The 57671-nt window shown below is 61.4% G+C and carries 52 protein-coding genes (1 of these 52 running past the window's edge); 30 read left to right on the plus strand and 22 right to left on the minus strand.

Annotated features, from left to right (window positions below):
* The first annotated feature begins 113 nt into the window (after positions 1-113).
* The 5 genes from GOB90_RS12055 to GOB90_RS12075 all read left to right on the plus strand — a co-directional run bounded on the left by GOB90_RS12055 (position 114) and on the right by GOB90_RS12075 (position 6359).
* Positions 114-1160, plus strand: a complete 1047-nt coding sequence (locus tag GOB90_RS12055) for an aldo/keto reductase (RefSeq protein WP_146892432.1) — start codon at positions 114-116, stop codon at positions 1158-1160.
* A 134-nt stretch (positions 1161-1294) separates the two neighbouring features.
* Positions 1295-1630 carry a hypothetical protein gene (locus tag GOB90_RS12060; RefSeq protein WP_146892434.1) on the plus strand — a complete coding sequence of 112 codons (336 nt, stop codon included), beginning with the start codon at positions 1295-1297 and terminating at the stop codon, positions 1628-1630.
* Between the two features lie 63 nt (positions 1631-1693).
* Entirely contained in the window at positions 1694-3799 is a 2106-nt protein-coding gene (locus tag GOB90_RS12065; protein WP_146892436.1) for a S9 family peptidase, read from the plus strand.
* A 208-nt stretch (positions 3800-4007) separates the two neighbouring features.
* Positions 4008-5177: an AI-2E family transporter gene (locus tag GOB90_RS12070; protein ID WP_146892438.1), complete on the plus strand. Its 1170-nt coding sequence runs from the start codon at positions 4008-4010 to the stop codon at positions 5175-5177.
* 153 nt (positions 5178-5330) lie between these two features.
* Positions 5331-6359, plus strand: a complete 1029-nt coding sequence (locus GOB90_RS12075; protein ID WP_146892440.1) for a 2OG-Fe(II) oxygenase — start codon at positions 5331-5333, stop codon at positions 6357-6359.
* A gap of 88 nt (positions 6360-6447) precedes the next feature.
* Here the strand turns inward: GOB90_RS12075 and hydA are convergent, their stop codons facing one another.
* Positions 6448-7851 carry a dihydropyrimidinase gene (gene hydA, locus GOB90_RS12080; RefSeq protein WP_146892442.1) on the minus strand — a complete coding sequence of 468 codons (1404 nt, stop codon included), beginning with the start codon at positions 7849-7851 and terminating at the stop codon, positions 6448-6450.
* Positions 7852-7976: 125 nt separating this feature from the next.
* Between hydA and GOB90_RS12085 the strand changes: the two genes are divergently transcribed.
* Positions 7977-9431 (plus strand): NCS1 family nucleobase:cation symporter-1, encoded by a 1455-nt coding sequence (locus GOB90_RS12085; protein ID WP_146892444.1) that lies wholly within the window; start codon positions 7977-7979, stop codon positions 9429-9431.
* On the opposite strand, the gene GOB90_RS12090 is transcribed toward GOB90_RS12085, so the two are convergent.
* Both GOB90_RS12090 and GOB90_RS12095 read right to left on the minus strand, forming a co-directional pair.
* Positions 9382-10041 carry a TetR/AcrR family transcriptional regulator gene (locus tag GOB90_RS12090; RefSeq protein ID WP_146892446.1) on the minus strand — a complete coding sequence of 220 codons (660 nt, stop codon included), beginning with the start codon at positions 10039-10041 and terminating at the stop codon, positions 9382-9384. The two genes, GOB90_RS12085 and GOB90_RS12090, sit on opposite strands and share 50 nt — an antisense overlap.
* 215 nt (positions 10042-10256) lie before the next feature.
* Positions 10257-10463: a cold-shock protein gene (locus GOB90_RS12095; protein ID WP_146892448.1), complete on the minus strand. Its 207-nt coding sequence runs from the start codon at positions 10461-10463 to the stop codon at positions 10257-10259.
* 427 nt (positions 10464-10890) lie between these two features.
* Between GOB90_RS12095 and GOB90_RS12100 the strand changes: the two genes are divergently transcribed.
* Positions 10891-12201, plus strand: coding sequence for an alpha/beta hydrolase (locus GOB90_RS12100; RefSeq protein WP_146892450.1), 1311 nt, complete (start codon positions 10891-10893; stop codon positions 12199-12201).
* Between the two features lie 15 nt (positions 12202-12216).
* Here the strand turns inward: GOB90_RS12100 and GOB90_RS12105 are convergent, their stop codons facing one another.
* From GOB90_RS12105 to GOB90_RS12135, 7 genes are all read right to left on the minus strand, one after another.
* Positions 12217-12609 carry a tautomerase family protein gene (locus tag GOB90_RS12105; protein ID WP_146892452.1) on the minus strand — a complete coding sequence of 131 codons (393 nt, stop codon included), beginning with the start codon at positions 12607-12609 and terminating at the stop codon, positions 12217-12219.
* Between the two features lie 194 nt (positions 12610-12803).
* Positions 12804-14075: a Zn-dependent hydrolase gene (locus GOB90_RS12110; protein WP_146892454.1), complete on the minus strand. Its 1272-nt coding sequence runs from the start codon at positions 14073-14075 to the stop codon at positions 12804-12806.
* 63 nt (positions 14076-14138) lie between these two features.
* The gene (gene preA / locus GOB90_RS12115) at positions 14139-15416 is read right to left on the minus strand and encodes an NAD-dependent dihydropyrimidine dehydrogenase subunit PreA (protein WP_146892456.1); all 1278 of its coding nucleotides are present in this window, start codon (positions 15414-15416) and stop codon (positions 14139-14141) included.
* Between the two features lie 14 nt (positions 15417-15430).
* Positions 15431-16786, minus strand: coding sequence for an NAD(P)-dependent oxidoreductase (locus GOB90_RS12120; RefSeq protein WP_146892458.1), 1356 nt, complete (start codon positions 16784-16786; stop codon positions 15431-15433).
* Positions 16787-17003: 217 nt separating this feature from the next.
* Positions 17004-17651: an NUDIX hydrolase gene (locus GOB90_RS12125; RefSeq protein ID WP_146892461.1), complete on the minus strand. Its 648-nt coding sequence runs from the start codon at positions 17649-17651 to the stop codon at positions 17004-17006.
* 51 nt (positions 17652-17702) lie between these two features.
* Entirely contained in the window at positions 17703-18266 is a 564-nt protein-coding gene (locus GOB90_RS12130; protein ID WP_146892463.1) for a DsbA family protein, read from the minus strand.
* 156 nt (positions 18267-18422) lie between these two features.
* Positions 18423-19091 (minus strand): hypothetical protein, encoded by a 669-nt coding sequence (locus GOB90_RS12135; RefSeq protein WP_173572076.1) that lies wholly within the window; start codon positions 19089-19091, stop codon positions 18423-18425.
* Positions 19092-19423: 332 nt separating this feature from the next.
* Here GOB90_RS12135 and GOB90_RS12140 point away from each other — a divergent pair, with 332 nt between their 5' ends.
* The gene (locus GOB90_RS12140) at positions 19424-19651 is read left to right on the plus strand and encodes a DUF3126 family protein (RefSeq protein WP_146892750.1); all 228 of its coding nucleotides are present in this window, start codon (positions 19424-19426) and stop codon (positions 19649-19651) included.
* A gap of 59 nt (positions 19652-19710) precedes the next feature.
* Here the strand turns inward: GOB90_RS12140 and GOB90_RS12145 are convergent, their stop codons facing one another.
* A complete protein-coding gene (locus GOB90_RS12145) occupies positions 19711-20328 on the minus strand; it encodes a DUF2939 domain-containing protein (RefSeq protein ID WP_146892748.1) in 618 nt (205 codons plus the stop codon).
* A 152-nt stretch (positions 20329-20480) separates the two neighbouring features.
* On the opposite strand from GOB90_RS12145, the gene GOB90_RS12150 reads away from it, so the two are divergent.
* From GOB90_RS12150 to thiD, 6 genes are all read left to right on the plus strand, one after another.
* On the plus strand, positions 20481-21260 hold the full coding sequence (locus GOB90_RS12150; RefSeq protein WP_146892746.1) for a HesA/MoeB/ThiF family protein: 780 nt from the start codon (positions 20481-20483) through the stop codon (positions 21258-21260).
* On the plus strand, positions 21257-21646 hold the full coding sequence (locus GOB90_RS12155) for a DsrE family protein (RefSeq protein ID WP_261766042.1): 390 nt from the start codon (positions 21257-21259) through the stop codon (positions 21644-21646). The genes GOB90_RS12150 and GOB90_RS12155 overlap by 4 nt, the downstream gene beginning before the upstream one ends.
* Before the next feature lie 77 nt (positions 21647-21723).
* On the plus strand, positions 21724-22734 hold the full coding sequence (locus GOB90_RS12160) for an SH3 domain-containing protein (RefSeq protein WP_146892742.1): 1011 nt from the start codon (positions 21724-21726) through the stop codon (positions 22732-22734).
* A gap of 217 nt (positions 22735-22951) precedes the next feature.
* Entirely contained in the window at positions 22952-24385 is a 1434-nt protein-coding gene (gene pyk / locus GOB90_RS12165; protein WP_146892740.1) for a pyruvate kinase, read from the plus strand.
* A gap of 175 nt (positions 24386-24560) precedes the next feature.
* Positions 24561-25919: a phosphoglucosamine mutase gene (gene glmM, locus GOB90_RS12170; RefSeq protein ID WP_146892738.1), complete on the plus strand. Its 1359-nt coding sequence runs from the start codon at positions 24561-24563 to the stop codon at positions 25917-25919.
* Positions 25920-25923: 4 nt separating this feature from the next.
* Positions 25924-26739, plus strand: coding sequence for a bifunctional hydroxymethylpyrimidine kinase/phosphomethylpyrimidine kinase (thiD, locus tag GOB90_RS12175; RefSeq protein WP_146892754.1), 816 nt, complete (start codon positions 25924-25926; stop codon positions 26737-26739).
* Positions 26740-26742: 3 nt separating this feature from the next.
* Here thiD and ctrA read toward each other — a convergent pair whose 3' ends face one another.
* Positions 26743-27501, minus strand: coding sequence for a response regulator transcription factor CtrA (ctrA, locus tag GOB90_RS12180; protein ID WP_146892736.1), 759 nt, complete (start codon positions 27499-27501; stop codon positions 26743-26745).
* A 168-nt stretch (positions 27502-27669) separates the two neighbouring features.
* Between ctrA and fliI the strand changes: the two genes are divergently transcribed.
* The 5 genes from fliI (at position 27670) to addA (ending at position 36767) form a co-directional block, all read left to right on the plus strand.
* Positions 27670-29067, plus strand: coding sequence for a flagellar protein export ATPase FliI (gene fliI, locus GOB90_RS12185; protein ID WP_146892734.1), 1398 nt, complete (start codon positions 27670-27672; stop codon positions 29065-29067).
* Positions 29068-29128: 61 nt separating this feature from the next.
* Positions 29129-29557 (plus strand): flagellar FliJ family protein, encoded by a 429-nt coding sequence (locus tag GOB90_RS12190; protein ID WP_146892732.1) that lies wholly within the window; start codon positions 29129-29131, stop codon positions 29555-29557.
* Between the two features lie 99 nt (positions 29558-29656).
* A complete protein-coding gene (gene tsaE, locus GOB90_RS12195; protein WP_146892730.1) occupies positions 29657-30157 on the plus strand; it encodes a tRNA (adenosine(37)-N6)-threonylcarbamoyltransferase complex ATPase subunit type 1 TsaE in 501 nt (166 codons plus the stop codon).
* Positions 30154-33231 (plus strand): double-strand break repair protein AddB, encoded by a 3078-nt coding sequence (gene addB / locus GOB90_RS12200; RefSeq protein WP_173572077.1) that lies wholly within the window; start codon positions 30154-30156, stop codon positions 33229-33231. Before tsaE ends, addB begins: the two co-directional genes overlap by 4 nt.
* Positions 33228-36767 carry a double-strand break repair helicase AddA gene (gene addA, locus GOB90_RS12205; RefSeq protein WP_373322059.1) on the plus strand — a complete coding sequence of 1180 codons (3540 nt, stop codon included), beginning with the start codon at positions 33228-33230 and terminating at the stop codon, positions 36765-36767. The genes addB and addA overlap by 4 nt, the downstream gene beginning before the upstream one ends.
* A gap of 265 nt (positions 36768-37032) precedes the next feature.
* Here addA and GOB90_RS12210 read toward each other — a convergent pair whose 3' ends face one another.
* From GOB90_RS12210 to GOB90_RS12225, 4 genes are read right to left on the minus strand one after another with little or no spacing between them, the layout of a single operon-like run.
* Entirely contained in the window at positions 37033-38181 is a 1149-nt protein-coding gene (locus tag GOB90_RS12210) for an acyl-CoA dehydrogenase family protein (protein WP_146889957.1), read from the minus strand.
* Between the two features lie 39 nt (positions 38182-38220).
* Positions 38221-38556 (minus strand): 4Fe-4S dicluster domain-containing protein, encoded by a 336-nt coding sequence (locus GOB90_RS12215; protein ID WP_146889960.1) that lies wholly within the window; start codon positions 38554-38556, stop codon positions 38221-38223.
* On the minus strand, positions 38553-40130 hold the full coding sequence (locus GOB90_RS12220) for an FAD-dependent oxidoreductase (RefSeq protein WP_146889963.1): 1578 nt from the start codon (positions 40128-40130) through the stop codon (positions 38553-38555). Before GOB90_RS12220 ends, GOB90_RS12215 begins: the two co-directional genes overlap by 4 nt.
* The gene (locus tag GOB90_RS12225) at positions 40127-41095 is read right to left on the minus strand and encodes an aliphatic sulfonate ABC transporter substrate-binding protein (RefSeq protein ID WP_242011991.1); all 969 of its coding nucleotides are present in this window, start codon (positions 41093-41095) and stop codon (positions 40127-40129) included. Before GOB90_RS12225 ends, GOB90_RS12220 begins: the two co-directional genes overlap by 4 nt.
* A 217-nt stretch (positions 41096-41312) precedes the next feature.
* Here GOB90_RS12225 and GOB90_RS12230 point away from each other — a divergent pair, with 217 nt between their 5' ends.
* Entirely contained in the window at positions 41313-42113 is an 801-nt protein-coding gene (locus GOB90_RS12230; RefSeq protein ID WP_146890073.1) for an ABC transporter permease, read from the plus strand.
* On the plus strand, positions 42110-42865 hold the full coding sequence (locus tag GOB90_RS12235; RefSeq protein WP_146889966.1) for an ABC transporter ATP-binding protein: 756 nt from the start codon (positions 42110-42112) through the stop codon (positions 42863-42865). Before GOB90_RS12230 ends, GOB90_RS12235 begins: the two co-directional genes overlap by 4 nt.
* 58 nt (positions 42866-42923) lie before the next feature.
* On the opposite strand, the gene GOB90_RS12240 is transcribed toward GOB90_RS12235, so the two are convergent.
* From GOB90_RS12240 to GOB90_RS12260, 5 genes are read right to left on the minus strand one after another with little or no spacing between them, the layout of a single operon-like run.
* The gene (locus tag GOB90_RS12240) at positions 42924-44543 is read right to left on the minus strand and encodes a rhodanese-like domain-containing protein (RefSeq protein WP_146889969.1); all 1620 of its coding nucleotides are present in this window, start codon (positions 44541-44543) and stop codon (positions 42924-42926) included.
* Complete coding sequence (locus tag GOB90_RS12245; RefSeq protein ID WP_146889972.1) at positions 44540-45139, minus strand: cysteine dioxygenase family protein; 600 nt, start codon at positions 45137-45139, stop codon at positions 44540-44542. Before GOB90_RS12245 ends, GOB90_RS12240 begins: the two co-directional genes overlap by 4 nt.
* 54 nt (positions 45140-45193) lie before the next feature.
* A complete protein-coding gene (locus GOB90_RS12250) occupies positions 45194-45985 on the minus strand; it encodes a class II aldolase/adducin family protein (RefSeq protein WP_146889975.1) in 792 nt (263 codons plus the stop codon).
* Positions 45986-46009: 24 nt separating this feature from the next.
* Positions 46010-46996 carry an NAD(P)-dependent oxidoreductase gene (locus GOB90_RS12255; RefSeq protein WP_146889978.1) on the minus strand — a complete coding sequence of 329 codons (987 nt, stop codon included), beginning with the start codon at positions 46994-46996 and terminating at the stop codon, positions 46010-46012.
* Positions 46997-47010: 14 nt separating this feature from the next.
* The gene (locus tag GOB90_RS12260; RefSeq protein ID WP_146889982.1) at positions 47011-48102 is read right to left on the minus strand and encodes an LLM class flavin-dependent oxidoreductase; all 1092 of its coding nucleotides are present in this window, start codon (positions 48100-48102) and stop codon (positions 47011-47013) included.
* 146 nt (positions 48103-48248) lie between these two features.
* Here GOB90_RS12260 and GOB90_RS12265 point away from each other — a divergent pair, with 146 nt between their 5' ends.
* The 9 genes from GOB90_RS12265 to GOB90_RS12305 all read left to right on the plus strand — a co-directional run bounded on the left by GOB90_RS12265 (position 48249) and on the right by GOB90_RS12305 (position 56438).
* On the plus strand, positions 48249-49136 hold the full coding sequence (locus GOB90_RS12265; RefSeq protein ID WP_173572078.1) for a LysR substrate-binding domain-containing protein: 888 nt from the start codon (positions 48249-48251) through the stop codon (positions 49134-49136).
* Between the two features lie 95 nt (positions 49137-49231).
* Positions 49232-49933 carry a peroxiredoxin-like family protein gene (locus tag GOB90_RS12270; protein ID WP_146889988.1) on the plus strand — a complete coding sequence of 234 codons (702 nt, stop codon included), beginning with the start codon at positions 49232-49234 and terminating at the stop codon, positions 49931-49933.
* Positions 49923-50462, plus strand: coding sequence for a flavin reductase (locus GOB90_RS12275; RefSeq protein ID WP_146889991.1), 540 nt, complete (start codon positions 49923-49925; stop codon positions 50460-50462). The genes GOB90_RS12270 and GOB90_RS12275 overlap by 11 nt, the downstream gene beginning before the upstream one ends.
* 21 nt (positions 50463-50483) lie before the next feature.
* Positions 50484-51536: an ABC transporter substrate-binding protein gene (locus GOB90_RS12280; RefSeq protein WP_146889994.1), complete on the plus strand. Its 1053-nt coding sequence runs from the start codon at positions 50484-50486 to the stop codon at positions 51534-51536.
* Complete coding sequence (locus tag GOB90_RS12285; RefSeq protein WP_173572079.1) at positions 51536-52525, plus strand: ABC transporter permease; 990 nt, start codon at positions 51536-51538, stop codon at positions 52523-52525. The genes GOB90_RS12280 and GOB90_RS12285 overlap by 1 nt, the downstream gene beginning before the upstream one ends.
* Complete coding sequence (locus tag GOB90_RS12290) at positions 52519-53289, plus strand: ABC transporter ATP-binding protein (RefSeq protein WP_146889997.1); 771 nt, start codon at positions 52519-52521, stop codon at positions 53287-53289. Before GOB90_RS12285 ends, GOB90_RS12290 begins: the two co-directional genes overlap by 7 nt.
* A 130-nt stretch (positions 53290-53419) precedes the next feature.
* Complete coding sequence (locus GOB90_RS12295) at positions 53420-54133, plus strand: RBBP9/YdeN family alpha/beta hydrolase (protein WP_146890000.1); 714 nt, start codon at positions 53420-53422, stop codon at positions 54131-54133.
* Between the two features lie 101 nt (positions 54134-54234).
* Positions 54235-55323: an LLM class flavin-dependent oxidoreductase gene (locus tag GOB90_RS12300; RefSeq protein ID WP_146890003.1), complete on the plus strand. Its 1089-nt coding sequence runs from the start codon at positions 54235-54237 to the stop codon at positions 55321-55323.
* Between the two features lie 206 nt (positions 55324-55529).
* On the plus strand, positions 55530-56438 hold the full coding sequence (locus GOB90_RS12305) for an aliphatic sulfonate ABC transporter substrate-binding protein (RefSeq protein WP_146890006.1): 909 nt from the start codon (positions 55530-55532) through the stop codon (positions 56436-56438).
* A 64-nt stretch (positions 56439-56502) separates the two neighbouring features.
* Here the strand turns inward: GOB90_RS12305 and GOB90_RS12310 are convergent, their stop codons facing one another.
* Positions 56503-57671 carry the 3' portion of a TonB-dependent siderophore receptor gene (locus GOB90_RS12310; protein ID WP_242011986.1) on the minus strand. It continues 976 nt past the right edge of the window, so 1169 of the gene's 2145 nt are visible here — the last part of the coding sequence; the start codon falls outside the window, past its right edge; its stop codon occupies positions 56503-56505.

Consider the following 57671-nt stretch of genomic DNA (forward strand, 5'->3'; position numbering starts at 1 on the left):
TGGGTGGATCTGAAGCATCATTCGCTCTCCCTGCAAACGGAAGAAAACCATGGAGCGTAACGCGGCATCGCCCACGCTACACCATCCCAATGACGTCTCACAACCTGACACTTATGAAGCAACGTGAACTTGGCCGTACCGGTCTGATGGTCAGTGAAATCTGCCTGGGGACCATGACATTTGGTCAGCAGAACACGGAAGCGGAAGGCCATGCCCAGCTGGATTTGGCGGTCGGACATGGCATCAATTTCATCGACACGGCGGAGCTGTATTCGATTCCGCCGCGCGCGGAGACGGCAGGTGCGACCGAAAAAATTATCGGAAGCTGGCTGAAAGCGCGTGGCGGCCGCGAAAAACTGCTGATTGCGAGCAAGGTGGTCGGGCGCACGACACAATCCTGGTTCCGGCCGGACGGCGAGGAAGCGCGCCTGACTCCGCGCCAGATCCGGTATGCCGTGGAAGGTTCGCTCCGGCGGCTCGGAACGGATTACATCGATCTCTATCAGTTGCACTGGCCGGACCGCCGGGTGAATCTGTTCGGCTCGGGCGGGACGACGTTTCAGAGTTTGCCGAAGGACGATGCGGTTCCGCTGGAAGAGACGCTCGGCGTGCTGGGCGATCTGGTGACGGAGGGCAAAATCCGCCACGCGGGCCTCTCCAACGAGACGGCCTGGGGGGTGATGCAATGTATCGCGGCCTCGAAAACCGGAGCGCCACGCGTAGCTTCGATTCAGAATGCTTACAATCTGATCAACCGGACGTTCGAAACCAGTTTGGCGGAAATCGCGCTGCGTGAAAAAGTGGGCCTGCTCGCCTATTCCCCGCTCGCTCAGGGGTATCTGACAGGCAAATACCTCGACGGCGCCCGCCCGGCTGGCGCCCGCACGACGCTGTTTAATCGTGGCCAGCGGTATCAGAAACCGGGCGTGGACGAGGCGATCCGGGCTTACCACGCGCTGGCACAGGACGAAGGGCTCGACCCGGTGCAGATGGCGATTGCCTTTGTCACGTCGCGGTCATTCGTGACGTCGAACATCATCGGCGCAACGAGCGTGGAGCAGCTTCGGGTCATTCTCGGTTCTGTGGATCTGACGATCACGCCGGAGCTGGAGGCGAAGATCAACGCGATTCACCAGGTTCATTCCAACCCTGCTCCCTGAGTATGGGGTGAAGCGGCCCCCCCTGTGTTAGACTGGACGGAACGATCTCGCGGGTCGTCCGTTCCCGGAACTGATCCGTTGACCGGGACGGAGGCCACGCCAGACAGCGTGGCGTAGTGAAAGGACAGAGAGATATGGATAATCCGCTAGAGGATTCCCCGCAGCGCGATGCGAAAATCCGCGCGAAAGCAAAAGAGATGTGGGTTGCGGACGGCAAGCCGACCTGCGGGCCGGAAGGCTATCTGGAGCAGGCAACCGATCTGATCGGCATGGAGATCAATCCTGACGCAGGCGAGATTCCGGTTGAGCCGCCAGTCCCCCTCGGCCCGGACGGAGAACCCGTTGAAGACGCGCGAATTCAGGAAAACCTGGGCAATCCGGGCGGCAGCATGAACGAGCTGGATAATAAGCAGGAAGTGCCGTTTGGCACATATCAGGAAGAAGGTAAGACCCTGAAAGACGAGGGCTGAGTTTTCCTCCGGGGTCGGGGCAAAGTCCGGCTCCACCCCTCGACCCTCACCCGAAAGGCTTTCATGTCCGGCACATTCACACCACCCGTCCCCCACAGGGAAACGCATCGCATCGAACAGCTCGGGCGTGTGCGCACGGATGATTACGCGTGGATGAAGGACGATAACTGGCAGGCGGTCCTGCGCGATCCGGCGCTGCTGCGCGAGGATATTGCCAATTATCTCCGGGCCGAAAATGCCTATTCCGACGCGGTTCTGGCCCCCACGGCTTCATTGCAGGCGGAAATTGTCGCGGAGATGAAAGGCCGGCTGAAAGAGGATGACACTTTCCCGGCCCTGCCGCACGGCAACTGGCATTATGGCGTGCGGTATGAGACCGGAGGACAGTATCCGCATTATATCCGGTTCCGCGAGGGACATCCGGACGAACCGGAGACGCTGCTGGATGCGGATGAGCGGGCAAAAGGACTGGCGTATTACGCGGCGCGCCAGGCAACGCACAGCCCGGATCACCGGCTTTTTGCCTGGGCTGAGGACACGCAAGGCTCGGAGATTTACACGATCCTGGTGCGGGATCTGACGACAGGCCAGATTCTCCCGGTTGAGATCGGGAACTGCTCCGGCGACTTCACCTTCTCGCCGGACTCACAGCATATTTTCTGGACGTATCGGGATGAGCACGGGCGCCCGGTCAGGATCTTCCGACGGGCTCTGTCCGGCGCCGAAGACGTGCCTGTCTATGCGGAGCCCGATCCGGGTTTCTTTACCGGCGTGAGCGCCAGCCGGTCGGGCAAATGGATTGTCATCAGCACAAACGATCATGACACGTCTGAATGTCACGTCATTCCGGCTTCTGACCCGACCGCGCCTCCCGTCTGCGTCGCGCCGCGCGAAAAGGGGCTGATGTATGATCTGTCCCACTGGGACGACCGGTTCGTCGTGCGGACCAATGCGGACGGCGCGACGGATTTCAAACTGATGGTGGTGATGGACGATGCGCTCGGAGACCGGGCAGCATGGAAAGCCTATGTGCCACATCGCCCGGGGCATTATGTGACAGGCTGCATCTGCTTCGCGGATCATCTGGTCTGGACGGAGCGTGTCAACGCGAACACGGTGATCGAAATCGCGGATCGCGAGGGCATCCGGCACCAGCTGGCGACGGATGAGGAAGCGTACACGCTTTCTCTCGACGGCTCTTACGAGTTTGCGACGGATGAACTGCGATATTCCTACCAGTCACCGACAACACCACGGCAATGGTATGCCTATGACATGGCCCGGCGCACGCGCGATCTGCTGAAAGAGCAGGACGTGCCTTCCGGGCATGACCCGGCGAACTACCGCACGCGACGGTTGCTGGCTCGGGCGCCGGACGGGGAGATGGTGCCGGTCACGCTGCTGTCGCATGTGAATACCCCCGAGGGCGAGCCGGCGCCGCTGCTGCTTTATGGTTACGGGTCCTACGGAATTTCGATCGATCCGACATTTTCCACACGCAATCTGAGTCTTGTTGACCGGGGCTGGATTTATGCGATCGCGCATGTGCGGGGCGGTTCGGAAAAGGGCTGGAACTGGTTCCTCGGCGGCCGCGGGGAAAACAAAACGAACACCTTTACCGATTTCATCGCCTGCGCGGATCATCTGATCGACCAGGGCTATACGGAAGCAGGCCGGATTGTAGCCGACGGGCGGTCCGCGGGCGGAATGCTGATGGGGGCGGTCGCCAATCTGCGGCCCGATCTGTTTGCCGGGATTGTCGCGGTTGTGCCGTTCGTGGACGTGCTCAACACCATGTCGGACGACACGCTGCCTCTGACACCGCCGGAATGGCCGGAATGGGGAAACCCGCTGACGGACGAAGCGGCCTATGACCGGATCGCGGGATATTCGCCTTATGACCGGATCGGGGCGAAGCCATATCCGGCGATTTTTGCGATTGGCGGACTAACCGATCCGCGTGTGACGTACTGGGAGCCGGCGAAGTGGATCGCGAAGCTGCGGGCCTGCTCGACATCCGATAACCCGCAATTGCTGCGGATCAATATGGAAGCAGGCCATGGCGGCGCATCCGGGCGGTTTAAGTCGCTGAACGAGGCGGCGCTGATCCATGCCTTTGCGATCCAGGCCGTGGAACGGGCCGGAAAGGCAAAAGACAGCCGTTGCTGATCCGGCTGCTTCCCGGCCACCGCTCCGAAATCCGCCGGAAGACCGCAATCTCCGCCACGCCGCCCTATTCGCTCCGGGAGTGAAATTGCTTTATGATGATCGTGTCTGCGAACGCACTGCGCGGTCCGCTTTTTCAGCAGGCCTCTTCATCGGAGCGGACATTTTTATCTGACGGGGGAAAGATGCCCGCAAGGGAGCAGGACGCCTGATGTCGCACGCCGGACCGCCCCCGCATGACAGGAACAGTGACGGCTTGCCTCCTGCCGCCCCTTTCACGCCATACGGTCGGGACGGCGAAGGCGAGATGTCGAGGACGGTAAAGGGCCGCGCGCAATGGAAAGCACGGGAGTTTCTCGCGGCGCTGATCGTTGCCGTCGCGGTTTATACGATCCACGGATTTCTGACGGCGCTCGCCTGGGGGTTTGTTTTCGCTGTGGCCACCTGGCCGCTTTACAAGCGCGCCGAAATGCGCTGGCCGGCCGTGGCCCGGAAAGGCCCCCTGCTGCCGCTGGTCTGCACGGCGGCAATGGCGCTGATCTTTCTGATTCCGATGCTTCTGGCGGGCATTCAGGCGGCCAATGAGGCGCAAAGCGTTCTTCTGCTGATGCATCATGCGCGGCACACGGGTATTCCGGTTCCGGAATGGGTTCACAGCCTGCCGTTCGGGAACAAATCGATCACCGTCTGGTGGCAGAACAATCTCTCCAGTCCCGAGGGAGCGAACGAACTTCTCAGTTCCTTCGACAGTCGCGGCCTGGCGATGACCCGGACCGTGGGATCGCAGGTAGTCCATCGCGTCACACTGTTTTTCTTTTCGATCCTGACGCTGTTCTTTCTCTACAAAGACGGCGACACGATCACACGGCAATGCACGCTGGTCTCGCGCCGGGCCTTCGGCCGGCGTGGCGAGGTGATCGCGCAGCAGATCGTGGCGTCCATTCACGGCACGGTTGCGGGGCTGGTTCTGGTCGGAGTCGGCGAAGGCTTTCTGATGGGCCTCGTCTATCTGATTGCCGGGGTACCTCATTCAGCGCTGCTCGGCGTGGCGACGGCGATCGCGGCAATGATTCCGTTCTGTGCGATGATTCCCGTGGCACTGGCCTCCATCTTGCTCCTGATCGGCGGCGCCGGCACGTTTGCGGCCATCAGTATACTGGTCACGGGCGCCGTGGTGATTTTCCTGGCCGACCACCTGGTGCGCCCCAGCCTGATCGGCGGGAGCACACAGTTGCCGTTTCTGTGGGTGCTGCTGGGCATCGTCGGCGGCGCCGAGACCTGGGGACTGCTCGGACTGTTTGTCGGACCGGCGGCGATGGCGACGCTGCATCTGCTCTGGACCAACTGGACGCGGGAACATGGCCCGGACAGGACAACCTGAGACGCGGATCAAAGCGGAGAACCGCCGGGAACGGCAACAGGTTTCGACATTCAGAGGATGTTCAGTCATGTCTTTTTTCGGTTCAGGATGTGCCCGGACAGACTGTGGGCCTGTGATGAAAAACCCGCCATCGCCTCCGGATTTCAGAAAACGATGAAACCCGTTCAGACCGGAGATCCGGCGCCGCTGTTTGTCCAGAACTGCAACAGTGAACACGGTCGTTACAGCTTTGACATGGCCGGCGGACGCGCGAACCTTCTGGTGTTTCTTCCACCGGAAAACGCGGCTGTTGCCGAAAGCCTGCTCAGGCGTTTTCGCGACCTTGCATCCTGCGGCAACAATGCCGCCTGCCGGATATTTAGTGTTGTTTCAGGCCCCGGCAGCCTTTCGTCTGAAATCGCGACTCTTTCCGATATTGTCCTGACAGATGACGATCTGAAAGTGCGGACGCTTTACGGATTCGGCGTCAGTGACACCGCCTTTGTGCTGGTCGATCCGGCTCTTCGTATCCGGGATGTGGCGGGACCGGATACTCCGGACGCCGCGCGGCGTCTGGCCAGGGCACTGAGCGATGTCATGCGCAATGATGACAGGCCGGTGCCGGCCCTGATGCTCGATCGCATTCTCGAACCTGAAGTCTGTCAGACCCTGATCCGTTATTTCCACGCGGTGCCGCCGGTTTCGTCTCCGGTGCTGACACAGTCCGCAGATGGAAAACCACTGGCCATGGCGGATCGTTCTTTCAAAAGACGATTTGACCGGACACTGAAAGATCGTGCTCTGATCAGCGCTCTTCAGGGCCGGATCATCCGGCGCGTGGTGCCGGAGATCAGCAAAGTGTTTCAGTGTACCGTGACCGGAATGGATCGGATGCTGGTCGCCTGCTATGACTCATCGGATCAGGGATGTTTCGGAGCACACCGGGATAATACGGTCAACGGGGCACGGCACCGGCTTTTTGCAATCTCGATCAATCTCAATGATGATTTTGAAGGCGGCGACCTCTGGTTTCCCGAATTTTCGCCCCGTGGATTCCGGCCACCGGCGGGAGGAGCCGTGATCTTTTCCTGTGGGTTGCTGCACGCGGTGCGCCCCGTAACGCGCGGCCGGCGTTATGCGTGTCTGCCCTTTGTGTTTAATGAAGCCTCGAAAGCTTTTGCCGCCGGACAGATGTCCGGATAAATTTCCCGGAGCGTAGTCCGATCAACATCCGGACAGCTCAGGGATTTATACAGCTCGAAGCAGGCAGATGACCTCCCCGGGCAACCGCTCACACAAGCGGCGCGCGAAGTGGCTTTTTAAAGGCCGGACGTTCCACATAGCGCCCGGCCCCGCGTTCGGCCCGCAGATCGCCATCATCCCAGACGATTTTCCCCTGACTGATGGTTGTGCGAGCCAGACCCGTCAGCTCCAGTCCCTCGTAGATATTATAATCAACATTCTGATGATGCGTTCTGGCCGAAACGGTTCGTGAAGCCTCCGGGTCCCATAAAACGATATCGGCATCCGCGCCCTCGCTGATTGTCCCTTTACGCGGGTGGATATTGAAAATCCGGGCGGTGTTGGCCGAGGTCACGGCGACAAAGTTTTCCGGGGTCAGTTTCCCGGTCCTGACGCCATAATGCCACAGGACGCTCATACGATCCTCGATCCCCGGGGTGCCGTTCGGGATTTTTGTGAAATCGTTACGGCCACCCTCCTTCTGTTCCTTACAGAAGCAGCAATGATCGGTCGCGGTGGTCTGGAGCTGCCCGGATGTCAGCCCGCCCCAGAGGGCCTTCTGATGGTGACGTTCGCGGAAAGGCGGGCTCATGACGTGACGCGCGGCATTCAGCCAGTCCTTATCGAGATAAACACTTTCGTCGATCACGAGATGCTGGGGCAGGACTTCGCCGTAAACGGTCTGGCCACGCAGGCGGGCTTCCGCGATGGCGCGGGCAGCTTCCGCAGTCGAAACGTGAACAATATAGAGCGGCGCATCCAGCAGGGCGGCAAGGCTGATGGCGCGCTGAGCGGCTTCGCCCTCGACGGTTGAGGGCCGTGAGCGGGGATGAGAGTCCGGACCGGTTTCCCCGGCCTCCATCAGGGCGCGCTGAAGATAGTAAACGGCATCGCCGTTTTCCGCATGAACAGTGGACAGAGCGCCCAGACTGGCGGCCCGGCGCATGGAGTGCATGAAAGTTTCATCATCCACCATCAGGGAATTTTTATAGGCCATGAAGTGTTTGAAGGAATTGACGCCACATTCCCGAACGAGCGTCTCCATGTCCGCATTCACCCGGTCATCCCAGTGGGTCACAGCAACATGAAAACTATAGTCTCCGGCAGATTTCTTCGCCTTTTCACGCCAGTCTTTCCAAGCGGAAAACAGAGAGCCGCCCTGTTCGGGGATGACGAAGTCGATGACGGTGGTTGTGCCCCCCGCAAGACCCGCGGCGGTGCCGGTATAGAAATCGTCGCTGGCGACAGTGCCCATAAAGGGCATTTCCATATGGGTGTGCGGGTCGATGCCACCGGGCATAACGAGCAGTCCTGAGGCATCGACGATCCGGCAACTCGTCGGAGCTTCCAGGTCCGGCGCGACACGGGCAATGCGCCCCGAGTCATCACACAGGACATCGGCCCGATGGAACAGTTCCGCGGTAACAACCGTTCCGCCTTTGATAAGAAGCACTGTTTTCTCCTGATATCATCTTGCGCGCAGAGACCGGTTATCGTCCCATAACAGAAGCGTATTGTTTATCTGACTGTTCGGTCAATATAATGTTCCGGGCAGAAAACATATTCAGAGGAGATGGCATGCCGGAGACGACAGGCGACCATGCGGACAGCTATCTCGTCAATGAAGATCTGGCTCCGGTGCGGACGCGCAACTGGGGCTGGGTGGATTACCTTTCGCTCTGGATGTCGGATGTTCACAGCGTTGCGGGATATGTGACGGCCGGCAGCCTGTTTACGATGGGACTGCCAGCAGGCGACGTTTTCGTGGCGCTTATTCTGGCAATCCTCGTCGTTCAGCTCGTGTGCAATTTCATCGCGGTTCCGAGTTTCCGCTCGGGCGCGCCCTTCCCCGTGATCGCGCGAATGTCATTCGGCGTGCATGGCGCCGTGGTGCCGGCCATCGTGCGCGGCGTGATCGCGGTCGGGTGGTATGGCATCCAGACGTGGCTGGCCTCCAATGCCGTCATCTTCCTGCTGCTCCGCTTCTGGCCGGAACTGACTCCGTGGGCAAACGTCAGCGCGCATGGGTTTCTCGGGCTGTCGCTCCTGGGTTGGGGCGCATTTCTGTTTGTCTGGCTGTTGCAGACAGCCCTATTCCTGCGCGGCATGGATGCGATCCGGCACTTCATCGACTGGGCCGGCCCCGTTATTTACGTGATGATGATGGCTCTGGATGTGTGGCTGCTGTGGTCGGCGCACTGGCATCTGGATTTCGATGTCTTTCATATAGCGCCGGCGAGCGCCGGACACCGGGTCGGGCTGGTGCTGAACGCCGTCGGGCTGGTGATTGCGTTTTTTTCGCCGATTGCGCTGAATTTCGGCGATTTTGCCCGCTATGGCCGAAGCATGACCGATATCCGGCGCGGCAATTTCTGGGGCCTTCCGATCAATTTTATCGGATTTTCGGTGCTGACCCTGGTCACGATCGCTCTGACACAGCCGGTTTTCGGGCGGCTCATTCTCGATCCTGTCGAGACAGTCACGAAGATCAACCATTCACTGGCCGTCATTATCGGCGTGGCGACGTTTGTCGTGGCCACGATCGGCATCAATATTTCAGCAAACTTTGTGTCGGCGGCGTTTGATTTTTCCAACATCGCGCCTGCCCGGATCTCGTGGCGAAAGGGAGGAATGATCGCTGCGGCCGGAGCCATTGTGGTGATGCCGTGGAATCTGTATGCGCGACCCGATCTTATCCATCTGACACTGGATGTGCTGGGCACGTTTATCGCGCCGCTGACCGGAATTCTGCTCGCGGACTATTATGTGGTGCGGAAACGGCAGATGGTGACGGACGCTTTGTACAGCACGTCACCGGACGGACCTTACTGGTATGCAAACGGGATCAATCCGGTAGCGATCACGGCGCTTGTACTGTCCGTGCTCTGCGGACTGGCCACGGTTTTCGTGCCGCTCCTGGCGTTTTTGCAAAATTTTTCGTGGTTTGCCGGATTTTTCGCCGGATTTATTCTGCACACCGGGCTTACCCGGCTGGCTTCACCGGAAAGCAGACAGACGCGACGAGCTTCATGATGGTCTGCACGCCGGCTTCAAAGTCTGCTTTCGTCAGCGAGGCTTTGTCGAGAACAGCGGCCATCTGAACCTGCATGTCGGCATAGGATTGGGTCAGCGACCAGAGGGAAAACAGGAAATGAACCGGATCGATTTCGGTCATCAGCCCCTGACGCTGCCAGTGCCTGAACACCTCTGTCCGGCGAACGACGTGGTCCCGCAGGGGGCCGGCGAGAAAGCCTTTGACGAAGGCGCCCCCCGCCAGAAGCTCGTAGGCAAAAATGCGGGATGCAGCGGGACGCTGACGCGAGAATTCCATCTTGGCGCGGACGTAGCCTTCAACGGCGTCCAACGGCGCATGAGCGGAGGAAAGCCAGAGATCGGCATCATCCAGCCAGTGCATCAGCAGGCGTTCGAGCGTGGCCTGATAGAGATCCTCTTTCGTGCCGAAATAATAAAGGACGTTAGCTTTGGGAAGTTCGCAGGCCTTCGCGATGTCATCGACGCGGGCGCCAGCGAAACCATGTGTGGAGAACACCTGTTCGGCGGCATTGAGAATCTGCGGAACCGTATTCCTGCGCGGCGTGCCGGTCCTGGCCGGCGTGTTCTGGTTCCTGCGTGATTCGGGCAAAAGACCGGCCTGTCTCTGTCATCCTGTTCCGGTGACGGATTGTAGAGCCCGGGCGCTTTAACGCAACTCCGGACGATGCACGGCTCCGATGCCTGGCCTGCGACACAGGAGAGAGCTGCTATCCGGCTCCCGCCAGCCTGATTTTTTCACCGGAACAAACAAAAAGCCGCCCCTAAGGGCGGCTTCCTGCACGTCAGAACCGTGAACTCAAAGCGTCAGGCAGCTTTGAGGTTCACAGCCGAAGCCTTGCCATTCCGGCCGGCTTCAAGCTCATAAGAGACTTTCTGACCTTCGGTCAGGCTATGCATGCCAGCGCGCTCCAGTTCAGAGATATGAACGAACGCATCCGCTTCCCCGTTATCGGGCTGAATGAAACCAAAACCTTTGGTGGTGTTAAACCACTTTACGGTGCCTGTCGTCATAACGAGGCTCCTTTTTAACAACAGCAGTCGTGTACAAAACACACACGAAATCATAACTTTTAAAGAGAAAAACTGACGCAACACGCGCCGATAGCTCAGATAAAAGCATCCGCCTGACACGTAACTACGCCAGATAAAAATAAAACGCAAGGAAGAACCAGCCGCACAGCAGACTAAATTATACTGTGCGGCAATGTCCCGATTTACAGGTTTATATATTTATCCCGGCGTCTGTATTTTTTTGCCTCCGGGAAATAAAACAGGGTTCTGCCTCGACAGCTGACACCCCTTAGCAGGGTCCGGAGCAGAATCCGGGGAAACAGTCACCTCATTCCCCGCCCTTCACGCCGGCAACGTCCAGGGCCGCAAGCAGAGCCGGTCCCGTGTCTGACCGGACATATAAAACACGAATGCAGGATACAGACGATTGGCATCGGGCTTCAGAACACGGTTTTCACTCCCCGCGGGGATTTGCGCGGTTTACCTTGCCGCATCAGCGTCGCCCGCCCGTGCTGACTGCCAGTCCCTGCATGTTCCGCCTGCGCCAGCCGCCAATACAACAAACCCCGAAGCCCCGTTCTTCATCGATCTTTCCGGGCTGACGGCTGCCGGTATGGCGCCGCAACGCGACCCGCATAATCCGCATTATCCGCCCGCGCAGGATCTCCCCGACGGAAGTGTCCCGCCGGAAACAGCCAGCGGCAATTTCGTGCTGGGGCCAGCCCATCCGGTTGCGCCCGAATTTGCCGCTGCGGCCAGCGCGCCACACGGACGGATTGTCTCCTTCACCATGGCCTCCGGACACAGCGCCCGGTTCAACCCCGGCATTGTGCGCGACGACCCCGACAGTTGTCCCAACGGCGCGATCTACACAGCCCGCTCCGCCCCCGGCGACCCGTCTGATCTGCGTCTGACGGAAAGCCATCCCGGCCCATGGACACGGCAGGTGGATGTCTATGTGCCCGCTCAGTACAAACCCGGAACCAGAGCGCCGTTCCTCGTCTTCGGCGATGGCGGTGCGGACGGTATCTATCCCGGCCGGGACCTGTTCGCGGTTCTGGATGTGCTGATCGCCGGCCACCGCCTGCCACCCATCGTCGCAATCGGTATCGGTTCCGGCGGACAGGATGCGCAGGGCAGCGAACGTGGCCGGGAATACGATACGGCGTCAGGCGCCTATGCCGAATGGGTCGAACGTGAGGTTCTGCCGCTGGCACAGCAGAAGGCCGGGATCACCCTGACACACGATCCGGATGGCCGGGCCACAATGGGCGTCAGTTCAAGCGGCGGCGCGGCATTCGGCATGGCCTGGTTCCACCCGGACCTCTACCATCGCGTGCTGGCCTATTCTCCCACGCTGACAAACCAGCAATGGCCGCATAACACCGCCATGCCGGGCGGGGCCTGGCAGTATCACTCCCCCTGGGCGGGCAACCCGAAGGCAACAGGCAGCCAGCCCGGCGCGGCGCTGATTCCCGATGCCCCGCATAAGCCGATCCGCTTCTGGTTCGCGGCGGGAGACCAGGATCTGTTCTATCCCGCCCCCGCCATGCCCGACGGCATGCATGACTGGGTAATGGCCAGTGAAAACATGGCCCGTGTGCTGGCCATGAAAGGATATGAGTATCAGTTCGTTCTGTCGCGCAACGCCGGCCATGTGGACGGTCCCACGATCGGCCAGACACTGCCCGAAGCTCTGCTCTGGCTGTGGCAGGGCTACACGCCGGGGAAAAACTGATCCGCCGCCTTCGTGTTACAGATCACCGGTAAGGAACTGAGCGCGACCGAGACCGAAACTCCAGTGCTCATCGCTGTTCTGAACGATGGAGACCATAAGATCGGAGGAAGCGAGACCGCAGCCTTTTTCGAGCTTTTCAGCAAGCAGGCGGTAGAAATTCTCGATCTGCTCTTTTGAACGCGGCCTGGAGACGATCTGGAGCAGAACGACCTTGTTCGTACGAGGAATATCGAGTCCTGTGTCCTCGACGATCATGTGGCTGGGCTCGTGCTCGGAGACGAGCTGATAGCGATCACGAGCCGGAACCTTGAAAGCTTCCAGCATGGCGGCGTGGGCCGTATCGAGAAGCGACTTCAGTTCGTCAGGGGTGCGGCTGCCTTTGACAATGTGGAAATGCAGCAGTGGCATGGTGTGCTCCTTGCGACGGGATCAGGACCGGGCTGTGCCCGGACCCGGCAGGAACCGCAGGCCCCTGCACCCTTTGAGTTTAACAAACCGGTTTCCAAAGGTCCGCGACCTCCGGCAGGTTTCAGGACAGCATCCTGAGACCTGTTGCGAGACTGAGCCGAACAGACCTGCCTGAAAACCCTTACAACGAAAAATCACGAATCCTTGCTGAACCCGGCATCAGCTTTCAGGACAGCGCGCAGCAGGACACTCGCGCCGGCCTCGGCATCCGCCTCCAGAATGCTTTCTTCCTCATTATGGCTGAGACCATCCTTGCAGGGGACAAAAATCATGGCGGTGGGCGCAACACTGGCCAGATAGGCGGCATCATGCCCCGGCCCGGACACCATATGGCGGGCGGAATAACCGGCTTCGGACGCAGCTTCCGCGACCATCCCGATGCAGGCCGGGTCGAAGTGCACCGCCGGAGCATCCCAGATCTGCACGATGTCGAGAGTGACGCCACAGGTTTCCGCAATATCGGCGAAGATTTTCTTAAACCCGGTTTCCATGTCGAGCACGACGGTATCATTCGGATCACGGATATCGACGGTGAAGAACGTCTCGCCGGGGACGACATTATTACTGTTCGGACGATTTTCAATCAGCCCAACGGTGCCGACAGCAGTGGGCGCATGGGCGAAGGCTATCTGGCTGAGCGCTTCGATCATTTTCGCGGAGGCGACCAGAGCGTCATGCCGCATCGGCATGGGGGTGGAGCCGGCATGGGCATCCTTGCCGCGCACGGTGACTTCGTACCAGCGCATCCCCTGAACCCCCTCGACGATGCCGATGGTTTTCTCTTCGGCTTCGAGAATCGGCCCCTGTTCGATGTGCAGCTCGAAATAGGCAGTGACCGGATGCCGCCCGCACGGTTCGCTGCCGCGATAGCCAATCCGCTCCAACTCGTCGCCGAAACGGATCCCCGCGCGGTCCCGCTTGTCGAGCACGTCCTGCTCGGTGAAGATGCCGGCGAACACGCCCGAACACATCATGGGCGGCGTAAAGCGCGCGCCTTCCTCGTTGGTCCAGTTAATGAGTTCGATCGGATGACGGGTGGTGTAGCCCGACCTGTGCAGGGCGCGAAGAACGGAGAGACCACCGAGCACACCAAGAATACCGTCGTATTTGCCGCCGGTCGGCTGGGTGTCCAGATGGCTGCCCATGGTGACGGGCGGCAGGCTGTCATCCTGCCCGGGGCGCCGGGCGAAGAGATTGCCCATGGAATCATAAGAGACAGTGCAGCCGAGGCTTTCACAGGTTTTGACAAACCAGTCCCGGACCTGGCGGTCCTCGTCTGTCAGAGTAAGGCGTTTGATACCGCCTTTCGGGGTACCGCCGAACCGGGCCGTTTCCATCAGGTCGACCCAGAGCGCCTGCCCGTCGATCCTGAGATTGCTGCCGGTCTTCCCGGTCTGCTTTGTCATTCCTGTGCCTTTCGCGACGAACCCGCGCCGAAACCTGTTCCGTATGCGGGATAGTTACCGCCTTCAGGAGGCGGGTTCTGCCACCCTGTTCGGATTATTGGGATGCTCGGGCCAGGTCAGCACCCCGTCAACCGGCTGCGGCTCCATTGTGATGCAATTGTCGATAGGGCAGACATGCGCGCAGAGATTGCAGCCCACGCACTCCTCCTCGATGATTTCATAACGACGCTCGTTTCCGGGCGAAGCTTTCGAGATCGACTGATGCGAGGTATCTTCGCAGGCGATATAACAGAGACCACATCGGACACAGGCGTCCTGATCGATATGCGCGATGGTTCTGAACTTCAGGTTCAGCCTGTTCCACGGCACGAAATTCGGAATCGCCCGACCGGTAACGTCGGCGAGAGTGGCATAGCCTTTCCCGTCCATCCAGGTCGAAAGCCCGTCGATCATATCTTCGACGATCCGGAACCCGTAATGCATGGCGGCGGTGCAGACCTGGAGCGTGGAAGCCCCCATGGCGAGAAATTCCGCGGCATCGCGCCAGGTGGAAATGCCGCCGATGCCGGAGATGGGAATGCCACCGATCCCCTCATCACGGGCAATATCGCCAATCATACGCAGAGCTATGGGTTTGACGGCGGGGCCGCAATAGCCGCCATGGGTGCCTTTGCCGCCAACGACAGGCATGGGAACCATCTGGTCGAGATCGACGCCGATAACGGACTGAATGGTATTGATGAGCGAAACGGCATCGGCACCACCGCGCACGGCGGCCCCGGCGGGCATGAGAATGTTGGTGATGTTCGGGGTGAGTTTCACGATGACCGGCATGCGGGTGTTCTGTTTGCACCAGCGGGTCACCATCTCCACGTATTCCGGAACCTGACCGACAGCAGCCCCCATGTTCCGTTCCGACATGCCGTGCGGGCAGCCAAAATTCAGCTCGATGCCATCGGCGCCGGTTTCCTCGATAACGGGAAGAATCGCTTTCCAGCTTTCCTCCTCGCAGGGAACCATAAGGCTGATAACGACAGCACGGTCCGGATAGTCTCTTTTGACAGACTTGATTTCCGCGATATTGGTCGCAAGCGGACGATCGGAGATCAGCTCGATATTGTTCAGCCCGATCATCCGGGTCCCGTTATAGTTCAGCGAGCCGTAGCGCGAGCTGACATTAACGACCGGCGGGTCTTCGCCAAGCGTTTTCCAGACGACACCGCCCCATCCGGCCTCGAAGGCACGACGGACGTTATACTCCTTATCCGTCGGCGGGGCGGAAGCCAGCCAGAACGGATTGGGCGATTTGATTCCGACAAAATTACTGCGCAGATCAGCCATGTTCCGTTCTCCTGTTACGCTGCAACGCCCGTGGCGGAGAGGGCTTTGCTGATCGCTTCGGCGGCATCCCGGCCGTCGCGGACAGCGGCAACGGTCAGATCCTCGCCAGCCGTGCAGTCGCCCCCGGCATACACGCCCTCCATCGTCGTACGGTACGCACTGTCCACGACAATGCGCCCGTTTTTGACAAGAACGGCTTCACCGCTGATCGGATCGGACACAAAAATCTGACCGACAGCTTTCAGCACCATATCGGCAGGGACGACGAAGGTGTCTTCCGCGTCATATGTCGCGCGACCATCCGCTGTTGCGACGCCACGGGCAAATTCCACGCCACCAAGGGCGCCGTCTTCCGGAACCATGCGGACCGGGGAGGACCAGAGGCGCACGGTCACGCCGTTGGTCTGCGCCCATTCACGTTCGACAGGGGTGGCGGACATCTGTTCGTGGCCGCGCCGGTAGACGAGCGTAACCTCGTCGGCACCAAGACGGCGAGCCTGCACAGCGGCATCCACGGCAGTATTGCCGCCGCCAATGACAACGACACGCCGGCCGACCGGAACATCTTTCTTATCCCTCGAGCGGACCGCTTCAATAAAGGTCACGGCGTCCTGCACGCCTTCCAGTTCCTCGCCTTCAACCCCCATGGCCCGGACACCGGCAAGCCCCATACCGAGAAAAACAGCGTCATAGTCACGGCGAAGTTCGACCAGCGAGAGATCCGCGCCCAGCCTGCGGTTGCCTTCGAAAGTGATGCCCCCGATATCCATGAGGAAATCCACCTCGCGCCGGGCAAACTCATCGGCGAGTTTATAGGCAGCGACACCATATTCGTTGAGGCCACCCGGCTGACTGCGCGCATCCAGCAACATGACATCGTGACCATGCATGGCCAGCCGGTGAGCGCAGGCCAGACCGGCAGGTCCGGCGCCGACCACTGCAATCCGGCGCCCGGTCAGCGGAGCGCGGGTGAAAGGCTGACCGCCATGCTCCATCTGCCAGTCCGTAGCGTGACGTTGCAGAGCGCCGATGCGGATCGGATTCCCTTCTTCACGCGCGTTGTGCACACATTTCTGCTCACAGAGAATCTCTGTCGGACAGACACGGGCGCAGGAGCCACCAAGAATGTTGGACTCCAGAATGGTCTTTGCCGACCCCTGCATGTTCCCGGTGGCAATCGCTTTGATAAATTTCGGAATATCAATGCCGGTCGGACACGCCTCGACGCAGGGCGCGTCATAACAGAAGAAGCAGCGATCGGCTTCGACCGTGGCCTGCCCGGCCGTAAAGGGCGGGTGGGCGTCGGCAAAATTGACGGCCAGTTCAGCGTCGCTTAGCCGGGCACTGGCGATATCGGGGATTCGCGTCATGACAGCTCCTGTCACCTGAGTCTGAAAACGATCATAAGGCGGATCAATCTGATTCCGCAATATATTTCCTGACCATCGGTTCAGGTTTCTCCGGCGGACAAGCCCAACCGCTGCCCGGCCCCGCTAAAATCGCGGCGCCCTGCCACACATCATATCACCAGAGGGCGGATCCGCCGGACTTTCCGCGGAGTCCCAACAAGCCCCCCCGGGGAGAGCGTCATTCAAAATCGGTCGGAAGCTGCGGCGCGCGGCGATGTTCGAACATGCGTCTGATCTGGCCCGGCAGAACACGGCCCACGGACAGATCCTCCGGAATTTCGTTCTCGCGAAACCAGCCGACAGCAGAAGTTTCGATGCTGGTGGCCGGCGCCCCTCCCGTGACCTCGCAGAGGAAAAACAGCTTGTAGCAGGAGAAAACGCCGTTCGGATGCGCCTGCCTTGTCCGGTCCCACAAGGCCGCCAGCTTCACGACCGCAACCTGATAGCCGCTTTCTTCCAGAACTTCCTTCGCGGCATTCTCAGCAGCCGTAACATTCGTGTCTGCCCAGCCACCCGGAAGAGTCCAGCGATCCCGGTCAGCCGTTTCCCGGACCATCAGCAGCCGGTCTTCCTGATCGAAGACCGCAGCGCGGACATCGATTTTCGGCGTAGCATAGCCGGTTTCACCAGCGAACAGGGCGACAATACGTTCGGCGGATGTCTCCGTATGGGAAGCAAAGATCCGGGCCGACAGATCACGCAGGGCGACATAGCGCTCGCGGTCGTACTGATCCTGCGTGAAGGCAAGGCCCGTCTGGGCGATGGCCTGGAGTTCTCTCGCCCAGACAAGCCAGTCGGGTTCGCGGGCCGAAAGGTTCTCGCTCACATGTTGTCCTCTTCTGCCGGGGCCGGAGTCGTGTCGCCGCACTCCACGCTCTCAGCCGAAAATTTTCCCGATCCAGTCTTCGACGGAATCACCGCTGCTGATCGCCGGGGCGATCAGACCATCGACCATGAACGTCGGTGATACGTGGATGCCATTTTGCCGTGAATATTTGCAGTGCCATTTAATGACCGCCTGAAGCTCCGGCACTGCAAAGGCACGCGCGAGCGCGACACCACTATATGTTTCAAGCCGGGCGATAATGTCATTCGGTGTGGCGTCCATATTAGGGCCGGCGCAATGGCTGACGAACTCGAATTCCTCGCGATGCGCTCCGACAGCCGCCATCACTTTCTTCGCGGTCTCCCTGCCGCCTTCCAGCGTGGAAGCCGCCAGAATGCAGCGCACGATAATGCCGGAAAACAGATGCCAGGGCTGTGACTGCATCCGGATTTTGATGGTGAGCTTATCGCTGCCTGCCTGCTGCAGCAGATCATCGAGCTTATTGAATGCCCTGACCGAAAACGGACAGGTCGGCTCAAGAAAGGCCTCGAAGACTGTCGGACCCTGACCCCAGACAAGCGGGTCGGCATGAAACGGAGATGGTGACTGGGGCATGTGCGCTGATCTTCCCGTTGCTTTACGGAAGGCTAACAGCAATCAGGAGATTTCGAAAATACTGCGTCTGCCCTCGGGATCGCGCGACATCCGGGGTCCGGAGGCACCACGGCGTCCGGGCCTCTGCCGCCCGGACGCCGCGAAAGCTGTCAGTCTTTACTGAGCCGCGCCAGACGTCGTGGCCGTGCGATTTATGATCGCGGTCCCGGTAGCGGTTCCGGCGGTCGTCGCGGCGCTGGTCGCGGCCGTTCCGGCAGCCGCCGCCGCAGGCGCCCCTGCCGTGCCAGGCGTGGATGTGGCGGGCAGCACCGCAGCCGGGCCGCTCCACACCGCACTCTGACTCTGCGCCGGGATCGAAGGCGAACCGAAAGCCGACACCGGCCCGAAAGGACCGCCATTGACATTGCGCATCGTCGATTCCGGCTGGCGCATACAACCACGGATCAGCGGCGTGCAGACGCCATCGTTACCGATCATCTTGTCATTGTCGCCGGTGTAATGAACTTCCGTCACCTGATTATGGTCGAGACGCATGATCGCGGTACAGGCACTGCCATTCCCGGTAACGCTGACCGCTCCGAGCCCGAACGGATTAACCGAAAAAGCTCCGGTCGAACTCGGCTTATAGGCATATTGATAAAGCTGCGTCGTGGCGTTCAGCGTCGTGACCTTGTCCGGCGCTCCGGCACAGGCCTGCAAATCATTTGACGTCATCCCGATCATAGCCAGCTGCGCTTTATGCGCAGTGCGTGAATCAAAATAACCGCATGCACTCAGACTCAACACGGCACTCATCAGCACCACACGCGACGCAACCCGGGACATATCTTCTCCGTAACCAGACTTCAGGGGAGACAACCTTCAGGGTCGCCTCAATGCACAGGCCTGTACATCATCGATTTCTTACCGGAACAAGACAAGCCGACCGGCCCCTGTCAATGCAGCAGTTTCATTTTTCTGCAAACCGCACAGACGCGCCCCTCAGAAAACCGTGTCCTTTCCCGGCACCCGAAAGAGTTGCGACGACGCCCGGCAATGCCTATTAGCCAGAGCCATGCACCCTTTCGGGTGCGCCAGCATCCATGATGCGGGGTCAGCCGGATAGCTCCGGCAACTGAATGTCAGTGCCCCTGCCAAGTCCCCGGAGTACTTATTCAATGAGCACGATTTCACCCGGCGAAATTGCCCGCCTGCAGGTCTGCCTGCGCCGCCTTCTCGGCTCACAGGGCCTCACCGTAAATCCCCCGCCCCGCCCGGGTCTGTCCGTGGAACTTGCGGTCAATGGCGAAGTCATCGGCACGCTGCACCGCGATGATGATGAAGGCGAGGTGTCCTACAACCTCAACATCGTCCTGCTGGAAGAAGACCTTCCGGCCAAAGCATAAAAAAAGTCCGCCTCCCGCGCGGGAGGCGGACTAATCCGCATGCTGCCGGGGTAAACCGGTCAGGCATGGCGCTGAGTGATGGAAGCCTCCATCACAGGATGACTGGCAGGCACCGGAAAATCGACCCGGGTCAGCTTCCAGCGCCACCCTTCGATCCGTAGCTGCACGCGCAGCGGCGTTTCATTTTCATGACCGGGAAGCGCAACCTGCGCCTCGAACAGATTCGCGCTGGTGAACCTGACAACGGCATGCGTCAGAGCCGACAGAACTTCCCTGTTATCGTTCGCACCGGGCGCGGACGCCATCGCCTCGTCAACCACATGCCCGAGATTTCGCTGATTCACCGTCAGATCAACCGCATTCGACACAACGTTTGTCGCAAAGGATGACCCGAATTCCGGCAGCTCTTCAACAGCATCCGCCGCCGGACCGAGGTGCAGCCCGTCCAGAACCTGCTCTTTCAGAGACGCATCCAGAGATGACCAGTTAATCGTCTGCCCAAGCGCCGTCATGTCCCGGTTCGAAACAGAAGATGCGATCGTCCATAACGTCACGAACGGAGACGCGGCGTACAACCCAAGCGACATCATGAAAGCTGCGATACAGACCCGCCGTGCCCGCTTTCTGGCGGGGCAGGCCCATGCGTCAGATGTGGAGGTGGCCGGTGCGAAATACATGATGAACCCTGTTTGTGTCCTGAATGTGATACCACATGCAACACAGTTATGCATTTACGGCTTCACTGATTCGCACGTCAATCACGAAAATGTGATTTCCATCGCACCACATCGTGTTCTTTCGCTCCAGACCCCGCAGACCGGAGATCACCGTGTCCCCTGACTTCACGGAAGCTGAAATCCAGCGCTATTCCCGCCACATTCTCCTGCCGGAAGTCGGAGGAACAGGGCAGTTACGCCTGAGAAACGCTTCGGTTCTGATCATCGGCGCCGGCGGGCTCGGCTCGCCCGTCGCGCAATATCTCGCAGCGGCGGGCGTGGGCCGGATAGGACTTGTCGATCACGACCGGATTGAACTGTCCAATCTCCAGCGACAGATTCTTCATACCACGGAACGCGTCGGCTCCCTGAAAGTTGATTCGGCGAGAGAAACATTGTCCGCCCTCAATCCGGAAATCGTGATCGAGACGCACGACAGACGTCTGGACACCGGCAACGCCGCGTCCCTTGTGCGCGGCTACGACCTCGTCTGTGACGGAAGTGATAATTTCGAGACTCGTTATCTGGTGAACGCTACCTGCGTGCAGGCGCAACGAACACTTGTCTCGGCGGCCGTGACGCGGTTCGACGGGCAGCTTTCAACCTTCCGGCCCCACCTGGGCGGCCCCTGCTATGAATGTCTGTTCCCCCGAAGCAAAAGCGTCGCGGATGCGCCCTCCTGCGGCGATGCCGGGATATTCGGTGTTGTGACCGGCGTGCTCGGAACCCTTCAGGCAACGGAAGCCCTGAAGGAAATTCTCGGGCTGGGCGAGACCCTGGCCGGACGGCTCCTGCTGTGGGACGCACTCGCAACCCGCTTCACCACGATCGCCATCGCGCGCGACCCGACATGCCCGGTCTGCGGACATCTTCCGCCGGAGCCGAGTCCGTGACCCACCCTCATCGCCCGGGCCTCGCCCTGATGCTGTGCAGCGATGATTTCGATCGCCTGCACGCTGGGTTCATGCTGGCAGCGGCCGCCCTCGCGCTCGATCGCCCGGTTGTCGTTTTTGCGACCGGCCCCGGCGTTCTGGCACTTTGTCAGGAGGCCCCGTCGCTCATGTTCGCGGAAAGAAATGCCGGGCTGGCGGAAAGAGGCGTCGCGTCTCTGTTCACCCTGCGCGATGCGCTTGTGGCAATGGAGGCACCCCTGCTGGCCTGCGAATCGGGGCTGCGCAGAACGGGCGCCCAGCCGCAAGACCTGCTTCCCGGGGTGCGCGTCGTCGGGCTGCCAACCTTTCTTGACCTCTCGGCGGACCATCAGATCGTGACTTTCTGACGGTTCCGGGCGTCATGACCCCAGGGAATACACGAACCGTCTTGCCGCCGGGCGCAGAACGCGGCACGGATGCGCGCATGATCGCTTCCCGCTCCCTGTACGCGGCCGCAGTTCTGTTTGCCGCGCCTGCCTCCGTGTCACTCGCAGACTCTGCGCTTGCGGCAACGACAACCGCAACGCCGGACGCGTCTCCGCATCACCACCATCACCATAAAGCGCAGGAGAAGGCCGGCTCCGGAACCGCATCGTCCGGCAAGGCCGCGCCGCATCATCACGGAAGCACCACCGGCGCAACCGCGGCTAAAACACATGCCGGGACAAAAAAATCCGCCGGGCATGCGGAAAAGCCGCATCACAAGCCCCACACACCGAAACATGTCCACCACACCGGGCCGACGCCCGGAGCACCGGTCACGACGCCGCTTCCCGAGGATGGCGAGCCGGCAAACGCGCCGGATGCCACGCAGAACGGCGCAAACGGTCAGCCCGACGTTCCGAAAGGCACCAACACCGGGCTGCCGCTGCCGCGCTTTGCTTCCCTGCGGGCCGATAAGGTCAATATGCGCGCGGGACCGGGCGACCGGTACCCGATCCAGTGGGTTTACCATCGTCGTGGCCTGCCGGTTCAGATCGAACGCGAATTCGATGTGTGGCGCCTGGTCGAGGATTCCGACGGCGTCAAAGGATGGGTGCATCAGGCCACCCTGGCCGGCGCCCGGGACTTCGTGATCCCCTCGCCGGCAGGACCCGCGCCTGCCGCACCGGCACAGCAGGCGCCAGCGGAAGATAAGCCGCAGGCCGCCGCAGAGCCGGAACAACAGGCGGCCAGACACACCGAATCCCGGATTCTCGGCCATGTCAGAACGGTTGCGGACGCAGCCGACATTTCCGGCGCCGTCATCCTGAGAGCATCGGGAGATAACGATGCCTCACCCGTGGCCGTGCTGGCGCCCGGCACGGTGGGCACGCTCAAAACCTGCGCGTCCGGCTCCGCCTGGTGCAGGGTCTCGGTGCGTCAGTATGATGGCTGGCTCAGACGCAGCGCGATCTGGGGTCTTTCCGCCGATGAAGCCTACCCGCCCTCCTGACACGAAGATGTGGATTACGCGGCGGGAAACACTCCGGCATACAATGCGTTCGACAGACTGTCGGTCCTGCTGAGGCAGGACCATCTCACCGGGTGAAACTGTTCGTCACAGGAGAAAAACGCGGCACGATTCACACTGTCCGGAAGTGTGGGCCGGGCCGGGTTTACGTGCGGGGACGGGCTCTGCTTTATCCGGTGCTCCTTGGGGAAAGCATGTAATGGTAGCCGCGCATTGCCGAACAAAAATCGTTGCCACTCTGGGTCCGGCCTCTTCGGACGCTGAGACGATCCGCGATCTCGCCCGCGCCGGGGCGGACGTGTTTCGCTTTAATTTCTCCCACGGGACTCATGATGACCACGCGGCCCGCCATCGTATCGTGCGTCAGGTCGAAAAAGAGATCGGCCGTCCGCTCGGGATTCTCGCCGATGTTCAGGGTCCCAAACTGCGTGTGGGCCGGTTTGCCGATGGCCGGGTCATACTGGAGACCGGCAGCAAGTTCCGGCTCGATCTCGACGATGCGCCAGGCGACATCACCCGCGTTAATCTGCCTCACCATGAGATCATATCCGTTGCGCAGCCCGGCAGTATCCTCCTGCTGGATGACGGCAAGCTGAAACTTTGCGTGACAGCGATCGGTAAGGATTTCCTTGAAACCGAAGTCGTCGTCGGCGGCCCCCTCAGCAACCATAAGGGCGTCAATGTCCCGGATCTGGTGCTGCCAATCCCCGCCCTCACCCAGAAAGACCGCGACGATCTCGATTTCGCGCTGAATATGGGCGTGGATTTCGTCGCGCTATCGTTTGTCCAGCGGCCGGAAGACGTGATTGAAGCCCGCACCCTGACGAACGGACGCGCCTGGATCGTGGCGAAACTGGAAAAACCCCAGGCGATGGACAATCTGGAGGAGATTCTGGAAGTCACCGACGCCGTCATGGTCGCGCGCGGTGATCTCGGCGTGGAACTCCCGCCGGAGACCGTGCCGCTGGCGCAAAAACGCATCACCCGCCTGGCGCGGAAGCTGGGCAAGCCGGTCATCGTGGCGACACAGATGCTGGAAAGCATGATCACGGCGCCGACACCCACACGGGCCGAAGCCTCCGATGTGGCGACGGCCGTGTTTGACGGCGCGGATGCGGTCATGCTGTCGGCGGAATCGGCGGCAGGCAAATACCCGCGCGAGGCCGTCGCCATCATGAACCGGATCGTCGAACGCGTGGAAGCCGATTCAGGCTGGCAGGCGATGATGAAGGCGGGGCGCCTGGAGCCCGAGCATTACGTCGCCGATGCAATCGCGGGCGCCGCCGAACATATCGCCGGAACACTGGGCGCCAGCGCCATCGTCGCCTATACCCATGCCGGGCCGACCGCCCTGCGCGTGGCCCGGGAACGGCCTTTTTCTCCCATCCTCGGTGTGACGCCCACAGAGATAACGGCGCGGCGCCTGACCCTGGTATGGGGCGTGCAGGCTTTCGTCGCCGATCCTTCCCGACCCGTTCAGAACACCGAAACCATGGTTTCGACAGCCATCGACGTCGCCAGGCAGAGCGGCAGGACACAACCCGGCGACACGATCGTCATCACGGCGGGCATGCCGTTCGGTGTCAGCGGCTCGACAAATACATTGCGGGTAGCACGCCTCCCGGAAGCCTGACCCCGCTTTCTTCCCGGGAGGACATCGGAGAGGAACCCCGGGGCGTCCTGACGACCAGCCATTCGTGAGAACTCCGGCTCTGGAACGCAGGACGCCCGCAGGGTATGAGGGTGTAACAAGCACAGCGTGCGGAGACCCCCTTCGCCTTCGTGCGCCAACAATCATCGGGCGCGACATGAGCACGACACGACAGTTTTTCGGGACCGACGGCATACGCGGGACAGCCAATACCCACCCCATGACCGTCGAAGTCGCGCAAAAACTCGGACAGGCCGCGGGCCTCCACTTCATGCGCGGCCATCACCGGCATCGCGTCCTGGTCGGCAAGGATACGCGACTGTCCGGCTATATGATCGAGTGTGCGCTCGTGGCCGGCTTTCTGTCGGCAGGTATGGATGTGACCCTGGTCGGACCGATGCCCACACCGGCGATTGCGATGCTGACACGGTCGCTCCGGGCCGATCTCGGCGTGATGATTTCCGCGTCTCATAATCCGTTCAGCGATAACGGAATCAAACTCTTCGGACCCGACGGTTTCAAACTCTCCGATCAGGAAGAAGCCGCGATCGAAGCCATGATGATGGCCGACCTGTCGGGCCGCCTCGCAGCTCCCGCCGAGATCGGCCGGGCGACGCGCCTGAACGACGCGGCCGGACGATATGTGGAACACGCCAAGGCCTCTTTTCCGCGCGGCTGCCGTCTGGACGGACTGAAAATCGTCATCGACTGCGCGAATGGCGCGGCCTATCGCGTCGCGCCGACGGCGTTGTGGGAACTCGGCGCCGATGTCATCAGACTTGGCTGCGAGCCTGACGGCGTGAATATTAACGAAAACTGCGGATCAACTCATCCGGAGGCGCTCTGCCGGGCCGTCGTCGCACACGGCGCCCATCTCGGAATTGCCCTCGATGGCGATGCCGACCGCATGCTGCTCGCCGATGAGAGAGGCAATCTGATCGACGGCGACCAGATCATCGGCCTGATCGCCCGGTCATGGGCCGCAAGCGGCCGCCTCGCGACGACTTCAATTGTGACGACGGTCATGTCCAATATGGGTCTGGAGCGTTTTCTCGCCTCACTCGACCTCAAACTGGAACGTACCTCTGTCGGTGACCGGTATGTTGTCGAGAGGATGCGGGAAAACGGAGCGAATCTCGGCGGAGAGCAGTCCGGGCATCTGGTGCTGTCGGATTTCGCAACCACCGGGGATGGCCTGCTCGCGGCATTGCAGGTTCTGGCCGTGCTGATCGAAGACGGCAGGCCGGCCAGTGAAGTCTGCCGCGTGTTTTCGCCGTTCCCGCAAATGCTCCGGAATATCCGCTTCTCCGGCCCCAGCCCTCTGCAGCTGCCTCAGGTCAAAGCAGCCCGGGCGCAGATCGAAGCGCGTCTCGGAAAAAGCGGACGACTCGTCTTGCGGGAAAGCGGCACCGAACCGCTGGTGCGCGTCATGGTTGAAGCCGAGGACCCCGATACAGTCGAAAACGCGGTTGACGACATGTGCGCGGCCATCCGGGCTGTGTACGAACCGGCCTGATCCGGTGCGCGCCCGGATTCTGAGCATCGCAGGCAGCGATTCCGGCGGGGGCGCCGGGATTCAGGCGGACATAAAGACCGTCACGGCGCTGGGCGGATTTGCAACCACGGCGATTACCGCCGTAACCGCGCAGAATACGCTTGGTGTTTTCGGCGTGCTGGATATTCCACCTGAATTCCTGCGAAAACAGATCCGATGCGTTCTTGATGACATCGGAACCGATGCGTTCAAGACCGGCATGCTGGGACAGGCGCAGAACATCGCGGTTGTCGCGGAGGAGATCTCCCGCTACCGGAACATGCCGTTTGTGCTGGACCCCGTCATGGTCGCAAAAGGGGGCGCTTCGCTTTTGCAAAAGGATGCACTCGCAATCCTGACCGCCCGACTTATTCCGCTCTGCACGCTTCTCACGCCAAACATACCCGAAGCCGAAACGCTGCTGGACCGCCCGATTTCAGGCGAGGACGATATGATCGCGGCTGCGCAAGCGCTGCGCGAAAAAGGGGCGCCGGCTGTCCTGCTGAAGGGCGGGCATCTGCCCGGAAACCGTCTGACCGATGTTCTCGTAACACCGGACGGCATTGAGACCTTTACCGCTGAGCGAATTCAGACCCGACATACTCATGGTACCGGTTGCACGCTGGCCAGCGCGACAGCGACTCTCCTGGCTCAGGGACGCTCTTTGCGGGATGCCGTTATGGAAGCCCGCCTTTATCTCAGAGCCGCCATTGCGGCGGCACCGGAACTGGGAGCGGGAGCCGGCCCCGTCGATCATGGCGTGATGATCGCGCCTGACCGGAACGGGCCGCGTGTATCGTGAGTCTCAGGCCGCAACCTGCGGCTGGCTGAGCCGAACCGCGACAGGCGCCGCTTCGACCGGAACATCCATCGCAGCCACATCCGTGCGCTGCATCTGCTCGCGGAGCATGTAGCCACGGCCCCAGACGGTGGTGATCAGGTTTCCCGCCCCAACAGTCTGCAGTTTTTTGCGCAGCTTGCAGATGAAAACGTCGATGATCTTCATCTCCGGTTCATCCATGCCACCATATAGATGGTTCAGAAACGCATCCTTCGTCAGGACCATTCCCTTGCGCAGCACGAGCAGCTCAAGAATTGCATATTCCTTGCCCGTCAGATGAACCGGGGCATCGTTAACCGTCACCTCGCGGCTGTCGAGACTCAGCTGAAGCGGGCCAACACGCAGGGTTGGTTCACTGAATCCTTTGGAACGGCGCAGGATAGCCTGCATGCGGGCAATCAGTTCCTCGGGATCGAACGGCTTCGTGAGATAATCGTCAGCGCCGACCGAGAAGGCTTTTACCTTAGCCTGCGGCCGGGTGAGCCCGGAGAGGACAACAATCGGGGTCGCAACGCGTGCCGCACGGACGCGGCGGACAACCTCATATCCTTCAATATCCGGAAGCATCAGCTCCAGCACGGCGAGATCATAATCGTAATGACGAAGCATCTCGACTGCCTCTTCGCCGCTGCTGACATGATCAACAGTAAATCCGGCGCCCTTCATGATCTGGGTGACATCGTTCACCGCGACCGTATCATCTTCGACGAGCAGAACACGCATCTGAGTAACTCCCGGTTCGTTGTTGACCATTAGTTACCACCAGAGGTTGTATGCGTCTACGGAAATTTCACGTAAAGCGTGTATAAAGAATTTCTACACTCGTTAATGAAACGGAAAACGTATGATTTTTGACACTATTCTCACCATATCCCGGAAAAACCCGGCTATATGACAAGATCAGAGCTCCTCGACCGTTTCTCCGCAACCTGCGCGGGTATTCCAGCCGCAACCGCGTCCGCACGCATAACCGGAGTCTCGGGGCTTGCCGTGACCGTTTCCGGCCTGGGCGGACTCGCCTCCGTCGGAGACCGGATCACACTGCTCCGGCGCGACCGGACAGAGATCCCGGCGGAAATCATCGGGTTTTCCGGCGTGACAGCGCGCGCGATGGCGTTCGGCAGCCTCGATGGAATCGGAAGCGGAAGCGAAGCACGGTTTCCGCTCTTTATCAGTCCGAAAGCACCAAAGCCCGGCGGCACACTCCGGGTTTCCGATGCCTGGGTGGGACGGATCATTGATCCTCTCGGACGCCCGATCGACGGAAAAGGGCCGCTGCCACCGGGCGACATCGCCCGCCCGGTGCGCGCCTCACCTCCGGAGGCGACCCTCCGCGCCCGGCTCGGGCCACGGATCGATCTCGGCGTCCGGACCATGAATCTGTTCACCACCTGCCGGGAAGGGCAGAGACTCGGATTGTTCGCCGGTTCCGGCGTGGGAAAATCAACGCTGATGTCGATGCTGGCGCGCAATACCGCCTGCGATGTCGCCGTTATCTCACTGGTCGGCGAACGTGGCCGCGAAGTCAGAGAGTTCGTCGAGGACGATCTTGGACCGGAAGGGCTGGCGCGCTCGGTTGTGGTGGTCGCGACATCCGACTCTCCGCCGCTGATGCGACGTGAAGCTGCCTACGCCGCGCTGACGGTTGCCGAATATTTCAGCGACGCGGGAAAATCGACTCTTCTTCTTATGGACAGCGTCACCCGCTTCTGCCAGGCCCTGCGCGAAATCGGCCTTTCCATGGGCGAACCACCCGCCACGCGGGGTTATCCACCCTCGGTGTTTGCCGAACTGCCGAGACTGCTCGAACGCGCAGGCCCGGGTATCGTGCAGCCGGACGGGACGGCCGGCCAGATTTCCGCGCTCTTTTCCGTTCTTGTCGAAGGTGACGATCAGAACGAGCCGATCGCCGATGCCGTGCGCGGCATTCTCGACGGTCACATCGTCATGGACCGACGGATCGCGGAGAGCGGCCGCTACCCGGCGATCGATGTCCTCCGATCCCTGTCGCGCACTGTGCCCGGCTGCAATTCAGCGGATGAAAATGCCCTGACACAACGAGCCCGGGCCATCCTCGCCGTCTACGCCGAGATGGCGGACATGATCCGTCTGGGTGCGTACAAGCCCGGCGCCGATCCGGATGTCGATGAAGCCATTCAGCTTCGGCCGGCCATCGAGCAGATTCTCTCGCAGGGCAAACATGAATGTGCCCGGCTCCCGGACTGTTTTGCCGCGCTCAGAGACGCGCTCGCGGAAACCCCGATTCCGGAAGAAGGCGCCGCCGGATGATCTGTCTTGTGATCGCCCCCCGGCCGCCAACCCGCATAATTTCCTGACAGGACAGATATCCATGGCCAGATCCCCGCTCGACTCGCTTCTTCGTCTCAGACGTCAGGAACTCGACGAAGCAAAACGACTGCTCTCCGAGGCGCTGGCACAGGCCATGACTGCTGCCAACGCCATAAAGAACGCCGAGCAGAATATGGTCAAAGAACGTGATATCGCGCTCGATCTCTCAGCCGATGATCGGACAGTCGAGACCTATTCCCGCTGGCTGCCGATCGGGAGAGCCGCTCTCGAGCGAGCCAGAAAGCAGGAGCAGGACGCAGCCGCCGGGGTTCAGTCTTCGCGCACCCGCGTCAATATGGCCCGGGCCGCCCTGGAAGTCGCGGAGAAGCTGGCGGAAAGTCGCGCAAAGGAAGAGCAGGCACGCCAGGACAAAAAAGAACAGAATACGCTCGACGACCTGTCCGCCCGCCGCTCTTACGACGCCGAATAACCCTCCTTCACACAATCCCCCTTCCAAACTCGCTCGTGACAGCTAACAGAGGTAAACATAGCCGCTTCTGACAGAAGCCCGACCCGGACCCCGCCGCGTATGACCGAGAAGACATTAAGGCTGCCGACCCGCGCCGCCACGGAACACCTGGCCGTCGCGATCGCCCGGGCCACCCGGCCCGGCGACGCCATCCTTCTTTCCGGTCCGCTGGGCGCGGGGAAAAGCGTCTTCGCAAGAGCATTTCTGCGTGAGCTCTGCCACGACCCCGCACTGGATGTCCCCAGCCCGACCTTCACACTCGTACAGACCTATGACGCCACCATCTCACCCGTGGCGCATTTTGACCTCTGGCGTCTCGACGGACCGGAGGCTCTGGAAGAACTGGGCTGGGACGATGCGCGAAACGGCGTCGTCCTGGTCGAATGGCCGGAACGGCTGGAGGACATGACACCACCGGATGCCCTCCATATTGTCCTTACGCCGGACGCCATAACCGCGACGGACGAGACCGGAACAGAGGACACACCCCGAACCGTGACGCTGACCGGCTGGGCGGCACGCCTCTGCACGCTGTCTCCGGCAGGACTCCCCCACGCATGAGTAAAACTCTTCCTCTGGCGACACTTCCGGCTCATCTCCGCTTTCTCGACGAAATCGCCGCCCGCTGGACCGCCGGCGTCGATGAAGATCCGGAACTGATCGGAAACGGTACCCTCGTGCTGCCCGGCCGTCGCGCTGCCCGTGCTCTGACCGAAGCGTTCCTCCGTCATACCGACGGCCGCGCGGTCCTGCTCCCCGCGATCGTTCCGATCGGCGGCCTGGATGAGGCGGAAATGGCGCTCGCCAGCCCGGAAAGCCTGCTTCTGCCGCCCGCCGTTCCACCGATGCGCCGACTGGCGGTTCTGACCCGGCTGGTGCTCCAGGCGGAAAACGCCTTCGGTACGCGACCGATGCTCGATCAGGCCTGGCCACTGGCGCGCGCGCTGGCGGATCTGATGGATGAAGCCGAACGGACGGACATCGACCTGGCGAGAGCGTTGCCGGACGCCGTGGACGAGGGTTTTGCAGCGCACTGGCAGGTGACGCTGCAATTTCTCGGCATTGTCACCTCGGTCTGGCCCGAATGGCTTCGCGAACAGGGACTGATGAATCCCGTGGCCCGTCAGGTCGCGCTGCTTAAAGCGCAGGGGGCATACTGGGCGCGGAATGTCAGCAAAGCCACCAGCCGGCTGTGGGCCGTGGGCTTCACGGACGCACTGCCCGCGACAGCGGAAGCTCTGCGCGGTATTCTGACTCACCCGAACGGTCGCCTCGTCCTGCAGGGTCTCGATCTTTCAATGGACGAAGACACCTTCGCAGCCCTGCCGGACGGCCATCCGCAGGCGGGCTTTTCCCGCTTACTGGCCACGCTCGACGCCCGGCGCGACGACGTGGAGCTCTGGCCCCCGGTTCTCCCGGACGAGGCCGGACAGCACACCCCGCCCGCCACCCGCGCCGACCTGATCGCCCGGGCTCTGTTGCCGGCCAGCGCCCTCGGCGACTGGACGCTGAACCCGGAGCGCGTCGACTGCACCGGCCTGATGCGACTGACAGCAACCGATCAGCAGGAAGAAGCAGCGGCCATCGCGCTCGCGCTCCGGGCCGCCATCGCGCGGAAAGGACGGCGGGCCGCGCTGGTCACGCCCGATCGCGCCCTGGCCGGCCGCGTCGCCGCCGAACTGGCGCGATGGGACATCCTCGCCGATGACAGCGCCGGCGAGCTTCTCATAGCAACGCCGGCCGCCGTTCTGGTCCGCCTGCTCGCCCAGGCCGCGGATCAGAATCTCGCCCCCGTCGCGCTGCTCGCGCTGCTGAAACATCCGCTGGTCGCCTGCGGCATGAGCCCGGGCGCCTGCCGGGCTTCGGCCCGCCTCATCGAGCGGCTGCTACTCCGTGGTCCGGCTCCCGCCCCGGGGATCGGGGGGCTCCGGGCACGGGTCATCGAACTGCGGCAGGATGAGACCGACCCGCTGCCCGGAGCCTCGGCCGACCGCCCGGACGAACCACAGCCGGTCGATCTTTTTCTCGACCGGCTCGAAGCCTGCCTGCTCCCGGCGCTGAACGCCACGCGTGAGGCCGCGCCGCTGCCGGATCTGCTGACCGCCCTGCTGACAGCGGCGGAATCCCTGGCGGCAACGGACGAAACACCGGGCGCCGACAGGCTCTGGAGCGGCGAGGACGGCAACGCGCTGGCGCACCGGCTTTCCGATCTGCTGACCTCCGGCGACGTCCTGCCCCCGCAACCATGGACAGTGCTGGACGGCCTGCTCTGCGCCGTGCTGACCGAAGAGCGAATCCAGACCCGTCATGCCCTCCGGGGGCGCGGCGAAACAACGCTGACACTGCATCCCCGCGTGTTTATCTGGGGTCAGACCGAAGCGCGTTTGCAAACAGTCGATCTGATAATTCTGGGCGGCCTGGTCGAAGGCGTCTGGCCACCGGCAACGGACCCGGGACCATGGCTCAGCCGTCCGATGCGAACCCGCGTCGGACTGCCCTCGCCGGAACAGGCCATCGGACAGGCCGCGCATGATTTTGCGACCTGCATCGCTTCAGCCGAAGAGGTGATCCTCTCCGCTCCGGGCCGCCGCGAAGGCGCCCCCGCCGTGCCGGCCCGCTGGCTTGTCCGGCTTGATGCGTTTCTCGCCGGACGCGGCCAGAGCCTGCCGGACCATCCCGCGCAATCCTGGCTGAAACAGCTCGATCGCCCGGACGGCGCGCCGGTCGCAGCCACCCCGCCCGCGCCCCGCCCGCCTCTGAGCCGGCGCCCGCGCAGACTCAGCGTCACGGAAATAGAAACGTGGATACGCGATCCTTATGCGATCTATGCCCGGCATGTCCTTAAACTGAGACCGCTCGATCCGCTGGAACAGTCCGTGGATGCGTCGGATTACGGCAGTCTCGTTCATGGCGCGCTCGATGACTGGTTCCGGGAGCACGGCACAAACTGGCCCGCGAACGCAGCCGCGCGCCTGCAAAGCCTCTTTCTCGCCCGACTCGACAACGCCGGCCTGCGCCCCGCTCTCGCCGCCTGGTGGCGTCCGCGCCTGACCCGGATCGCCGCCTGGGTCGCAGAGGCGGAAACCGCCCGCCGTCAGAACGGTGTGCCATCCAGGATCGTCACGGAAGCCCGGGGACGCACCCGGATGACGGATCTGCCGGGCGGACCGTTCGATCTGACAGGCCGGGCCGACCGGATCGACGTGTTCGAAGACGGCAGCGCGTCGATCCTCGATTACAAGACCGGCAGCGTCCCTTCGAATACCAACGTGGTGGCCGGCTGGAATCCGCAGCTTCCGCTTGAGGCCGCCATGCTCGCGACCGGCGGCTTCCCGGACGTCCCGCCCGAACCCGGCGACAAAAAGCCGGTCAGCGTCACGGAACTGCTGTACTGGCGACTAACCGGCGGCGCCAGTCCGGGCGAGGATATGGGCGTGACGGTTAAAGACGGAACCATCGCGGAACTTGCCGTGCTGGCCTGGGAAAGTCTCCGGGAGCGGGTCACTGCCTATGACAATCCGGATCAGCCCTATCTGTCTCACCCCCATCCGGGCAACGAGCCGCGTTTCGCCGATTACGCTCAGCTCGCCCGCGTGGCGGAATGGAGCACGGCACGGGAGGACGGAAGCGAATGATGACCGCCATTCAGCTGGCCTGCGAACAGCAGAACATCGCCTCCGACCCGAACGCCTCCGTTTTCGTCTCGGCCTCCGCCGGAAGCGGTAAAACCAAGCTGCTGATCGACCGGCTGCTGCGTCTGATGCTCCCGCGCCCCGATCCGCACGATCCGCAGGCGCCACTCATCCCCGGCACCGACCCCGCACGTATTCTCTGCCTCACATTCACGAAAGCAGCGGCGGCGGAAATGGCCATCCGTCTGCAAAGGACGCTGGGCCGATGGGTCACACTGTCCGACGCGGAACTGGATAAGGCGCTGTCCGGTCTGCGGGTTCCCGTTTCGGCACGACCTCAGGCACGCGCTCTGTTCGCCCGGGTGCTGGATCTCCCCGGCGGGATGCGGATCGGGACAATTCACGCGTTCTGTCAGTCCCTGTTGCGCCGCTTCCCGCTGGAAGCCGCGATCAATCCGCATTTCACGCTGCTGGAAGACACCGATGCCTCGCTGGCATTGCAGGATGCAACGGAGAGCGAACTGGCACGGGCACCGTCAGGACAGATTTCATCGCTCGCCACGCAGATTTCGCTGACGGATTTCACCACCCTGCTCGCGGAACTTCGCGGCAGCGGTCAGGCCGGCGCCGTTCTCAGCCTCGCCCGCAGCAGCCCGCGGGACCTGCGTGAAGAGCTTCTGCATGCCCTCGGCATCGAAAACACCGAAACAGCCGATCCCGTCCGGGACGCCTGCACCGGCATCCCACAGGAAGACAGACTCAGAGACGCACTGAGACAGGTCGCGGAAGGCGGCTCGGACAGCGTGAAAAAAATGGCCGTCGCAATGCTCGACTGGCTGGCGCAGCAACCCGACGCCCGCGCGGAAACCTGGTCCGCCTGGTCCGGACTCTTTCTGACATCGAAGGGAGATCCACGGAAAAATGCCGGTCTGAACAAGAAATTTTCGGACGCTCACCCAGATATCGTCACAATCCTGGAAGCGGAATGCACCCGCATTCTCGCGGCAGAGGAAAGCCGGCGCGCCCTGACGCTGACAACGCTGACAATGGCCCTGCTGCAAACCGCCTCACCCGTTCTGGAGACGTACGCGACCGGAAAAAACCTGCGTGGACAGGTCGAGTATGATGATCTCATCGTCCGCACCCTGCGCCTGCTGCGCGATCCGGGCGCCGCATGGGTGCTCTACAAACTGGATGGCGGCATCGATCATTTGCTGCTCGATGAAGTTCAGGACACATCGCGTGAACAGTGGCGGATCGCGGGCGGTCTGACGGAGGAGTTCTTCACCGGCGAAGGAGCGCATGAACGCGCACGCGGGTCACGAACGATCTTTGCCGTCGGGGACTACAAACAATCCATTTACGGGTTTCAGGGCGCCGATCCGGAAGCCTTTCGTGAATGGCGCCACCGCTTCGAGCAGCGCGTGAAAAATGCTGACGAACAATGGGAAGAACCCACCCTCACCGTTTCCTTCCGGTCCACAACCCCCGTGCTGTCGCTCGTTGACGCGGTGTTCAGCAATCCGCTCGCGGCACGCGGAGTCAGCGAGCCCGGACAGCCCATGCCGCATCACGAAACCGCCCGCCCAGGCCAGGGCGGATGCGTCGAACTCTGGCCACTTGTGCCAAAAGATGACGACAGCGACAGCGAACCGGCCGCTTCAGAAGCCACCTCTCCCTGGCAGGCGCCCACGGAAAACGCTGCCCAGGTCTCACCGCCCCGGCGTCTGGCGGACACGCTCGCCCGCCAGATTGCAACAGAGCTGCTGAAGCCTCCGGCGCCCGGCGAACAGCCGCTGAAACCGGGAGACGTCCTGGTTCTGGTCCCGCGCCGGTCCGCCTTCGTCCGCGCCCTGATCAGGGCGCTGAAATCGGTCGATGTGCCGGTCGCAACCCTGGTGCGGACCGGCCTGGCGGACCAGGTTGTCGTACAGGATCTGATGGCGCTGTGTGATGCGCTGTTGCTGCCACAGGACGATCTCACCCTGGCCTGTGTGCTGACATCCCCCCTCGGCGGGCTGACAGATGACAGCCTCATGGCGCTTGCGCTCGACCGCTCGCCGCCAGGGGAGGCGAAGACCCGGCCAGAACCGCTCTGGACCGTGCTGCGCGAACGGCACGCCGAACGCCCGGACTGGTCAGCGGCCTGGACCTTTCTGTCCGTCCTGTTTCGTCGCGTGGATTACATCTCGCCCTTCAGATTGCTGTCCGAAGCATTGGGCACGCATGGCGGACGGGCACGTATCCTGGCCCGGCTCGGTCCGGAAGCCGCCGAACCGATCGACGATCTGTTGTCCGCCGCCCTCCGTTTCGAAGAGGCCCACGCAACCTCTCTGCAAGGCTTCCTGCACTGGCTGCGGCACTCGAACGAGACCGTAAAGCGGGAACCCGACGCCTCCGCGAACGCCGTGCGCGTGATGACTGCCCATGGCGCGAAAGGACTACAGGCACGGCTGGTGATACTGCCGGATACAGTCGGCACACCCCGCTCCGACGCCAGGCTGCTCTGGCTGCCCAAAGAAAAAGGCGAGCCGGCCCTGCCGGTTTTCGTACCGCGAAACGATGCCGCGACAGAAACAACCCGCGCACTTCGCGAGACACTCCGGGTCCGGGCAGCGGAGGAATATAACCGGCTGCTCTACGTCGCCCTGACGCGCGCAAGCGACCGACTCATCATCTGTGGCTGGGAACCGCGAAAGCTGAGCGAGGAAAGCTGGTACAGCCGCTGCGTCGACGGTTTCGCTAAAGCCGGGGCACAATCAGAGGATTTCGCAGGCGGATGGAGCGGCGAACGCCTGGTGATCGCGGAGCACACCCAGGCTTCCGCGCACTCCACAGCCCCGTCGCCGTCTCCCGTGCCACCCCCTTTACCCGCCTGGATGGGGCAGGCGCCGGACTGGACCCCGGTTCCGCCCCCCGCCGAACCCGCGCTGGCCCGTCCGCTCTCCCCCAGCCGACCGGACGACACAGTCCTCGGGGAGCGCCCGGCCACCCGCTCCCCGCTGGATCTCGCGGCGCTAACCCCCAGCGCCGCGCGTGAAGCCGCGTTCCGCCGCGGCACCCTGATCCATGCCCTGCTTCAGTTTCTTCCCGACAGAGCAAAGGAAGATCGTACGAATGTCGCTTACAACTGGCTGCTGCGCCCCGGAAACGGACTGGACGAACAGGAAGCCGCGCGGCTTGTCGCCCGGGTTATCGCCGTCATGGACGATCCGGCGCTTGCGCCCCTCTTCGCACCCGGAAGCCGGGCCGAGCAGCGTCTGGCCGGAATTGTGGGTGAAAACGTGATTGTCGGTCAGGTCGACCGGATGAGAGTCATGGATAATCGTGTTCTGATCTGCGATTTTAAGACAAACCGGCGCCCTCCCCTCTCTGTCGATCGTGTGCCGGTTCTGTATCTGCGCCAGATGGCCGCTTACAGAGCTCTGCTCAGTCAGCTCTATGCCGGACGCATAATCGAGTGCAGCCTCGTCTGGACGGAAACACCCGTGGCAATGGTCATTCCGGATGAACTCCTGAACAGGCAGGGACTGCTCTGACGGAAATTGAAAGCAAACCGCGTCCCGCCGCCTTCCTGAAAACACAGTGCCAGCAATGGCTCTGTTCACTTTAAAAGTGACTGCATTTCTCAGGGCTTTGCCCAGAAACCCACCAAAGGCCGGAGACCTTTGGAAACCGGTTTGTTTATCAACAGATCCGGATGCAGGGGCCTGTGGTCCCTGCCGGGTTCGGGCAGAGCCCGGGTCACTGTGAAAAATTACATATCAGAACTTAACAAAAACACAGCTTCAGCCATACACCAGACTATTCCATCAGAGCCGCTCTGCCCGCCGCCTCCAGCACAACATCGGCTTGCGGCGTATGAATGCGCCCGCACAGAACATTCCGGTAATGCCGCTCAAGCGGATTATCCTGACTCAGCCCCGGGTTGCCCGTCACCTCCACCGCCCCGGCAACAGCCGCGATTGCATTTTCAGTGACCAGACGCTTGATCTGTCCCGCCTCGGCCCCGCTGCTCACACCCGACTCTTTCCGGCTCAACGCCTGTTCGATCAGCGCTTCGTTCGTCAGCAGAAGACCGTCAATTTTTCCAAGAACAGTGTGAAATGCAGGCAAAGTCGAAAGCGGCCGCCCCAGCGCGGAAGGCACGCGCGTTTTCAGAAATGAGATCAGCCAGTCCCTCCCGGATCGCGCGATCGCATCGTAGAGCGCGGCCACCACAACGGCATGCCACGCCGCCTGCACCGGCGGCTCCGGGCTTTCGGCGCCGGAGGGAACCAGATTGACGAGATACCTGTCCGGAACAGCTGCATCGTCAAAAACAATCGTATGACTGCCCGTCGCGCGCATACCGAGCTGATGCCAGCTTTTTTCAATCGTCACGCCCGGCAGATCAAGCGGTACGAGAACCTGCCCCACGCGCGGCTCCGGCTCGTCCGTGGCACTCCAGACAATCCCCCATGTCAGGGCCAATGAGCCCGTTGAAAAAATCTTCCGCCCGCTCAGACGCCAGACCCCGTCGACACGCTTTATCCGCGTGGCCGGAATACCGCCCCGCGCGGGCGTGCCCAGATCGGGCTCGACACGAAGCGCGTTGATCAGCGCGCCATCACGCACGATCGTTGTAAAGACTTCATCTTTCACCGGATCCGGCCACACCTGAGACTGCGCCACAGCGCCAGATTGCAGATACTGCATCGCCAGAATCAACGCCGTCGAAGGATCACCCCGCGCAACCTTCGAGATAATCTCCACCATCTGCCGCAGATCGATAGCAGCTCCCCCTTTCGCACGCGGCAATGCCAGTGCCAGAAACCCAGCCCTGCGAAGATCTTCGATGTTGTCAAGCGCAATGTCACCGGAACGGTCATACGCCGCCGCGCGGGCTGCAAACCGCTCCACAAGCTCATCCGGCACCTCTGTCCGGAAGCTGCCTGCCTGTGATCCGTCCATCACCGATCCTTCCCTGCATCCACAGGATGGTATGATATTTCAGACACCACGTGCCCGTCTGAAAACATCTTCCAGCCGCCAGTGCTGATTCCGCAGACGCGGATCGTCACCCCATTCATCCCACCCTGACTCCCGCCGGAAATCTCCCGAAAGCTCTGCTGCCTGATCATGAGATACACTCCGTTCATCAGTCTGTGGCGCCACGTAAAGTGCGTCAGTCCTGCAATAAAGTTCGCACATAAAGCAGGTATGACAATCATCAGGCCGCGCGATCACCGGAGACTGACCGGCGCGGGCATCAAATACATCTCCCGGACAAACGGCCACACATTCATTGCAGGCCGTGCAGCGCTCATCGAAAACGACACTGATCATGCGCGCGCCTCCACAGGAACGCGGCGCGTCCGGACCATATCCAGACCACAGCTCGTAATATGAAAAGGAGTGAACTCTTCCGACGAAGTATCCGTCCTCCGGTGCATGCCCAGACTGTTTTCCCGCGCCAGCGCACTTGCCGTACACCACCGCGCAACCGCAAGCATAGATTCCAGCTCCCGAAATTTCTGCTGACCACGCCGCGTTGTTTCAGAACGAAGCGTGGCCAGTGTCCGGTGACACTCAGCCAGCCGCACCTCTGTTTTCAGCAGATTACCCGCCGTACGGAAATATTGCTTTTCCGGCGAAAGCATTTCGGAAGCGATGACCTCCCGCAATCCGGCCAGATCCGCCTCCCGGGCCACATGAGCGCGATCCGCCCTCTCCGCGAGACGGCTCTCAGCCGGTTCCGGCAACACCCTGTTTATCCCCGCAAACGCAACCGCACTCTCCGCCGCAATGCACCCTGACCCCAGCGCCCAGGCGGAATTGACAGCACCCCCGCCACTGACCGGACCAGTCACCTGTTCGCGCGACGCCACATCGCCGGCCACAAACAGGCCCGGAACACCGCACCCGCTATCCGGACCAGTGACACGAATGCCCCCCACACCCCGGATAGTTCCTTCACCAGTCAGCGTCACCGGAAAACGCTGACGGAACGGATCAATGCCCATACGCCGGAATGTCACAACCACATTCGGTGAAATCTGAGGAAGCTGACGCTGTATATCTTCAGGCACGGCGGAAAGATCACATAACACCGGCCCCCGTGCCAGCGCCCCGGCAAGAAAAGCATTGTCGTGCGGTCCCGCGGGGGGAACGATCCGATACCCGTCTGAATCGTAGTAGTGCGCGAAAGAATAGATCATCGTTCGCGTCATCGTCGTCCGGGCAGGCGCCACCGTGAAGACCGATGAAAACTCCATGCCGGACATCCCCGCCCCCGCCTCGGCCGCCATCAGATGACCGTCGCCGGTGTTGTTGGCCGCCCCCAGCAAAGCCGAGCCGAAAGCACATCCTCCCGTCGCCAGCACAACCGCCCCGGCCCGCACGCGCCACTCCGACGCCGTCCCCTGCCGAAGGACACCGTGCGCGCCCGTCACAATACCCGCGCTGTCCTTCAGAAGACCGGCAGCCGGCGCATGGTCCAGAATACGCACACCCGCGGCGACCACCTTCTGCCGCAACGCCCGCAGATACTCGGGACCGCGAAGCGCGTGCCAGCGTATGACCCCGTTATCGTCCGGCTCATACCGATAATGCGATGAAATGGAAGGAAGCGTTTCATACGTCCGCTCGATGATCCGCATCATCCAGACCGGATCGCCCAGACCCTGCGCGGCCGCCAGCCGCCTGCTGACAGCATTCTCGCGCAGCCCCTTTTCCGGCGGCACCCACCAGTGACCGGGTCCTGCCGTCGCCGCCACGCCGGACGTGCCGCAATACCCTTTCTCAGCCACGATCACACTCGCACCGAGCACCGCCGCTCTCAGCGCCGCCCAGCATCCGGCAAGGCCGCCGCCAAGAACAAGAACATCCGCCCGGGCACTCAGGATTTCCGCACCGCTCATGGCAGGACCGTCTCCCGGTCGAACGCCGAGGATACAGGCCCCGGTGGCGTCATGAGACCGGCATCGCGATAAGTGTCCAGAGTGACCTCCTCCGCCCGCACCACATCGTCACCGACGGGTACCGGCGAAGCAATCAGCCGCTCCGCCACAGAGGCGGCAACCGCATCCGGCAACCCGGTCTGCTGCGCCAGGATACGGGCATACTGATCCTGATGCTGCCGGCCCCATGCATAAGCCTGTGTGACCCGCCCGTAAAAATCATTGAGGAGCGCACGTTTGTTCCGAAGCGCGGCCTCTGTTGCCACAAAAAAACTGTTGTTCGGCATCAGACCCGCCGCATCCACCACGACATGCCCGTTATGACCGGTCGTTTCCAGCGACACATACGGCTCCCATGTCGACCACGCATCCACACGCCCGGTATCCAGAGCGGCTTTGGCCTGAGAGGGCTGAAGAAACACAATCTGCGGCGCCGGCGCGGGAATGGCCCCTGTCGCGATCAGCCGCAGAAGAAGCAGATGACCAATCGATCCGCGCCCGGTGGCGATCCGCTTTCCGGACAACTGCGCGGCCGACGTAATGCCCGATCCGGCAGCCACAACCACCGCCGTCGCATGGCCTCCGCCACGCGGCGGCACCACATACGCGGCCTTTATGGGAATACCCGCTCCCCAGGCGAACAGAAATGGCCCGTCCCCCGCTATCCCGGTGTCAACCGCGCCGGCGCCAAGCGCCTGCAAAAGCGGCGCGGCAGCCTCGAATTCCACCCAGTGTATCCTGTACGGAAGATCATGCCCGACGCCGGCCGCTTCAAGAAGCGCCTTTTGCTGTCCTTTCTGATCCGCCACGATCAGTTCATCCTGAGCCCGCGCCGCAATGACCGGCACAAAACAAATAAATGCGGAAAACCCCGACAACAGAAACAGCATCACGCCGACAAAACGAAAAAGCGGAGCAGAACGCATGGTCACGCAGCTTTCAGGAATAAGGACGTCCGCGTAAACCAGCACCGGGGTCAGTGCGATACAATTAAATCACGCTAAACTATGGCCTGAATATAATTTACCGGACCATCTGGGGTAAACCGTGTGAAAACAGGACGAAGAAGATCCAGCCAACGGAGCCCCCATGTCCGAGACGACCCTCCGGCACACGGTCCACACCGCCCGCCCGGTCCTGACGATGAAGCCGCACGCAAAATTTCAGCTGCGGGGCTGGCACACCCTCAGACGGTACCTCTCGCCGGTCGTCCTGCTGCTCATCTGGCAGATCGCCTGTTCGACCGGGCTCCTGTCAACGCGTCTTGTCGCATCCCCGACGCAGATCATCTCCACGGGCTGGTCCCTGATCCATGACGGCACCCTGCCGGTCAATCTCGGCGTCTCCCTGCTCCGGGCCGTGTCCGGTCTCTCGATCGCGCTGGTGGCCGGAATCGGCCTCGCCCTGATCGCGGGCCTGTCCCGCACCGGGGAGGATATCGTCGACGCGCCGCTCCAGATCATGCGCACACTGCCGGTCCTCGCGCTCGTGCCGCTGTTCATCCTCTGGTTCGGCATCGGTGAAACCCCCAAGATTCTTCTCGTCGCACTCGGCTCGACGTTTCCGGTGTATCTGAATCTCCACAAAGGCATCCGGTCCATCGACCCGAAACTGCTGGAAATGGCGCGGACACTCGGACTTTCACGCGGCCAGACAATCCGCGATGTCATCCTTCCCGGCGCCCTGCCCGATCTGCTCATCGGCGTGCGGTTCGCCGTCGGCATCTCCTGGCTGATGCTCGTCGTCGCCGAACAGGTCAACGCCGACAGCGGCATCGGACATATGATGATGGACGCTGAAGATTTCCTCCGGACCGATATCATCCTCGTCGGTCTCTTTATCTACGGTCTGCTTGGTCTCGTGTCAGATCAGATCGTCCGGATGCTGGAAAACAGGCTTCTCGCCTGGCGCCCGGCACAGCACCGCAAAGGGCAGCCCGTATGAACGCGATTTCACAGCCTCCCGCAAACATCATACCAGCGGAACACAACAGCGGCGCCGTCACCGTGCAGGGCCTGACCCGCCGTTTCAGCAACGGGCCGCCCGTGCTCGACAGACTCGATCTCACCATCGCCCCCGGCGAATTCGTGGCGCTTCTCGGACGAAGCGGCTCCGGCAAATCGACATTGCTGCGGACCTTATCCGGGCTCGATCCCGTCACCGAAGGTCATGTCTCACGTCCACGGGACGTCGCCGTCGTCTTCCAGGAAAGCCGGCTTCTGCCCTGGAAACGTGTCTGGCAGAATATCATTCTCGGCCAGACCGGCGGCAAAGCCGGACGCGAACGGGCCGGAGAGGTTCTGGAGGAAGTCGGTCTCGGCCATCGCGGAGACGCCTGGCCCCTGACTCTCTCTGGCGGCGAATCCCAGCGCGCCGCGCTGGCCCGCGCGCTCGTGCGGGAACCCGCCTTTCTGATGCTCGACGAGCCCTTCGCCGCGCTGGACGCGCTGACACGCCTCAGAATGCAGCAACTCGTCGCGGGATTATGGACACGCCACCGCTGCGCCGTGCTTCTCGTCACACACGATGTCGACGAGGCGCTGCTCCTTGCCGACCGCGCCGTGGTCCTGGAATCCGGACGCATCCGGACCGATCTGCCCATTCCGCTGGATCGCCCGCGCCGTCACGACGATCCGCGCTTCGGACATCTGCGTTCCATCCTGCTCGACGCCCTCGGCGTCCACGACGACGACTGATACCAGGGGCCTCCGCCCCTGATTTTCCGCTTGTAAAATCCTCTGCTAAACAGAGGATCTATTCCAGAACATTAAAACCATGCGTCCCGTCACGCTCAAGCTGCGCGACAAGACCATACTCCCAGTCGAGATAAGCCTGCATGGCGGCCCGGGCATTATCCGTGCCTTCATAAGGCCGCTTGTAGGCATCCGTCGGCGCGGACAGAGCTTCCGCTTCGGTAAGACCGGTCTGAACAGGCAGACCCGCCGCCTGCCAGGCCCGTGTTCCCCCTTCGGAAACACGAACACGATGCCCGGCCTGAACAAGCTGTGCCGCTCCGATCCGCGCCGCAACTCCGTCCGGTGACGTCAGAACAATGTCAGCCGCTTCCGCAAGCAGAGGATGCGCCGTCAGCTCCGCCGGAAGAATGAACAGAGCGCCCGGAATATGTCCTTTGCGAAACACCGGGCTGGGAGCAAGATCAATCACGACCGGCGGCATCGCGGATTTCAGAGCCGCCGCAAGACTGTCCGGCGCAATGGTGTCCGCCTCCGGCAGCGGCGCCGCGAAAAGATGAGGCTCAGCCCCCTTTTCCCGCGCCAGACCCGACCAGTCATCGAGAACATACACCTCCCGCCAGCCAAGCTGCCTCAGCCAGTGGCCCGTCATCCGGGCGCGAACACCATCCGTGTCGGTGAGAACAATGGTCCCGTGCCGCACACCCACCCATTCATCCGTGGCCTGTACAAGCTGCCCCCCGGGAGCGGAGCGAAACCCCGCCAGATGCCCTTCTTCATATTCCTCGGGAGACCGGACATCCAGCCTGTAGAGCGACCGATCCGGATCAGCCTCAAGCCCCTGAAATTCTTCGCGCGAAAGAACCCCCACCCCCGTCCGGTCCGCCAGACCCGCCGCATGAACCCGTGCTTCCCGCTGATTTTCCGCCCCCGGTTCCACCGCGCGCCGCGTCGCACCACGATCAAGCTCAAGACCCGCCAGCGTCCAGCCGATGGTCCCGTTGCGCAGAGCAAAAACCGGATTGGGAATCCCCGCGTTCACCAGAGACTGAGCCCCGATGATCGAGCGCGTGCGCCCGGCGCAGTTGACAACAACCGCCGTCTCCGGAGACGGCGCGATATCACGCACCCGCAAAGCCAGTTCGCCGCCGGGCACCGAGCGTCCGCCCGGGATCGACATCGTATTGTATTCGCTGAACCGACGCGCATCGAGAATGACCAGATCATCCCCCCGTTCAAGACGCGCGTTCAGCTCCTCCGCCGGCAGAGACGGCGTGTGACGAACATGCTCGACGAGTTCGCCAAAAGACTTGGAGGGCACATTCACATCAATGAAAATTTCGCCGCCGGAGTCTTTCCAGCCTCGCAGATCATCTTTCAGAACAGAGACATCCGCGTACCCGAGCCGGCGCAACAGCCGGACCGCCGCCCCGGTCCGGCCCTCGTCATTATCGTACAGAACAACCGGCGCCGTCCTGCGCGGAACAAGCCCGGCGATCCGCTCTTCAATGCGCCCGAATGGCAGATTGACGGCAAAAAGCGGATGCCCGGCCGCGAAAGGATCTTCCTCCCGCAGATCAATCAGCGCGATCTCCTGGCCGTCACGCAGCAGACGCCGCACGTCCTCCGCAGCAGTTTCCCTGACAGCCGCCGTGGCGTCCGACGATGAAAACGCGTTCATGCCGCCTCCTTCTGACGGGACCGATCCCAGAGATTCGGCACGTCCTCACTGGAATAGCCTGAAATAAACGCTTTTTCCGTGCCGGTGACAGGATCGTAGGTGGCGCGGGAAACGCCGCCGATATTGGCCCCGTAAACGTGAATTGAAACAGAGGTACGGTCGTCGAATGCATTGGCGACCAGATGATAGTCATTGACCCCCGGCGCCAGCGTCGCCACCTCACCCGGCTCCAGAAACGTCGTCTCACCCGCACGGAATGTTCCGTCCGGGGCCACCTCATACTGGGTCTCGCTCTCGCGCCCGCGCAGCATCCCGATCAGCCCCCAGACACGATGATCGTGCAAAGGCGTCTTCTGCCCCGGCCCCCACACAAAACTGACAACCGAAAATCGTTCCAGAGGATCGCAATGCAGCAGATACTGACTGTATCGTTCCGGATGTGGCTGAGCGAACTCATCAGGAAGCCAGGTGTCGCGGGCCACAAGAGCCCGCAGCAGCGCGGCACCTTGCTGCTGAACGACAGCCTCCGGAAGGTTGCGATCGTAGATTTTCGTGAGCCCGACGACAAAGTCGCGAAGCGGAGCGATGGATGACATCGTTTTCGTTCGTCCTGTTCTAAAAAACCATATTCCCGGGCTGCCTGCCCCCGGTCAGTCGAGAAGGTCCGGCTCCTGAGCAACAATCCAGTCCCACAAAGGCTGAAAAGAGAAATAGCCGCCCTGATGAGTGCCAACCTGGCTGGCCGTCAGTCGCGCCACCCCCGGCGCAATCGGCTTTACCGGACCTGCGGCCTGAGCCAGCAACTGGGCATGCGCGGCATTATCCATGGAGATAAACCACCAGGCCGCTGCCTCCACGGAAGGCCCGACTGTCAGCAGACCATGATTCTGAAGGATCAGCGCCTTTCTGCTGCCCAGCGTCTCCGCCAGCCGCTCACCCTCGCTGTCGTCGAGCACGACACCACTAAAAGGATCGAAGACCACATGATCTTCATAAAACGCGCAGGAATCCTGGGTAAGCGGAAGCAGTTCGGTTCCCAGCACCGAAAAAGCCTTGCCATAAGTGGAGTGCGTGTGCGCGGCCGCAATGACATCCGGCCGCGCCTTGTGCAGCGCGGAATGAATCGTGAACCCCGCCGCGTTGACCGGTCTGTCCCCGATCAGGATCGTGCCGTCATGACCGACAAGCTGCAGATCGGAAACCTTTATCTGCGAGAAATGCACCGCAAGCGGATTGATCCAGTACTGATCGGGAAATTCCGGATCTCTGACCGTCACATGCCCTGCCAGCCCCTGATCGAACCCATACCGGGCGAACAGCCGGAACGTCGCGGCCAGACGCTGCTTCCGGTGGAGACGTTCCTCCCCGAACGATACAGCCGCCGGTCGCGGCTCCAGACGACGATGACGCGCTTTCGGAACAGCCTGTGTGATGACATTCACCGGAATAATCCTCTGATTCTGCGTTCAGTAGCCACGGAGCGGATCGACGATGTCGAGAAGAGGCCGTCCGTCGAGATAACGTTCGATATTTTCCCGGACACGATCGGAAAACCGGCGCCGCACATCCGGCCCCGACCAGCAGATATGCGGGGTGAGACGAATACGGGGATGGCTGTAAAACGGATGCCCGGGGGGCAGCGGCTCCGGATCGGTCACATCAAGCGTCGCAAACCCCGGACGACCGGCATCCAGAGCGCGGAGCAGAGCCTCCTGATCGATAAGCGCGCCACGTGCGATATTGACAAGATGCTGACCCGGCTTCGAGACAGCCAGAACGGACGCGCCGATGATCCCACGCGTTTCCGGCGTCAGCGGCGCGGCCAGAACCAGATGATCCGCCTCCTTCACAAGTTGCTCCAGGGATGAAGCCGCCTCAACTCCTTCCTCAACACCAGACCATCCGGTCCGGCGCAGGGCCAGAACACGCATGCCAAAAGCACGCGCGCGGCCGGCGATAGCCCGCCCCGTGGCGCCAAAACCGAAAAGACCCAGCCTGCGTCCCTCAAGTGTGCCGCTGGCCGGGTTATCCCCGAGCTTCCGCGCCGTCTCCAGCCATGCCGCCGGCCCGTCGGGACGCAGGATATCGATCCGCTTTTCATGAAGCAGAAGCGCGGTCAGCACATATTCCGCGATCGGAACCGCCGCATCTCCGCGACCACATGTAACAAGCCGGTCACGCAGCAGCCACTCCGGAAAACCATCGACACCCGCGGACGCGATCTGCACCCAGCGCGGCCCCCTGCCCCAGCTTTCGGGCACCTCGCGCGGCGCCCCCGCCCAGGCCGGCGAAGGGCCGGTCAGCAGAATGTCAGCCTCGCCGACATCCCATGGCGCACCGCCATCGCGACGCCCCGGCACCACCGACAGACGACCCTGAAAGCGCTCCAGGTCATGCCCCAGGCGGTCGCCAAGCTGATTGAGCAATACCGGAACAGACGCGGTCTGCGGCATGATCGTCGCGCCCCTCAGGCAGCCCGGCTTGCCGAGCGTGCGTCTTCCTCAGCAACCAGAGCCCGCACGCGGGGAATCAGATCGCGGCCATATTCATAAGCATCAGGCAGCGGATCGAATCCACGAATCAGGAAAGTACTGATCCCGATCCGGTAATAATCCAGCAGCGCATCCGCCACCTGATCCGGCGTACCCACCAGTGATGTCGAATTCCCCTTCGCCCCGGTCAGCGCCGCGATCCCCGTCCACAAACGCTTGTCGAGCCGCGTTCCCTGACCGGCCGCGGCAAGCAGACGACGCGATCCTTCATTCGGAATCTCAGCGTTGCGCGTGAAACCGGTTTTTTCCTGAAGAGACCGGGCTGTCTCAAGAATCCGGTCCGCCCTGGCCCAGGCCGCCTCCTCCGTATCCGCAAGGACAGGGCGCAGGGACAGCGAGAACCGGGGTGTGCGCCCGTATCGCGCGGCGGAGGCCCGGACCCGGGCAACCGTTTCAGCAACCTGCTCGTACGTCTCACCCCACAGCGCATAAACATCGGCATGCCGACCGGCCACCGCGATGGCTTCCTCCGATGACCCGCCGAAATAAACCGGAATCCCCGACTCACGATAAGGCCGGACGAGCGAGTTCGCCCCGCGAACATCGTAGAATCTGCCAGCATAATCGAAAGACGCCGGCTCGCTCCATTCCTTTCGGACGATGTCGAGATATTCGCTCGTCCGGGCATACCGTTCCGCCTTGGTGGTATGATCGCCGTCCGCCTGAAGCTCAATATCACTACCGCCCGTGATGATATGTACGGCAACCCGGCCCCGTGACAGATGATCAAGCGTGGCAAGCTGACGCGCCACGATGGTCGGCGCGTTAAAACCTGGCCGGTGCGCGATCAGCACACCCAGATCGCGGGTCACCGACGTCGCGTGCTGCGCCACAAGAATGCTTTCGGGCGAGCTGGCGTTAAAGGCGATCAGAGTTCTGTCGAATCCACCGTTTTCATGAAGTTTTGCCGATGTCTCGATATGATTCAGATTCACCACCGGACCCTCCGGAGGAATAATCTCTGACTGATTGCGGCTCCCGATGAAACCAATGAACTCAACGGACATGGCGTGTCCCCTTATTGCACTAAAATGATTAGTGATTAGTTAAATTAACTCTTGCTTATGCAGATAAAACAAGCAAGAAATAATCATAGTGCAGTTTACGGGCGTTAATATGCCAGAGAGGCATGACCCGATCAGGAGTGCCCGCCATGTCCCAGTCCGGCCATTCCCTCCCGCAGCGCATGGCACGCAACGTGCCAACCGAACTGCTGCGATCCTTCGTCGCCATTGTCGAAGCCGGCTCCATGGCGCAGGCCACGGAAACGATTTTCCTGACGCAGTCCGCGCTCAGCCTTCAGATGAAACGACTGGAAGACACCCTTCAGCAAAAACTGTTCCGGCGGGACGGTCGCCGCCTCCTGCTCACCCCCGTCGGCGAGGAACTCGTCACCTACGCCCGCCAGCTGCTCGCCCTCAATGACCAGATCGTCCGGTCGCTGGGCCAGGATTTCGACCCCGAACCCATCACCATCGGCATGGTGCAGGATTTTGCCGATACGATTCTCCCCGACGTCCTCGGGGAATTTCGTCTCGCCCATCCGCGATCAAGACTCGTCGTGCGTGTCGGCGGCTCCGTGGAGCTGCTGGAAATGTTCGACCGCTCACGCCTCGATCTCGTTCTCTGCCTCGGTCAGCATGGCGACCGGCAGGGCGCGACATGGGACGTGGTCGGCCACGATCAGATGGCCTGGATCGGAGACCCCGCCATCGCGGAACGCGAGGAAGTGCCCCTGGTTCTTCTCGAACCTCCCTGCCGTTTTCGTGACGCGGCGCTCCGCGTGCTCACAGAGGAACGGCGGGATTACCGCCTTGTGCTGGAAACCCCCAACCTGCCGGCCATGCGGGCAGGTGTTCGCGGACGTCTGGGAATCAGTTGTCGTACCCGACGCTTCGCCACGGCGGAAGGCCTGCCCGTCATCACCAGCGGAACCCTGCCGGACGTTCCCGCCATCGAGACAATCCTGGTGCGTCGCAACGGCCTTTCAGATGCCGGAACCGATCTGGGCGACCTTCTGGCGCGGGCGGCCGCCGGTTGAGCAACACTCAAGCGACAGTTGAAAAGAACTCCTTATGCACCGGACACGCCTCCGCGCCAGGATCGGTCGTCGGATATTCTTTTCTGAGGATCATCATGAGTTCAGATCGCGTCAACGCCCGGCCATCGCTCCGGTCCCGGTTCCAGACCCTCGAAGAGGAACGGGCCCGCACATGGACACCGGAGGCGCTCGCCGTAAACCGTAACCAGAGAACCCGTCTCGTGCGTGAACACGACGCGACAGCCCATGTCCGTGCCGGCGATGTCCTGCCCGATATTTCGCTCCGGCCCCTCGACGGAACGCCGGTTTCTCTGTCCCGTCTTGCTGAAAACGGTCCGTTCGTTCTGGTCTTTTTCCGCTTTGCCGGGTGTCCGGCCTGTAACATCGCGCTGCCTTATTACCGCGACACACTCTGGCCCCGTCTGTCAGCCGCCGGCATCCCCCTGATCGCCATCTCGCCGCAGCCAGCCGGACCGCTCAGCGAGATCGTGACCCGGCATGATCTGCCCTTTCCGGTCGTCTCCGACACGGACCTCACCCTCTCCCGCGCGCTCGGGATCACCTATGAGTTCGATGAACCCTCCCGTCTGTCAGCCGAAACCAAAGGCGGTAAAAGTGCTTCTCTGAACGGCCTTGACAATACCTGGGAACTTCCAAAACCAGCCGTGCTGATCGCAGGCGCCGGACGCGTCGTACAGTTCGCCGACATCTCCCCGGACTGGATGGACCGCACAGAAAGCGAAGACATCCTGGACGCACTTGGTCTGAAAAAGGAGGCCGCCTCCCATGCAGCCTGAAACACTCGCCGACCTGACACGCCCGCCCGTGGCGACCGATCTTTTCCGTGAGGCCATGAGCCGCCTTGGCGCGCCGGTCACGCTCGTCACCACGGACGGCCCCGCCGGGCGCCAGGGGCTGACGGTTTCAGCGATCACAAGCGTCAGCGACGCACCGCCAACTGTTCTCGTCTGCCTCAACCGCTCGAACCGGTCGCACGAAACCTTTTTGCAAAACGGCGTCGTCGGAATCAGCATTCTTGGCGCCCCGCACAATGCGCTGGCAGGCATTTTTGCCAGCAGCCGGCGCAGCGCAGACGAAAAATTCGCCACCGGCCGGTGGCGGACAGGCCAGACCGGAGCCCCCCTGCTCGATGACGCGGTGGTGACACTCGACTGCACCATCAGCGATATTCACAGCTCAGGCAGCCACGATGTGCTGTTCTGCATCGTCGAAGCCATCGGCCTGCACGATGCCCCGGAAGCCGGCCTCGCCTGGTTCGGGAGAAACTTCCACCATCTGCCGCTCTCCGGCAGTGCCACACAATAAATCCGCCCGGAAAGAGCAATTATGACATTGGACCGGTTCACATCCCGCAGAATCCTTCTCGGCGCCGGACTGACGGGGCTCTCCGCCCTCGCCACCCGGCCGCTGTTCGCCCAGACAGCCGCCCACGAAGAGACATGCCATTCCGCGGTACCGGACAATGTAAAACCCCTGACAGGCGCGCCGCGGAAACTTACGATCGCATGGAACGAAACAGCCCTCTGCGTCGCTGCGGTGCCGGTGGCAAAAGAGAAAGGGTTTTTCGCGCGCCGCAATCTGGATATCGATTATATCAATTTCGGCGGCGCCACGGATCAGCTCCTGGAAGCAATCTCCACCGGCAAGGCCGACGGCGCGCCCGGAATGGCTTTGCGCTGGCTGAAACCCCTGCAACAGGGCTTTGACGTCAAACTCGTTGCCGGCCTGCATGCCGGCTGCATGTATCTGATGGTGCCCGAAGGCAGCCCCGTCAGACAGATCACCGACCTGAAAGGAAAAACCGTCGGCGTCACCGACATGGGTGGCCCCGACCGGAATTTCTTCGCAATCCGGGTCAAAGAAGCCGGCCTCGATCCGGAAAACGATATTTCCTGGCGCGCTTATCCACCCGACCTCCTGCCGCTCGCGCTTCAGCGCAACGAAGTGCAGGCCATCTCGGACGGCGATCCCGTAAGCTGGCTCCAGAAACGCCAGTTCGGCCTGCGGGATATCGACAGCAACATGAGCGACCAGTGGGCACATACGACATGCTGCGTGATCGGACTCCGCGGCAGCCTGGTGCGCGACGAACCCGATGTCGCCCGCGCCGTCACACAGGCGATCCTGGAAGCCGGCGCCTGGCTGGCCTGCAATCCGGAAGAAGCCGGAGAGATCTTCAAACCTTACGCACCCAAAGCCTCCGCCGCCGACCTGGCGGCCATGATCCGTATCCAGGGTCATCATCATCAGACACTGGCCGGAACATTCAGAGATGAGATCGTCCTGTATGCGGAAGCTCTGAAAAGCGTCGGCGTCTTTCGTCCTTCTCTCGACACGGCACGCTATGCCAGCCGTGTCACACAGGATCTGTTTGTATAATGAGCGGAACAGACATGGCTTTTTCCGGACAGGCCATAACCGGAACCGCATCGGCATCTCCCGCCGGGTTACGCCCCGTTCTCCTGCCCTGGCTCGCCGGCCCGGCCTGGCTGGCGGCGGCTCTGGTCACACATTACTGGCCGGACGCCGATGATTTTCCCGATACGAATCTTCTTGCCATCCTGTTCGGTGTCGTCGGGATCGCCCTCCTTATCGGAGCCGCCCTGCGCCTGCTGACCGTGCGGGCTCCCTGGCTGATCGTCCTTGGCCTCGGCCTCGGCGCATGGGAGATCGCCCAGGCCAAACTGATCGCCCTCCCGCGCCCGTTCTTCGGAACACCCCAGGATCTGCTGGATGTTTTCATCACCGACTGGCACCGCCTCGGGCTCAGCCTGCTTCATTCGCTCGGACTGCTCGCCGTGGGCTATGCGGCCGGCTCCCTCTCAGGCATCGCCGTCGGCATCGGACTGGGCCGCTCAAAACGCTTTCGGTACTGGACACACCCGATCCTTCGCGCCATCGGTCCCCTGCCGCCCGTCGCGCTGCTGCCACTCGCCTTCGTGCTGATCCCTTCAAGCTGGCTGGCGGGGGAAGCCCTCATGGCCCTGGCTTCCGGCTTCCCCGCCGCGATCCTCACATGGTCCGGCATCGCCGCCGTCGATCCGGCTTACTACGATGTCGCCCGGACCATGGGCGCGCGCGAACGCTTTCTCACATTCCGCGTCGCTCTCCCGGCGGCCATGCCTCAGATTTTCGTTGGCCTGTTCATGGGACTCGGCGCCTCGTTCGCCATGCTGATCGTGGCCGAAATGCTCGGCGTAAAGGCCGGTCTCGGATTCTACATGCAGTGGGCACAGGGATGGGCCGCCTACCCTAATATGTATGCAGCCCTCTTCGTCATGTCGGCGATGTGCACAGGACTTATCACACTTCTGTTCCGCGTCCGCGATCGTATTCTTGTCTGGCAGAAGGACGGACTGAAATGGTGACACCCTCCCCTGGCAATGGCCTCGCACTCAGCCTCTCCGGCATCCGGCACGGCTACACGATCGGCGGCGATTTCACCGCCGTCGTAAGCGGCGTCACGCTCAACGTCGCCGCAGGCGAATTCGTGGCGCTGCTCGGCCCGTCAGGCTGCGGAAAATCGACCCTGCTGCGACTGGTCGCAGGTCTTGAACCCCCGCATGACGGCGAAATTCTCGCCGACGGCCTGCCCGTGCATGGTCCGGACCCGGACCGGATTCTGATGTTTCAGGACCCGACCCTCTATCCATGGCGCAACGTCCGCCAGAACGTGGCCCTGTCACAGGATATTTCCGGAAAACGCGACAACGCCGCCATCGATCAGGTTCTCTCGCTTGTCGGCCTGAACGGTTTCGAACGCGCCTGGCCACACCAGCTTTCCGGAGGCATGGCGCAACGCGCCGCCCTCGCCCGGGCTCTGATAAACCGTCCGAAATTACTGCTTCTTGATGAACCGCTCGGAAAACTCGACGCACTCACCCGGCTGACAATGCAGACCGAACTGCACCGTCTCTGGAAAGAGCGCGGCTTCACCGCGATCATGGTGACGCATGATGTGGAGGAAGCCCTGTTTCTGGCCACGCGCATTGTCACGCTCAGCACGAGACCAGCCCGGATTTTGTCGGATATTCAGGTCGATCTGCCCTTCCACCGCCATCGTGACGACCCGCAGGTTCTGCAACTCCGCAGAGATATCCTGACACAGCTTGGACATCGGGATGACTGGTGACGTGATTTCCCACACAAATCGCATCCGCAAAGAAAATTGCTCCCGAGTTATAATGAAAGACTTTCAATACAAAGCCGGAAACCCCTGAAACCGGAGAACGCTTGTCTCACCCGCAGCTCAGGACATCACGATGAAGCAATCTCTTCATGCCGGCCGATCAGAGATAAGAAAAACGGGCTTTATCCCGCATTCAGCCGTCCCCCTGACTGTATTGCCCGAGGACATTGTCAAAGCTCTTGCCGGATTCGAGATTGTTATCGTTCCCGGACTCGATGACTCAGGACAGAAACACTGGCAATCACAATGGGAGACCCTGTTCTCAGAGAAAAATCTGCGCGTCGATCGTGTCCGACAGGAAAGCTGGACATACCCGGTGCGCGCGCGGTGGCAGGCCGGACTGGCAGACGCGCTTCAGAACCGCCGCCGCCCGGTTCTCCTGATAACGCACAGCCTGGGCGCCGTTCTGAGTGCCGGCTTTCATGACGCCGCCATCGCGGGCGCTCTGCTCGTCGCCCCGGCTGACACAGAACAATGCACGCTCCCGGATCATGCCCGTATCGCGGATTTCTCACCTCTCCCGTCCGGCCCGCTGAATTTCCCGGCTCTTCTTGTCGCAAGCCGTAACGATGAATGGCTTTCCCTGACCCGCGCCCGTCGTCTTGCCACGGCCTGGAGCCTCGAATTTTTCGATGCCGGAGCTGTCGGCCATATCGGCAACAACAACCCCGAACCGGGTTACTGGCCGGATGGTCTGAACGCACTCCGGCGTCTGCTTGAAATCATGAACGTCCTGCCACCGACGCCACATTCACACCGGACACCCGACAGAAAATCACATTCGTAATTGTCAGGGAATCGTCAATTCAGCCTTGAGACTTACTTGCGTGACGGAGCCCGCGCTCAGGACAGATGATAACAACATCACATGTCAAAGGGGTTCCGGAAATGTCGGTAAATTTTATTGGCTATATCGGGTTCAACAACACATCGGAACTACATTCCGCTGTCCGCAGCCGCGCGCTGGATCGCGATTATATCCGCTCAGCTCTTCAGGTTCAGGAAGACGGCGGCTTTGACCGGGTGCTGATCCCTTTCGGTTCCAGCTCACCGGAAAGCCAGATTGTCGCGGCCTACGGAACAGCACTCACCACAAAGCTCGGTTTTCTTGTTGCTCACCGGCCGGGGTTTACTCAGCCAACACTCGCCGCGCGTCAGCTGGCAACACTCGATCAGCTGTCGGACGGGCGTGTCGCCGTCCACATCATCACAGGCGGCGCCGATGAGGATATGGCCAGAGACGGGGATGTCGGCACGACAAAAACCGAGCGCTATGCCCGCAGTGACGAATATCTGAGCATCCTGAGGGAAGAATGGACAGCACGGGCCCCGTTCGATCATGACGGAAAGTTTTACCATATCCGAAAAGCATTCAGTTCCGTTCATCCCGGGAATCTTCCGGTGTTTTTTGGCGGCACCTCACCGGAAGCCATCGACGTCGCCGGACGGCATGCCGACGTCTACGCCACCTGGGGAGAAACACTCGAAGCAACACGGGAAGTCGTGTCACGCGTCAGAGCCTCTGCCGCCCGTTACGGACGCAGGATCGGCTTTTCCCTTTCGCTGCGCCCCGTTATAGCGGACACAGAGGAAGCCGCCTGGAAACGTGCGGCGGAAATCGAAGACCAGGTCCGTGCCAGTCGTGAACAGGCCGGCCTGCCCCTCAGCGGTCATCGTCCGCCCAATGATGGCTCACGTCGCCTGCTGGAAACAGCTTCCGCCCGCCGTCAGGATACCCGCCTGTGGACAGGAGTGGCCAGGCTCACAGGGGCCGCCGGAAACTCGACCGGCCTCGTCGGCACCGCTGAACAGGTCGCGGAAAGCCTTCTCGAATACTATAAGCTCGGCATAGGTAATTTCCTGATCCGTGGCTTCGAGCCCCTTGATGATGCCAGACGCTACGGTGAGGAACTTATTCCTCTGACACGCGATCTCGTCACGGCTCTGGATACCACGGAAGAGCGGCAGGCGGTTTGAAAGCGGCTCAGACACCTGTCGTCGCACCATGGTCTGAAACAGGGAAAATGTCCCGCTGTTATAATGATATTCTCCGGAACAGAAACAGGCTGTCGACACATCAGTGTCAGCGGCCTTACGGTGTTTAATGTTATGTCAGCCGCCCGCAACAGAGACTCAGACGGCGGAACAAAACGCCACTCACCGGCCCAAAGGGGCAATATCAGGTGATCAGTACCAGACGCTCAGTCCTGCTGTCAGGAGCGTCCGCCGCGCTTCTGCCGCTCCTGACCGGGAAGGCCCGGGCCGGAACGGATGTCGTCAGTATCGGATACCAGAAATACGGAACCCTGGTTCTGCTCAAAGAGAAAAAATTCCTTGAGCAGACCCTCGCACCACAGGGCGTGACCGTCCGCTGGGCACAGTTTCCGGCCGGACCTCCCATGCTTCAGGCGATGATGGCCGGAGCACTCGATTTCGGACAGACGGGAGATCTGCCGCCGGTATTTGCGGAAGCCAGCAAGCCCGGAGAGTTAATCTGTACAGGACATGAACCGGCCAGCGGCTCCAGCGAAGCGATCATTGTGCCCGCTGAAAGTTCCATTCTCACAGTGAACGATCTCGCAGGCAAACGCGTGGCCGTCACACGCTGGTCCGACGCACACTGGCTCCTCCTGGCCGCCTTACGAAAACACGGCATGTCATTTCATGATATCAGAGCCGTCTACCTTCTTCCCACAGCAGCCAGGCCCGCATTTGAAAACGCAACCGTGGACGCCTGGGCGATCTGGGACCCTTATTTTTCCGCAGCCGGAGATCGCGCGCGGAGTATCGTAACCGGAAACGATGTTGGTACAGGAATGGAGTTTTACATGGCGCGCCGCCAGTTCGCAGAAGGCAGCCCCGCGCTCATGGAAGCCATCCGCACGGCTGTAACACAATGCGACGCATGGGCGCAGGCGAACAGACCGGAGGTGGTCGGACTGCTCTCCGCCAGCACGGGACTGCCTCCTGATACCGTCGCACGTTCAATCGCGAAAATCAGCTTTGGACTCCAACCGATGACACCCGACATTGTGTCACGCCAGCGCGAAACCGCAGATATATTCCGCAAGGAAGGATTGCTGCCTTCCTGACCATGCAACCGGAAACCGGCGTGCGTAGCTCTGCCCGACGCCGACTACCCCTTCGTCCTGAACTTTACAGATCAAACCTCATACTGAATGTAACCGTACGCGGCGCACCCGGGAAAAGCTGGAGCGCGCCACGACTGACCCAGTACCGTTCATTTCCGATATTCTGAACCGCCGCCCGGAATGTAAGCCTGTGTTGCGCAACACGCGTGACATACTGCGCGCCGACATTGCCGAGAATATAAGATTGCAAACGGAATGTATTGGACGGGTTCAGCCACCCTGCGGAGACCCAGTTCATCCCGCCATTCACGCTAAGACCTCTGACCGCCGGAATCATATAATTCGCCGAAAAATTCGCTTCGAAAGGCGAGGTCGATTCAGCGCGCTTGCCATCATAGGGCGTACCCGCGCCATAGCGCGCATCAAGATATGTCAGACTGCCGGTCACCTGCAGATCACGTGTCGCCTGAAAAGTTCCTCCGGCTTCCGCACCCTGATACCGCACCAGGCCGCCCTGCTGCTGCACATTATCAGAGTCAACATAAGCCGCGATCGTATCCAGCCGGTACACCGCGAGGGTCCCGCTCCAGCGCGACTTCTGCACTTTCACGCCCAGTTCGTATTCCTGACTGCGCATGGGTGAGAAAACCGCATACGCATTCTGCGCCGTTGCCGCAGCCTGTGTTCCGGACTGCATCGCTTCGACATAACTGAAATATGCATTGATATCAGGCGTCGGTTTATAGGAAAGCGAAACAACCGGCGTTACAGGATTATTATGGCGCGCGGAAGTCCTGCGTCCGCTTCCGTCCGTCGCGTAATCATCCTCGAAATAATCCGTATAGCGCGCCCCGGCCAGAAGCGACCATTTATGCCACGTAATCGTATCGCTCCAGAACGGCGCAACCTGCGTATAATCAATGTAATTATATAATTTCGGATTATACGAATACGCATTCGTGCTGACCGGACGCGAAACAAAAATGTTTCCATATTCGTAGGGCTGATAATAGGCCGCGTTCGCATCCGCATCAAATTTCTGATAAAGCCACATAATTCCGGCAACAACATCATGATGCAGAGGGCCGGTCTTAAACCTCCCTTCCGTCGTCTCCTGCACCTGATGATAAGTGAAAACCCGCGTCATCTGAAAAGGACGATTGAGGTAATCGCCCCGGTTATCCAGAAACGTAATGGCATTTGACGGAAAGCGTTCGTCAAGATGCGTATAGG

This window comes from Acetobacter oeni (assembly GCF_011516825.1).
Classification (GTDB): Bacteria; Pseudomonadota; Alphaproteobacteria; order Acetobacterales; family Acetobacteraceae; genus Acetobacter; species Acetobacter oeni.

What these genes read in the sequence shown, in the direction of transcription:
- GOB90_RS12055 (WP_146892432.1), top strand. Translation starts at nt 114, where the DNA reads ATGAAGCAACGTGAACTTGGCCGTACCGGTCTGATGGTCAGTGAAATC.
- GOB90_RS12060 (WP_146892434.1), top strand. Translation starts at nt 1,295, where the DNA reads ATGGATAATCCGCTAGAGGATTCCCCGCAGCGCGATGCGAAAATCCGC.
- GOB90_RS12065 (WP_146892436.1), top strand. Translation starts at nt 1,694, where the DNA reads ATGTCCGGCACATTCACACCACCCGTCCCCCACAGGGAAACGCATCGC.
- GOB90_RS12070 (WP_146892438.1), top strand. Translation starts at nt 4,008, where the DNA reads ATGTCGCACGCCGGACCGCCCCCGCATGACAGGAACAGTGACGGCTTG.
- GOB90_RS12075 (WP_146892440.1), top strand. Translation starts at nt 5,331, where the DNA reads ATGAAACCCGTTCAGACCGGAGATCCGGCGCCGCTGTTTGTCCAGAAC.
- GOB90_RS12085 (WP_146892444.1), top strand. Translation starts at nt 7,977, where the DNA reads ATGCCGGAGACGACAGGCGACCATGCGGACAGCTATCTCGTCAATGAA.
- GOB90_RS12095 (WP_146892448.1), bottom strand. Translation starts at nt 10,463, where the DNA reads ATGACGACAGGCACCGTAAAGTGGTTTAACACCACCAAAGGTTTTGGT.
- GOB90_RS12105 (WP_146892452.1), bottom strand. Translation starts at nt 12,609, where the DNA reads ATGCCACTGCTGCATTTCCACATTGTCAAAGGCAGCCGCACCCCTGAC.
- GOB90_RS12110 (WP_146892454.1), bottom strand. Translation starts at nt 14,075, where the DNA reads ATGACAAAGCAGACCGGGAAGACCGGCAGCAATCTCAGGATCGACGGG.
- preA (WP_146892456.1), bottom strand. Translation starts at nt 15,416, where the DNA reads ATGGCTGATCTGCGCAGTAATTTTGTCGGAATCAAATCGCCCAATCCG.
- GOB90_RS12120 (WP_146892458.1), bottom strand. Translation starts at nt 16,786, where the DNA reads ATGACGCGAATCCCCGATATCGCCAGTGCCCGGCTAAGCGACGCTGAA.
- GOB90_RS12130 (WP_146892463.1), bottom strand. Translation starts at nt 18,266, where the DNA reads ATGCCCCAGTCACCATCTCCGTTTCATGCCGACCCGCTTGTCTGGGGT.
- GOB90_RS12135 (WP_173572076.1), bottom strand. Translation starts at nt 19,091, where the DNA reads ATGTCCCGGGTTGCGTCGCGTGTGGTGCTGATGAGTGCCGTGTTGAGT.
- GOB90_RS12140 (WP_146892750.1), top strand. Translation starts at nt 19,424, where the DNA reads ATGAGCACGATTTCACCCGGCGAAATTGCCCGCCTGCAGGTCTGCCTG.
- GOB90_RS12145 (WP_146892748.1), bottom strand. Translation starts at nt 20,328, where the DNA reads ATGTATTTCGCACCGGCCACCTCCACATCTGACGCATGGGCCTGCCCC.
- GOB90_RS12160 (WP_146892742.1), top strand. Translation starts at nt 21,724, where the DNA reads ATGATCGCTTCCCGCTCCCTGTACGCGGCCGCAGTTCTGTTTGCCGCG.
- pyk (WP_146892740.1), top strand. Translation starts at nt 22,952, where the DNA reads ATGGTAGCCGCGCATTGCCGAACAAAAATCGTTGCCACTCTGGGTCCG.
- glmM (WP_146892738.1), top strand. Translation starts at nt 24,561, where the DNA reads ATGAGCACGACACGACAGTTTTTCGGGACCGACGGCATACGCGGGACA.
- ctrA (WP_146892736.1), bottom strand. Translation starts at nt 27,501, where the DNA reads ATGCGTGTTCTGCTCGTCGAAGATGATACGGTCGCGGTGAACGATGTC.
- fliI (WP_146892734.1), top strand. Translation starts at nt 27,670, where the DNA reads ATGACAAGATCAGAGCTCCTCGACCGTTTCTCCGCAACCTGCGCGGGT.
- GOB90_RS12190 (WP_146892732.1), top strand. Translation starts at nt 29,129, where the DNA reads ATGGCCAGATCCCCGCTCGACTCGCTTCTTCGTCTCAGACGTCAGGAA.
- tsaE (WP_146892730.1), top strand. Translation starts at nt 29,657, where the DNA reads ATGACCGAGAAGACATTAAGGCTGCCGACCCGCGCCGCCACGGAACAC.
- addB (WP_173572077.1), top strand. Translation starts at nt 30,154, where the DNA reads ATGAGTAAAACTCTTCCTCTGGCGACACTTCCGGCTCATCTCCGCTTT.
- addA (WP_373322059.1), top strand. Translation starts at nt 33,228, where the DNA reads ATGATGACCGCCATTCAGCTGGCCTGCGAACAGCAGAACATCGCCTCC.
- GOB90_RS12210 (WP_146889957.1), bottom strand. Translation starts at nt 38,181, where the DNA reads ATGGACGGATCACAGGCAGGCAGCTTCCGGACAGAGGTGCCGGATGAG.
- GOB90_RS12215 (WP_146889960.1), bottom strand. Translation starts at nt 38,556, where the DNA reads ATGATCAGTGTCGTTTTCGATGAGCGCTGCACGGCCTGCAATGAATGT.
- GOB90_RS12220 (WP_146889963.1), bottom strand. Translation starts at nt 40,130, where the DNA reads ATGAGCGGTGCGGAAATCCTGAGTGCCCGGGCGGATGTTCTTGTTCTT.
- GOB90_RS12225 (WP_242011991.1), bottom strand. Translation starts at nt 41,095, where the DNA reads ATGCGTTCTGCTCCGCTTTTTCGTTTTGTCGGCGTGATGCTGTTTCTG.
- GOB90_RS12230 (WP_146890073.1), top strand. Translation starts at nt 41,313, where the DNA reads ATGAAGCCGCACGCAAAATTTCAGCTGCGGGGCTGGCACACCCTCAGA.
- GOB90_RS12235 (WP_146889966.1), top strand. Translation starts at nt 42,110, where the DNA reads ATGAACGCGATTTCACAGCCTCCCGCAAACATCATACCAGCGGAACAC.
- GOB90_RS12240 (WP_146889969.1), bottom strand. Translation starts at nt 44,543, where the DNA reads ATGAACGCGTTTTCATCGTCGGACGCCACGGCGGCTGTCAGGGAAACT.
- GOB90_RS12245 (WP_146889972.1), bottom strand. Translation starts at nt 45,139, where the DNA reads ATGTCATCCATCGCTCCGCTTCGCGACTTTGTCGTCGGGCTCACGAAA.
- GOB90_RS12255 (WP_146889978.1), bottom strand. Translation starts at nt 46,996, where the DNA reads ATGCCGCAGACCGCGTCTGTTCCGGTATTGCTCAATCAGCTTGGCGAC.
- GOB90_RS12260 (WP_146889982.1), bottom strand. Translation starts at nt 48,102, where the DNA reads ATGTCCGTTGAGTTCATTGGTTTCATCGGGAGCCGCAATCAGTCAGAG.
- GOB90_RS12265 (WP_173572078.1), top strand. Translation starts at nt 48,249, where the DNA reads ATGTCCCAGTCCGGCCATTCCCTCCCGCAGCGCATGGCACGCAACGTG.
- GOB90_RS12270 (WP_146889988.1), top strand. Translation starts at nt 49,232, where the DNA reads ATGAGTTCAGATCGCGTCAACGCCCGGCCATCGCTCCGGTCCCGGTTC.
- GOB90_RS12275 (WP_146889991.1), top strand. Translation starts at nt 49,923, where the DNA reads ATGCAGCCTGAAACACTCGCCGACCTGACACGCCCGCCCGTGGCGACC.
- GOB90_RS12280 (WP_146889994.1), top strand. Translation starts at nt 50,484, where the DNA reads ATGACATTGGACCGGTTCACATCCCGCAGAATCCTTCTCGGCGCCGGA.
- GOB90_RS12285 (WP_173572079.1), top strand. Translation starts at nt 51,536, where the DNA reads ATGAGCGGAACAGACATGGCTTTTTCCGGACAGGCCATAACCGGAACC.
- GOB90_RS12290 (WP_146889997.1), top strand. Translation starts at nt 52,519, where the DNA reads ATGGTGACACCCTCCCCTGGCAATGGCCTCGCACTCAGCCTCTCCGGC.
- GOB90_RS12295 (WP_146890000.1), top strand. Translation starts at nt 53,420, where the DNA reads ATGAAGCAATCTCTTCATGCCGGCCGATCAGAGATAAGAAAAACGGGC.
- GOB90_RS12300 (WP_146890003.1), top strand. Translation starts at nt 54,235, where the DNA reads ATGTCGGTAAATTTTATTGGCTATATCGGGTTCAACAACACATCGGAA.